The 54,696-nt window shown below is 70.0% G+C and carries 56 protein-coding genes (1 of these 56 only partly in view); 30 read left to right on the plus strand and 26 right to left on the minus strand.

The window, feature by feature from the left end; genetic code table 11:
• Positions 1-67: 67 nt before the first annotated feature.
• Entirely contained in the window at positions 68-376 is a 309-nt protein-coding gene (locus QWZ14_RS15155) for a con-10 family general stress protein (RefSeq protein ID WP_290317566.1), read from the plus strand.
• 88 nt (positions 377-464) lie between these two features.
• Here the strand turns inward: QWZ14_RS15155 and QWZ14_RS15160 are convergent, their stop codons facing one another.
• Complete coding sequence (locus QWZ14_RS15160) at positions 465-1,454, minus strand: catalase family peroxidase (RefSeq protein WP_290317567.1); 990 nt, start codon at positions 1,452-1,454, stop codon at positions 465-467.
• Between the two features lie 223 nt (positions 1,455-1,677).
• Complete coding sequence (locus QWZ14_RS15165; protein ID WP_290317568.1) at positions 1,678-3,075, minus strand: MATE family efflux transporter; 1,398 nt, start codon at positions 3,073-3,075, stop codon at positions 1,678-1,680.
• Positions 3,076-3,221: 146 nt separating this feature from the next.
• On the opposite strand from QWZ14_RS15165, the gene QWZ14_RS15170 reads away from it, so the two are divergent.
• The 6 genes from QWZ14_RS15170 to QWZ14_RS15195 all read left to right on the plus strand — a co-directional run bounded on the left by QWZ14_RS15170 (position 3,222) and on the right by QWZ14_RS15195 (position 9,033).
• Positions 3,222-4,277: an alpha/beta hydrolase gene (locus QWZ14_RS15170; RefSeq protein WP_290317569.1), complete on the plus strand. Its 1,056-nt coding sequence runs from the start codon at positions 3,222-3,224 to the stop codon at positions 4,275-4,277.
• Between the two features lie 245 nt (positions 4,278-4,522).
• Positions 4,523-6,313: an IlvD/Edd family dehydratase gene (locus tag QWZ14_RS15175; protein WP_290317570.1), complete on the plus strand. Its 1,791-nt coding sequence runs from the start codon at positions 4,523-4,525 to the stop codon at positions 6,311-6,313.
• A gap of 179 nt (positions 6,314-6,492) precedes the next feature.
• Entirely contained in the window at positions 6,493-6,933 is a 441-nt protein-coding gene (locus tag QWZ14_RS15180) for a hypothetical protein (RefSeq protein ID WP_290317571.1), read from the plus strand.
• 118 nt (positions 6,934-7,051) lie between these two features.
• Positions 7,052-7,273, plus strand: a complete 222-nt coding sequence (locus QWZ14_RS15185) for a hypothetical protein (protein ID WP_290317572.1) — start codon at positions 7,052-7,054, stop codon at positions 7,271-7,273.
• A gap of 112 nt (positions 7,274-7,385) precedes the next feature.
• The gene (locus QWZ14_RS15190; protein ID WP_290317573.1) at positions 7,386-8,135 is read left to right on the plus strand and encodes an SDR family oxidoreductase; all 750 of its coding nucleotides are present in this window, start codon (positions 7,386-7,388) and stop codon (positions 8,133-8,135) included.
• A 46-nt stretch (positions 8,136-8,181) separates the two neighbouring features.
• Positions 8,182-9,033 (plus strand): fumarylacetoacetate hydrolase family protein, encoded by an 852-nt coding sequence (locus QWZ14_RS15195; protein WP_290317574.1) that lies wholly within the window; start codon positions 8,182-8,184, stop codon positions 9,031-9,033.
• A gap of 36 nt (positions 9,034-9,069) precedes the next feature.
• On the opposite strand, the gene QWZ14_RS15200 is transcribed toward QWZ14_RS15195, so the two are convergent.
• The 4 genes from QWZ14_RS15200 to ggt all read right to left on the minus strand — a co-directional run bounded on the left by QWZ14_RS15200 (position 9,070) and on the right by ggt (position 13,771).
• On the minus strand, positions 9,070-10,038 hold the full coding sequence (locus QWZ14_RS15200; protein WP_290317575.1) for a 2-hydroxyacid dehydrogenase: 969 nt from the start codon (positions 10,036-10,038) through the stop codon (positions 9,070-9,072).
• A gap of 42 nt (positions 10,039-10,080) precedes the next feature.
• Positions 10,081-11,397 carry an NtaA/DmoA family FMN-dependent monooxygenase gene (locus QWZ14_RS15205; protein ID WP_290317577.1) on the minus strand — a complete coding sequence of 439 codons (1,317 nt, stop codon included), beginning with the start codon at positions 11,395-11,397 and terminating at the stop codon, positions 10,081-10,083.
• A gap of 183 nt (positions 11,398-11,580) precedes the next feature.
• Positions 11,581-11,784 carry a hypothetical protein gene (locus tag QWZ14_RS15210; protein WP_290317578.1) on the minus strand — a complete coding sequence of 68 codons (204 nt, stop codon included), beginning with the start codon at positions 11,782-11,784 and terminating at the stop codon, positions 11,581-11,583.
• Positions 11,785-12,076: 292 nt separating this feature from the next.
• Positions 12,077-13,771, minus strand: a complete 1,695-nt coding sequence (gene ggt / locus QWZ14_RS15215) for a gamma-glutamyltransferase (RefSeq protein ID WP_290317579.1) — start codon at positions 13,769-13,771, stop codon at positions 12,077-12,079.
• Between the two features lie 135 nt (positions 13,772-13,906).
• Here ggt and QWZ14_RS15220 point away from each other — a divergent pair, with 135 nt between their 5' ends.
• The 4 genes from QWZ14_RS15220 (at position 13,907) to QWZ14_RS15235 (ending at position 17,239) form a co-directional block, all read left to right on the plus strand.
• The gene (locus QWZ14_RS15220) at positions 13,907-14,551 is read left to right on the plus strand and encodes a hypothetical protein (RefSeq protein ID WP_290317580.1); all 645 of its coding nucleotides are present in this window, start codon (positions 13,907-13,909) and stop codon (positions 14,549-14,551) included.
• A gap of 153 nt (positions 14,552-14,704) precedes the next feature.
• Positions 14,705-15,016, plus strand: a complete 312-nt coding sequence (gene groES, locus QWZ14_RS15225; RefSeq protein WP_290317581.1) for a co-chaperone GroES — start codon at positions 14,705-14,707, stop codon at positions 15,014-15,016.
• Between the two features lie 108 nt (positions 15,017-15,124).
• Entirely contained in the window at positions 15,125-16,774 is a 1,650-nt protein-coding gene (groL, locus tag QWZ14_RS15230; RefSeq protein WP_290317582.1) for a chaperonin GroEL, read from the plus strand.
• Positions 16,775-17,035: 261 nt separating this feature from the next.
• Complete coding sequence (locus QWZ14_RS15235; RefSeq protein ID WP_290317583.1) at positions 17,036-17,239, plus strand: cold-shock protein; 204 nt, start codon at positions 17,036-17,038, stop codon at positions 17,237-17,239.
• 66 nt (positions 17,240-17,305) lie between these two features.
• On the opposite strand, the gene QWZ14_RS15240 is transcribed toward QWZ14_RS15235, so the two are convergent.
• Both QWZ14_RS15240 and QWZ14_RS15245 read right to left on the minus strand, forming a co-directional pair.
• Complete coding sequence (locus QWZ14_RS15240; protein ID WP_290317584.1) at positions 17,306-18,190, minus strand: Bug family tripartite tricarboxylate transporter substrate binding protein; 885 nt, start codon at positions 18,188-18,190, stop codon at positions 17,306-17,308.
• Positions 18,191-18,343: 153 nt separating this feature from the next.
• Positions 18,344-18,877 (minus strand): hypothetical protein, encoded by a 534-nt coding sequence (locus tag QWZ14_RS15245; RefSeq protein WP_290317585.1) that lies wholly within the window; start codon positions 18,875-18,877, stop codon positions 18,344-18,346.
• Between the two features lie 74 nt (positions 18,878-18,951).
• On the opposite strand from QWZ14_RS15245, the gene QWZ14_RS15250 reads away from it, so the two are divergent.
• From QWZ14_RS15250 to QWZ14_RS15285, 8 genes are all read left to right on the plus strand, one after another.
• A complete protein-coding gene (locus QWZ14_RS15250) occupies positions 18,952-19,908 on the plus strand; it encodes a threonine dehydratase (RefSeq protein WP_290317586.1) in 957 nt (318 codons plus the stop codon).
• A 118-nt stretch (positions 19,909-20,026) separates the two neighbouring features.
• Positions 20,027-21,025: a Bug family tripartite tricarboxylate transporter substrate binding protein gene (locus tag QWZ14_RS15255; RefSeq protein WP_290317587.1), complete on the plus strand. Its 999-nt coding sequence runs from the start codon at positions 20,027-20,029 to the stop codon at positions 21,023-21,025.
• A gap of 69 nt (positions 21,026-21,094) precedes the next feature.
• Positions 21,095-22,084, plus strand: a complete 990-nt coding sequence (locus tag QWZ14_RS15260) for a Bug family tripartite tricarboxylate transporter substrate binding protein (protein ID WP_290317588.1) — start codon at positions 21,095-21,097, stop codon at positions 22,082-22,084.
• A 62-nt stretch (positions 22,085-22,146) separates the two neighbouring features.
• Complete coding sequence (gene lysA / locus QWZ14_RS15265) at positions 22,147-23,490, plus strand: diaminopimelate decarboxylase (RefSeq protein ID WP_290317589.1); 1,344 nt, start codon at positions 22,147-22,149, stop codon at positions 23,488-23,490.
• Positions 23,487-26,117 (plus strand): DUF4175 domain-containing protein, encoded by a 2,631-nt coding sequence (locus QWZ14_RS15270; RefSeq protein ID WP_290317590.1) that lies wholly within the window; start codon positions 23,487-23,489, stop codon positions 26,115-26,117. Before lysA ends, QWZ14_RS15270 begins: the two co-directional genes overlap by 4 nt.
• A gap of 119 nt (positions 26,118-26,236) precedes the next feature.
• Positions 26,237-27,166: a cation diffusion facilitator family transporter gene (locus tag QWZ14_RS15275; protein ID WP_290317885.1), complete on the plus strand. Its 930-nt coding sequence runs from the start codon at positions 26,237-26,239 to the stop codon at positions 27,164-27,166.
• A 139-nt stretch (positions 27,167-27,305) separates the two neighbouring features.
• Complete coding sequence (locus QWZ14_RS15280) at positions 27,306-28,475, plus strand: zinc-dependent alcohol dehydrogenase (protein WP_290317591.1); 1,170 nt, start codon at positions 27,306-27,308, stop codon at positions 28,473-28,475.
• Complete coding sequence (locus tag QWZ14_RS15285) at positions 28,472-28,972, plus strand: cyclase dehydrase (protein WP_290317592.1); 501 nt, start codon at positions 28,472-28,474, stop codon at positions 28,970-28,972. The genes QWZ14_RS15280 and QWZ14_RS15285 overlap by 4 nt, the downstream gene beginning before the upstream one ends.
• Positions 28,973-29,087: 115 nt before the next feature.
• Here QWZ14_RS15285 and QWZ14_RS15290 read toward each other — a convergent pair whose 3' ends face one another.
• Positions 29,088-29,372, minus strand: a complete 285-nt coding sequence (locus tag QWZ14_RS15290) for a hypothetical protein (RefSeq protein ID WP_290317593.1) — start codon at positions 29,370-29,372, stop codon at positions 29,088-29,090.
• Between the two features lie 43 nt (positions 29,373-29,415).
• Positions 29,416-30,297 carry a polyphosphate kinase 2 family protein gene (locus QWZ14_RS15295; protein WP_377754529.1) on the minus strand — a complete coding sequence of 294 codons (882 nt, stop codon included), beginning with the start codon at positions 30,295-30,297 and terminating at the stop codon, positions 29,416-29,418.
• Positions 30,298-30,459: 162 nt separating this feature from the next.
• Here QWZ14_RS15295 and QWZ14_RS15300 point away from each other — a divergent pair, with 162 nt between their 5' ends.
• Positions 30,460-30,696 carry a hypothetical protein gene (locus QWZ14_RS15300; RefSeq protein ID WP_290317595.1) on the plus strand — a complete coding sequence of 79 codons (237 nt, stop codon included), beginning with the start codon at positions 30,460-30,462 and terminating at the stop codon, positions 30,694-30,696.
• Positions 30,697-30,736: 40 nt separating this feature from the next.
• Here the strand turns inward: QWZ14_RS15300 and QWZ14_RS15305 are convergent, their stop codons facing one another.
• Entirely contained in the window at positions 30,737-31,702 is a 966-nt protein-coding gene (locus QWZ14_RS15305; protein ID WP_290317596.1) for a Bug family tripartite tricarboxylate transporter substrate binding protein, read from the minus strand.
• 56 nt (positions 31,703-31,758) lie between these two features.
• Positions 31,759-32,697 (minus strand): endonuclease/exonuclease/phosphatase family protein, encoded by a 939-nt coding sequence (locus tag QWZ14_RS15310; protein WP_290317598.1) that lies wholly within the window; start codon positions 32,695-32,697, stop codon positions 31,759-31,761.
• Between the two features lie 57 nt (positions 32,698-32,754).
• Between QWZ14_RS15310 and QWZ14_RS15315 the strand changes: the two genes are divergently transcribed.
• Genes QWZ14_RS15315 through QWZ14_RS15325 form a run of 3 tightly spaced genes read left to right on the plus strand, consistent with a single transcriptional unit; the run spans position 32,755 to position 34,603 of the window.
• Positions 32,755-33,342, plus strand: a complete 588-nt coding sequence (locus QWZ14_RS15315) for a hypothetical protein (RefSeq protein WP_290317600.1) — start codon at positions 32,755-32,757, stop codon at positions 33,340-33,342.
• A 25-nt stretch (positions 33,343-33,367) separates the two neighbouring features.
• On the plus strand, positions 33,368-34,153 hold the full coding sequence (locus QWZ14_RS15320) for an SDR family oxidoreductase (protein WP_290317601.1): 786 nt from the start codon (positions 33,368-33,370) through the stop codon (positions 34,151-34,153).
• A gap of 6 nt (positions 34,154-34,159) precedes the next feature.
• Positions 34,160-34,603: a MaoC/PaaZ C-terminal domain-containing protein gene (locus tag QWZ14_RS15325; RefSeq protein ID WP_290317602.1), complete on the plus strand. Its 444-nt coding sequence runs from the start codon at positions 34,160-34,162 to the stop codon at positions 34,601-34,603.
• Positions 34,604-34,676: 73 nt separating this feature from the next.
• On the opposite strand, the gene hldE is transcribed toward QWZ14_RS15325, so the two are convergent.
• Positions 34,677-36,116, minus strand: a complete 1,440-nt coding sequence (gene hldE, locus QWZ14_RS15330) for a bifunctional D-glycero-beta-D-manno-heptose-7-phosphate kinase/D-glycero-beta-D-manno-heptose 1-phosphate adenylyltransferase HldE (RefSeq protein ID WP_290317886.1) — start codon at positions 36,114-36,116, stop codon at positions 34,677-34,679.
• A gap of 92 nt (positions 36,117-36,208) precedes the next feature.
• Entirely contained in the window at positions 36,209-38,290 is a 2,082-nt protein-coding gene (gene fusA, locus QWZ14_RS15335; protein WP_290317603.1) for an elongation factor G, read from the minus strand.
• Between the two features lie 95 nt (positions 38,291-38,385).
• Here fusA and QWZ14_RS15340 point away from each other — a divergent pair, with 95 nt between their 5' ends.
• Positions 38,386-40,236 (plus strand): methyl-accepting chemotaxis protein, encoded by a 1,851-nt coding sequence (locus QWZ14_RS15340; protein WP_290317605.1) that lies wholly within the window; start codon positions 38,386-38,388, stop codon positions 40,234-40,236.
• Between the two features lie 90 nt (positions 40,237-40,326).
• Positions 40,327-41,775 (plus strand): LVIVD repeat-containing protein, encoded by a 1,449-nt coding sequence (locus QWZ14_RS15345; protein ID WP_290317606.1) that lies wholly within the window; start codon positions 40,327-40,329, stop codon positions 41,773-41,775.
• A 72-nt stretch (positions 41,776-41,847) separates the two neighbouring features.
• On the opposite strand, the gene wrbA is transcribed toward QWZ14_RS15345, so the two are convergent.
• From wrbA to uraH, 3 genes are read right to left on the minus strand one after another with little or no spacing between them, the layout of a single operon-like run.
• On the minus strand, positions 41,848-42,447 hold the full coding sequence (wrbA, locus tag QWZ14_RS15350; RefSeq protein ID WP_290317607.1) for an NAD(P)H:quinone oxidoreductase: 600 nt from the start codon (positions 42,445-42,447) through the stop codon (positions 41,848-41,850).
• A gap of 51 nt (positions 42,448-42,498) precedes the next feature.
• Positions 42,499-42,903, minus strand: coding sequence for an ankyrin repeat domain-containing protein (locus QWZ14_RS15355; protein WP_290317608.1), 405 nt, complete (start codon positions 42,901-42,903; stop codon positions 42,499-42,501).
• Between the two features lie 35 nt (positions 42,904-42,938).
• Positions 42,939-43,298 carry a hydroxyisourate hydrolase gene (gene uraH / locus QWZ14_RS15360; RefSeq protein ID WP_290317609.1) on the minus strand — a complete coding sequence of 120 codons (360 nt, stop codon included), beginning with the start codon at positions 43,296-43,298 and terminating at the stop codon, positions 42,939-42,941.
• A 107-nt stretch (positions 43,299-43,405) separates the two neighbouring features.
• Between uraH and QWZ14_RS15365 the strand changes: the two genes are divergently transcribed.
• On the plus strand, positions 43,406-44,677 hold the full coding sequence (locus tag QWZ14_RS15365) for a M20 family metallo-hydrolase (RefSeq protein ID WP_290317610.1): 1,272 nt from the start codon (positions 43,406-43,408) through the stop codon (positions 44,675-44,677).
• Here the strand turns inward: QWZ14_RS15365 and QWZ14_RS15370 are convergent.
• The 8 genes from QWZ14_RS15370 to QWZ14_RS15405 all read right to left on the minus strand — a co-directional run bounded on the left by QWZ14_RS15370 (position 44,647) and on the right by QWZ14_RS15405 (position 48,739).
• Positions 44,647-45,309, minus strand: coding sequence for an alkaline phosphatase (locus QWZ14_RS15370; protein ID WP_290317611.1), 663 nt, complete (start codon positions 45,307-45,309; stop codon positions 44,647-44,649). The two genes, QWZ14_RS15365 and QWZ14_RS15370, sit on opposite strands and share 31 nt — an antisense overlap.
• 142 nt (positions 45,310-45,451) lie before the next feature.
• Positions 45,452-45,913 (minus strand): alkaline phosphatase, encoded by a 462-nt coding sequence (locus QWZ14_RS15375; protein WP_290317613.1) that lies wholly within the window; start codon positions 45,911-45,913, stop codon positions 45,452-45,454.
• A 30-nt stretch (positions 45,914-45,943) separates the two neighbouring features.
• The gene (locus tag QWZ14_RS15380) at positions 45,944-46,306 is read right to left on the minus strand and encodes a hypothetical protein (protein ID WP_290317614.1); all 363 of its coding nucleotides are present in this window, start codon (positions 46,304-46,306) and stop codon (positions 45,944-45,946) included.
• 20 nt (positions 46,307-46,326) lie between these two features.
• The gene (locus QWZ14_RS15385; protein ID WP_290317615.1) at positions 46,327-47,289 is read right to left on the minus strand and encodes an MBL fold metallo-hydrolase; all 963 of its coding nucleotides are present in this window, start codon (positions 47,287-47,289) and stop codon (positions 46,327-46,329) included.
• The gene (locus QWZ14_RS15390) at positions 47,286-47,645 is read right to left on the minus strand and encodes a DUF2155 domain-containing protein (RefSeq protein WP_290317616.1); all 360 of its coding nucleotides are present in this window, start codon (positions 47,643-47,645) and stop codon (positions 47,286-47,288) included. Before QWZ14_RS15390 ends, QWZ14_RS15385 begins: the two co-directional genes overlap by 4 nt.
• Positions 47,642-47,860: a hypothetical protein gene (locus QWZ14_RS15395; RefSeq protein ID WP_290317617.1), complete on the minus strand. Its 219-nt coding sequence runs from the start codon at positions 47,858-47,860 to the stop codon at positions 47,642-47,644. The genes QWZ14_RS15390 and QWZ14_RS15395 overlap by 4 nt, the downstream gene beginning before the upstream one ends.
• Positions 47,857-48,378, minus strand: coding sequence for an outer membrane lipid asymmetry maintenance protein MlaD (gene mlaD / locus QWZ14_RS15400; protein ID WP_290317618.1), 522 nt, complete (start codon positions 48,376-48,378; stop codon positions 47,857-47,859). Before mlaD ends, QWZ14_RS15395 begins: the two co-directional genes overlap by 4 nt.
• A gap of 4 nt (positions 48,379-48,382) precedes the next feature.
• Entirely contained in the window at positions 48,383-48,739 is a 357-nt protein-coding gene (locus tag QWZ14_RS15405) for an NADH-ubiquinone oxidoreductase subunit NDUFA12 family protein (protein WP_290317619.1), read from the minus strand.
• A 184-nt stretch (positions 48,740-48,923) separates the two neighbouring features.
• Here QWZ14_RS15405 and QWZ14_RS15410 point away from each other — a divergent pair, with 184 nt between their 5' ends.
• From QWZ14_RS15410 to QWZ14_RS15420, 3 genes are all read left to right on the plus strand, one after another.
• Positions 48,924-50,483 (plus strand): TSCPD domain-containing protein, encoded by a 1,560-nt coding sequence (locus QWZ14_RS15410; RefSeq protein WP_290317620.1) that lies wholly within the window; start codon positions 48,924-48,926, stop codon positions 50,481-50,483.
• Positions 50,484-50,545: 62 nt separating this feature from the next.
• Positions 50,546-51,010, plus strand: coding sequence for a RidA family protein (locus QWZ14_RS15415; protein WP_290317887.1), 465 nt, complete (start codon positions 50,546-50,548; stop codon positions 51,008-51,010).
• A 48-nt stretch (positions 51,011-51,058) separates the two neighbouring features.
• The gene (locus QWZ14_RS15420; protein WP_290317621.1) at positions 51,059-52,225 is read left to right on the plus strand and encodes a GNAT family N-acetyltransferase; all 1,167 of its coding nucleotides are present in this window, start codon (positions 51,059-51,061) and stop codon (positions 52,223-52,225) included.
• Between the two features lie 11 nt (positions 52,226-52,236).
• Here the strand turns inward: QWZ14_RS15420 and QWZ14_RS15425 are convergent, their stop codons facing one another.
• Positions 52,237-53,826, minus strand: a complete 1,590-nt coding sequence (locus tag QWZ14_RS15425; protein ID WP_290317622.1) for an ABC transporter substrate-binding protein — start codon at positions 53,824-53,826, stop codon at positions 52,237-52,239.
• Between the two features lie 122 nt (positions 53,827-53,948).
• Here QWZ14_RS15425 and QWZ14_RS15430 point away from each other — a divergent pair, with 122 nt between their 5' ends.
• Positions 53,949-54,696 carry the 5' portion of a DMT family transporter gene (locus tag QWZ14_RS15430; protein ID WP_290317623.1) on the plus strand. The gene runs 134 nt beyond the window's last position, so the window shows 748 of its 882 coding nt (coding positions 1-748); it begins with the start codon at positions 53,949-53,951; its stop codon lies off the right edge, out of view.

Genomic DNA, 54,696 nt, shown 5'->3' on the forward strand with positions numbered 1-54,696 from the left:
GGGAATCCCAAACGAGTCACGCTCTCGGAGACTTGGTATAAGGCGAGGCCGAAAGAAAGGAAACACCATGGCAAATAACACCAGCGGTAATCCCGGTAACTTCGCCAATGAACCTGAGAAGGCGCGTGAAGCCGGCCGTGTCGGTGGGACGCACCAGGGACAGGAGAACAACCCGGCCAATTTCGCCAACGACCGCGAGAAGGCGGCCGAGGCCGGAAGCAAGGGCGGCCAAGCCAGCCAGGGCGGCGGCAGCGGCGGCGGTCAGCAAGCCAGCCAGGGCAGCGGCAGCGGCGGAAATTTCGCCAATGACCGGGAGAAGGCCAGCGAAGCCGGCCGTAAGGGCGGCCAAGCCAGCCACGGTGGCGGCCGCAGCTAAGCCCCCGATCGACTAACGGGCGCGCGCCCCGGGCCAGCGATGGTCTGGGGCGTTGCCATGCCGACTGGTCCGTCGGGCCAGCCCGGCGTCACGGATTGCGCCGGGCGAAGGCCACCGCATAGACCGCGTCGCGGGCGGCGAAGAACGGATCGTCGCCGCGCGCCAGCCCCGGCAATTCCTTGCCAGGCAGGAAGCCGATCGGCTTCTCCGCCTCGGCCGAATTTGGCACCTCCCCGGTTACCAGGATGCGGCCGAGATTGACCACGCGGCGCTCCTCCGGCCAGGCGATGGTGGGGTCGTTGGTGGGGTCGCCGGGCTCGGCGATCTGGGCCTCCAGGCGGAAGGCGACGGGGCCGGCCTTGGTGCGGGCCTCCAACTCATCGAACAGCGCGTTCGGCGGGCTGGCGGCGGCTTCCTCGGCGCTGCGGGCGGCGTAGCCGGCCTCGGGCAGGATGCGCCAGCGGATGGCGCGGGTTTCGCCCGCCGCATTGGTCAGGCGATAGGCGTGGATCGCGAAGTAGCTGTCGGTGGCGAAGCTCTGCGGCATCGGCTTCAGCCCGGCGACGAAGCGCTGCGCCGCCGGATGGCTGCCGATGAAGCGTTGCAGCGCGGTCGGCTGCGGGCTGTTCGGCGGGCTGGCCTGGGCGGCCTTGTTGAAGGCGATAAACTCCTCCGGCGTCGGCGAGACGAAGACCGGCATGTTGATGCACATGAGGTCGGTCGAGCGGCCGTCGGGCAGCTGGAAGCTCATGGCCATGCCATGCACCGGTACCGCCTTGTCCGGCACGGCGATGACGCCGCCGCCGAGCGAGAAGCGGATCACCATCGGCACCGGCTGGCCCTGGAGGTGCGGGGCGGTGCTGAGCATCGCGGCATCCGGCGTGGCGGTGAAGGTGCCGGCATAGACCGCGCCCTTGGCGTGGTTGACCCGGCGGCCCGGCAGTACCTCGGGATTGTTGCGCGCCATCACGTCGAACAGGCGTTGGCCGAGCGCTGCATCGGCCTCCTGTGCCAGCGCCGGGTCCGCGAGGGACAGGGCGGCGACCAGGGCGGCGAACAGCAGGGATCGGGTCTGCATGGCAGGGCTCCGGAGAGTGAGGCCCCCCGCTAGGCCAGCAGGGCGCGCTTGGCCACTCACCCGTCTGTGCGCGCCCGCATGGGCGGCCACCGGCGTCGCCGCAGTGGGTCCGGGGCTGCGCCTGGCCCGAACAATGCCGGTGGCGAGGCCGGCCAGACGCAGCCACTGGGCAAGGCGGATGGCCCCTGGCGCGGCGCCGTCCGCCACCCATCCGCCAGGACCTTCAGGCGATGGCGGCGGCGCTTTCGCGGGAGAGCCGACGCCAGCGCGCCAGCATCAGCCCCGCGACGATGCCCAGGCCCGCGGCAAGCCCGACCCAAAGCCCGGCCGGTCCGAGGCCGGCCCAGAATGCGAGGCCGACGCCGATCGGCATGCCGAGGCCCCAGTAGCCGAGCGCGGCAAAGAGCATCGGCACGCTGGTATCCTTCAGCCCGCGCAGCGCGCCGGCCGCGACCGCCTGCACGCCATCGGCCAGCTGGAAGATGCCGGCGATGGTCAGCAGCACCGCGCCGAGTGTCGCGGCGGCGGCGGCCTGCGGCTCGGCCGGGTTGAGGAAGGCCCCGGTGATCGTCCGGCCGGCGAGGATCAGCAGCGTCGCCGTCGCCAGCATGAAGCCTGCCCCGAGCCCGATGGCGACCCAGCCGGCCCGCCGCGCCCCGGCGAGATCCCCAGCGCCGGCCAGCAGCCCGACCCGCGTCGTCGCGGCCTGGCCGATGCCCATGGGCACCATGAAGGTCAGCGCCGCGGTCTGCAGCGCGATGGCATGGGCCGCGACGGCGACCGCGCCGAAGCCGCCCATGGCCAGGGCGGCCGCGCTGAAGACGCCGATCTCGAGCAGCATCTGGCCGCTGATCGGCAGGCCGATGCGGAAGACCTCGCGCAGCCGGGCCGGGTCGTTGCGCCAGAACCGGCCGAGCAGGCGGAAGCGGCCGAGCCGGCGGTCGCGCGCCACCACCAGCAGCAGGCCGCCCAGCATCAGGAGGTTGGCCAGCGTGCTGGCCAGGCCGGCGCCGAGGATGCCGAAGCCGTGCCAGCCGCCGACGCCGAAGACCAGCAGCCAGCCGAAGACCGCGTTGGCCACCACCGCGACGCCGGTGACGAACAGCGCCGGTCCGGGCCGCTCCATCGCCGCGAGGAAGCCGCGCAGCACGATGAAGCCACAGAAGGGGATCAGCCCCCACATCATGGCCCGCACATAGGTGCCGGCGGCGGCGGCCAGTCCCGGGTCCTGGCCGAGCAGGCGGAGGAGGTCCCCGGCATGCCAGAGGATGAGCAGCGAGGGGACCAGCAGGATGAGCGAGGCGACCAGGGCACTGCGGGCGCCCCGCCGCATCTGCCGGACCCAGCCGCGGCCATGCCCGGCCCGCTGCCCATGGCCACGGGCCTGGGCCAGGATCGGCCCGGCCGCCAGGGCGGTGCCGAGGGAGGGCGCCATCAACGCCCAATAGAGGTTGGCGCCGAGCGTCGCCGCGGCCAGCGCCTCGGTCGAAAGCCAGCCGAGGATGATGGCATCGGTGACGGCCAGGGCGTGCTGGCTGAGGTTGGTGAGGGCGAGCGGCCAGGCGAGGCCGAGCGTGACCCGGGCTTCCGCCCGCCACCCGGTGCCGTGTTTGCGTTCCATCCGCGGGGTGTAGCCCAGGGGGTGATGACAGGCCTATGACGTCTGTCGCGGGGCAGGGTGGACCGTGGCGGCTGCCGCGGCAGGTTGCCCTCGGGCCACAGTTGCCCCCAAGGTTCCCTGTCCAAGGTTTGAACCGGAGTGCCCCCATGCAACGCCGCGCGCTGCTCGCCGCCCCCCCAGCCGCCGCCCTGGCGGCCGCCAGCCTGATCCCCGCCGCGGCCGAGGCCCAGGGCGCGCCCCCCATCGTCACCGAGGAGTTCATGGTGCCCTCGGGCACGCCGGGGATCGAGCTCTTCGTCCGCAACAAACGACCCGAGGGTGTGGCGGCCCGGCCCGACCGGACCCTGCTCTTCGTGCATGGCGCGACCTATCCGGCGCATACCGCCTTCGACCTGCCGCTCGGCGGGCTGTCCTGGATGGACTACATCGCCGGACGCGGCTTCGACGTCTGGTGCATGGACCTGCGCGGCTATGGCCGCAGCACCCGGCCACCGGAGATGGCGCAGCCGCCGGAGGCCAACCCGCCGCTGGTACGGGGCGAGCAGGCCGTCGCGGATATCGGCGCCGTCAATGCCTTCATCCGCCAGCGTCGGTCACTGGCCAAGATCATCCACATGGGATGGTCCTGGGGGACCGGGCTGCAGGGGCGCTTCACCGCCGACAACCCGGCAGTGGTCGAGCGTCTGGTTTTGTTCGCACCGCAATGGCTGCGGGAGGGGCCGAGCCTCGCCGCCGCCAGTGCCGGCGGCACGCTTGGAGCCTATCGCTACGTCACCCAGGCACAGGCGCGGGAGCGCTGGCTGACCGGGGTGCCGGAGGCCAAGCGCGCGACGCTGATCCCGCCCGGCTGGTTCGAGCATTGGGCGGGTGTCACCTGGGCGACCGACCCGGAAGGGCTGCGGCGCAACCCGCCGGCGCTGCGGGCGCCGAACGGCGTGGTGCAGGACAGCCGGGAGTTCTGGCAGGCCGGCAAGCCCTTCTACGACCCGGCCAAGATCACCGCCCCGACCCTGCTCGTGGTGGCGGAATGGGACCGGGACACCCCGCCGGCGCTCGCCAATGCGCTGTTCCCGCTGCTGACCAACAGCCCCGGCAAGCGGCTGGTGCAGCTGGCGGAGGGGACGCATACGATCCTGATGGAGCGCAATCGCGGGGCCCTGTTCCAGGCGGTGCAGGTCTTCCTGGAGGAGGCCATCGCCTAGCGCCACGGGGCGCCCCTTAACCCGGACGCCGCGCCCATCCGGACGCAGCCGGATTAGCCGGCAGCCCCGACGACTCGGCTGCCCCCCCCCTGGGCGGGCTTCGCCATGTGGGGGTGGGGCATCGGGGCGGGTGACGCGCCGGCGCAGGGGATCGCCGGCTCCTGCAAAGCGTCCGCCTGCCCATCACGAGAGCGTTGACACCCCGCCCGGGCCGACCCAGCCTTGTGCCAGCGGGAGTGAATGCCATGGCCGGATCAGACCAGACCAAGAAATCCTTCAAGCTGCGCAGCCAGCGCTGGTTCGACGACCCGGAGGACCCGGGGATGACGGCGCTCTATGTCGAACGCTTCCTTAACTTCGGAATGACCCGGGGCGAACTGCAATCGGGCAAGCCGATCATCGGCATCGCCCAGACCGGCAGCGACATCGCCCCCTGCAACCGGCACCACCTGGCGCTGGCGGACCGGATCAAGGCGGGCATCCGCGATGCCGGCGGCATCCCGCTGGAATTCCCGATCCACCCGGTGCAGGAGACGGGCAAGCGGCCTACCGCGGCGCTGGACCGCAACCTAGCGTATCTCTCGCTCGTCGAGGTGCTGCACGGCTATCCGCTGGATGGCGTGGTGCTGACGGCCGGCTGCGACAAGACGACGCCGGCGGTGCTGATGGGCGCGGCGACGGTCAACATCCCGGCCATCGTCTTCTCCGGCGGGCCGATGCTCGACGGGCATTGGAAGGGGCGGCTGACGGGCAGCGGCACCATCGTCTGGGAAGCCCGCAAGCTGCTGGCCGAGGGCAAGATCGACTACAACGGCTTCATGGAGCTGGTGGCCTCCAGCAGCACCAGCGTCGGCCATTGCAATACCATGGGCACGGCGCTGTCGATGAACTCGCTGGCCGAGGCGCTGGGCATGTCGCTGCCGGGCTGCGCCGCCATCCCCGGCCCCTACCGCGAACGGGGGCAGATGGCGCATGCGACGGGCCAGCGCATCGTGCAGATGGTGCATGAGAACCTGCGGCCCTCGGATGTGCTGACGCGGCAGGCCTTCGAGAATGCAATCGTCGCCGCCAGCGCGCTGGGGGCCAGCACGAACTGCCCGCCGCATATCATCGCCATCGCCCGGCACATGGGCGTCGAGCTGAAGATCGAGGATTGGGACCGGCTCGGTCACGACATCCCGTTGCTGGTCGATTGCCAGCCGGCGGGGCGGTTTCTCGGCGAGGCCTTCCACCGGGCGGGCGGCGTGCCGGCTGTCATGCGTGAATTGCTGGAGGCCGGGAAGATCCATGGGGGGGCGATGACGGTGACCGGCCGCAGCATGGCCTCGAACCTCGAGACCCTGCCGGAGACCGACCGCGAGGTGATCCGCGCCTATGCCACGCCGCTGAAGGAGAAGGCGGGCTTCGCCATCCTGTCGGGCAACATCTTCGACAGCGCGGTGATGAAGATCAGCGTCATCGACAAGGCCTTTAGGAACCGCTTCCTGTCCGACCCGCCGGATGTCTTCAACGGCAAGGTCGTGGTCTTCGAGGGGCCGGAGGACTACCACGACCGGATCGAGGATCCCTCGCTGGGGATCGACGACCACACCGTGCTGGTGATCCGCAACTGCGGCCCGGTCGGCTACCCCGGCAGCGCCGAGGTGGTGAACATGCAGCCGCCGGCGGCGCTGATCAAGGCGGGGATCGACAGCCTGCCGACCATGGGCGACGGGCGGCAGAGCGGCACCTCGGCCAGCCCCTCCATCCTCAACATCTCCCCGGAATCGGTGGTGGGCGGGGGCTTGGCGCTGCTGAAGTCGGGTGACCCGATCCGCATCGATCTCAACACCCGCAAGGTGGACCTGATGATCCCGGAGGCGGAGCTGGCGGCGCGGCGGGCGGCCTGGGTGCCGCCCAAGCTGCCGAACAAGACCCCCTGGGAGGAGATCCAGCGCAGCATGGTCGGGCAACTCGGCACCGGCGGCTGCCTGGAGCCGGCGACGCTCTACCTCGATGTGCTGACGACGCGGGGGGAGAGCCGGCACAACCACTAGGACAGCGCCGCCCCGCCTGTCGCCCCCGGCTGCCGAACCCTGCGGCATCCCGGGTGTTATCCCGGGGCAGGGCATGCCGATCCTTGCGGCCTGGCGCCGGGCGTCGCTCCGGCGGCGCCTCTCGTGTGTGCGGGCAAGATGCGGGGGCCGGCAGCGATTGCCTTTCCGGGAGCAACGACATGATCCGTACCGCCATCTTCGCCCTCGCCTTGACCCTGGCACTGCCGGGCGTCGCCCTGGCGCAGCTCTACGACAGCGGCTGGAGCCGGATCGCGGTCGGCGACCTCGAGCAGCTTGAACTGAACGGCGGCGGCATTCGGGTGAACAACTTCCTGGTGCACCCGGAACAGCGGTCCGGCCGTCAGGCGCCGCCGGAGGAAGCGTTGCGCAGCTTCCTGTTCACCGCCTCCACGATCCGCCAGCAGGAGAAGGCGCGCGAGGTCTTCATCCAGCTGATCGGCATGCGGGAGAACGGGAGCCCGACGCTGTCGACCGCCGGCCGGGCGACCTTCAATTCAACGGGCGGGCGTCAGGCGCAGCAGGTCCAGAGCCGCACGCCGGCCAGCGCGGCCGAGATGGCGGAGACGCGGAGCTACTTCGTCCGCATCATCGTCCAGTAGCCGGTGCGGCATCCGCGCGGCGGATGGGCGCCATAGATGTTCTGGATTGGTACCACGGCACCGGCCATCCATCTGCTGCGGTGATGCCGGCCGGGCCGGTACCAGAATCGGAACCGCCATGCTGAAAGCCGCATCCCTGACCACGGCCTTGCTGCTGGGCTTCGCCGCCATGCCCGCGCTTGCCGAGCCTGCTGCGAGGGAGCCGGCCGCTTCGGCAGCCATGCACCGGACCCTGGAGCAAAATCAAAGGGTCTTGGTCGGTCTGCCGCCCGCCGCCCCGCCGCCGCTGGTTGGAAGTCGGGTGACGCCGCCCGCCCGCCGGCTGGCCTCGGCCCGGTAGCACCACCAACCCGTGTCTCTGCCGCAGCCCGTGGCGGCTGCGCGCCGCCTGCCGGTTGACGGAACCCGCAGGGCCGTGATCATGGCACCCCATCAGGGGTGGGGATGCGGCCATGGTGGGCAGGCTGGCGGGTAAGCGGTGCTTCGTGACGGCGGCCGGGCAGGGCATCGGCCGGGCGACCGCGCTGGCCTATGCGGCGGAAGGTGCCAGCGTGGTGGCGACCGACCGCGAAGCGGCGAAGCTGGCGGGGCTCGAGGCCTCGGGCATCGAATGCCTGGCGCTCGACGTGCTGGATGATGCGGCGGTGGCCGCGGCGATCGCCAACGCAGGGCCGCTCGACGTGCTTTTCAACTGCGCCGGCTTCGTCCACCAGAACACCATCGAGACCTGCACCGACGCGGACTGGAACTTCGGCTTCGCGCTGAACGTCCGGTCCATGTGGCAGACCATCCGCGCGGCGCTGCCGGCGATGGTCGCCAAGGGCGGCGGCTCCATCGTCAACATGTCCTCGGCCTGTTCCTCGGTGAAGGGGGCGCCGAACCGCTTCTTGTATGGCACCACCAAGGCGGCGGTGATCGGGCTGACGAAATCGGTCGCAACCGAGTATGTGACCCGGGGCGTGCGCTGCAATTGCCTCTGCCCCGGCACGGTCGATACGCCGAGCCTGGGCGAGCGGGTCGCAGCCAATGCCGCGGCCGCCGGGTCGCTGGAGGCGGCGCGCGCGGCCTTCGTCGCGCGCCAGGCGATGGGGCGGCTGGCGACGGCCGAGGAGATGGCGGCGCTGGTGGTCTATCTCTCGGCGCCGGAAAGCACCTTCGTGACCGGGCAGGCCATCGTCATCGACGGTGGCTGGACCCTCTAGTTTTCCCGTCGGCGCAACGCCGGCGCATTCAGGTAGGAGACGATCCATGAAGCTTTTGCGCTACGGCCCCGATGGCCAGGAAAAGCCCGGCATGCTCGATGCCTCGGGCACCCTTCGTGACCTCTCGGGCGTGATCCCCGATCTCGCCGGGGAGGCGCTGTCGGCCGCCGGGCTGGCGAAGCTCGCCGCGCTCGATCCGGCTTCGCTGCCGGCCGTCTCCGGCAGCCCGCGCATCGGGCCGCCGACGACGGGGATGAAGAACCTCATCTGCATCGGGCTGAACTATGCCGACCATGCGGCCGAGACCGGCTCGCCGGTGCCGAAGGAGCCGATCGTCTTCCTGAAGTCGCTCGGCGCGCTGTGCGGCCCGAACGACGACGTCATCATCCCGAAGAACTCGGTGAAGTCCGACTGGGAAGTCGAGCTCTGCATCGTCATCGGCACCAAGGCGAAGTGCGTCAGCGAGGATGCGGCGCTGGACCATGTGGCGGGCTATGCGCTGGGCAACGACGTCTCCGAGCGCGAGTGGCAGATCGAGCGCGGCGGCGCCTGGGACAAGGGCAAGGGCTGCGACACCTTCGGCCCGGTCGGCCCCTGGCTGGTGACCAAGGATGAGGTGCCGGATCCGCAGAACCTGACGATGTTCTGCGACGTCGATGGCGTGCGGATGCAGGATGGCAGCACGCGGACGATGATCTTCGGGGTGAAGACCATCGTCTCCTATGTCTCGCACATGATCACGCTGCATCCGGGCGACGTGATCTTCACCGGCACGCCGCCGGGCGTAGGCCTCGGCAAAAAGCCGGCGCCGATCTTCCTGAAGGCGGGGCAGACCATGCACCTCGGCATCCAGGGGCTGGGCGAGCAGACCCAGCGGACCGTCGCCTACGAGGGCTGAGCAGACGGGCGCCGGCCGTGCGGCCGGCGCCTGCGTTCACGCCAGCTCGGGGATGATCCAGAGCGGCTTCTCGCCGCGCGCCACCCGCTGGCAGTTGTCGAAGGCGTTGCGGAAGCGGGCCTGCTGGTTGTCCCAGGTGGGGCCGGCGAAATGCGGGGTCAGGATGACGTTCGGCAGCCTGAACAGCGGGTTGTCGGCCGGAGGCGGCTCCTGGTCAAAGACATCGAGGCCGGCGCCGGCGATGCCGCCGGATTCGAGCGCCGCGGTCAGCGCCACCTCGTCGATCACCGGGCCGCGGCAGGTGTTGATGACATAGGCGCTGGGCTTCATCTGGGCGAGCTCGGCGGCGCCGATCATGTGCTTGCTGGCGGGCGTCAGCGGTACGTGCAGCGAGACAATGTCCGAGTTGCGCAGGATCTCGTTCAGCAGCTTGAAGCGGACGTCGAGCGCATCCTCCTCCGCCTCGGAGACGCGACGGATGTCGTAGTAGTGGACGGTCATGCCGAAGGCATTGGCCAGCCTCGCGACCTTCTTTCCGATGGCGCCGAGACCCACGATGCCCAGCACCTTGTCGCGCAGCTCGAAGAGCTTGGTGCTGCCGGGGTTGTTGCCGCGCCAGCGGCCGGCGACCACGCTCTCATGCTGCCAGACCAGGCGGCGGCAGGTTGCCAGCATGAGCATCAGCGCGTGTTCGGCAACCGCGGTGCTGTTCGCCCCGCCGTTGTTGCACACGGGGATGCCGGCGCCGCGGGCGGCCTCGATATCCACCGTGTCGTAGCCGGCCGACAGCAGCTGGAAGAGCTTCAGCTTCGGCGCAGTGGCGAAGAAGCCGGCATCGATCGCCTTGTTGCCGAAGCCGACGAGGAAATCGGCGCCCGGTGCGGCGGCCTTGAACTCGGGGCCGCCGAAGGGGGCGATCACCAGCTCCATGCCGGCGGGAGCCAGCTCGCGGGCAATCTCGGCCGCGCTCAGCGCGCTGTCCATCATGACGATACGCGGGGCCATTGGGGGTGCTCCTGGACGTTGTTGCGGCCAGGATAGCCCGCCTCAGAATTCCAGCAAATTGTCGCGGAATTGAGCATGCGCATAGGCGCGGCGGGTCAGGCCGCGGGCCTGCAGCGCGGGCACCAGACCGTCCGCCACCTCGGCGATGGTGCGGCGGCTGACGTCGGTCATGGAGAAGAGGAAGCCGTCGCCGCCGACCTCCTCCATCGCCTCCGCCATTTGCCCGGCGATGGCATCCGGCGTGCCGACCAATTCGATCGAGCCGGAGGTGCCGCGGTAGCTCAGCATGGCCTGGCGCAGCGACTTGCTGCCGGCGGTGCGCTTGAAGTCGTCCAGGCTCTGCTGATGGCCGTTGGTGCGCAGGTCGAGCGTGTTCACCGGCGTGTCCAGGTCGTACTGGGCGAAGTCGATGTTGGTGATCTTGCCGAAAAAGGCCAGCAGCTGTGGGATCTGCGCCTCGGCGCGGGCGCGGCGCTGGGCCAGGCGTTCCTCGGCCTCGGCCTGGGTATGGCCGATGACGGGGTTCACCAGGAAGAGCACCTTCACCCGGTCCGGGTCGCGGCCCTGCGCCGCGGCGCGGGCGCGGACGTCGTCGCGGTAGGCCTTCATGCCGGCGGTGCCCTTGACGCCGGCGACGATGGTATCGGCATTGGCGCTGGCGAATTGGCGGCCGCGGTTGCTGCCGCCCGCTTGGGCGATGACCGGGCGGCCCTGCGGGCAGGGCCCGGAATTCAGCGGGCCATGGGTCTTGTACCAGCGGCCCTCGAAATCGACGGCATGGACCTTGGTGTGGTCGATCATCACGCCGCTGGCGCGGTCGGCGATCAGCGCGCCGGGTTCCCAGCTGTCCCAGAGGCCGTTCACCGCCTGCATGTATTCATCGGCCATGTCGTATCGGACATCGTGCTCCGGCAGGGCGGGCAGGCCGTAGTTGCGGGCGGCAACGTCCGAGCTGCCGGTGACCATGTTCCAGCCGATGCGGCCGCTGCTGATCTGGTCGAGCGAGGCGATCATCCGCGCCAGCAGGTAGGGCGGATGGGTGAAGGTGGCGAAGGTGGGGACGATGCCGATGCGCTTCGTCGCCGCCGCCATCAGCGTCGCGGTGATGGCCGGGTCCTGGCGAGGGACGGCCAGCGCGTGCTTGAGGTACAGCTCGCGCGAATTGCCGTAGCTTTCGCCGACGTAGCTGCTGTCCTCGATCAGGATGTAGTCGAAGCAGGCGCGCTCGAGGTGGCGGGCCATGTCGCAGAACAGGTCGGGCGCCATCCAGTCGGTGCCGATGGTGCCGGTGAAGGGCTCGCCCCAGGCCTGGGCGGAGGAGCCCTGGAGGAACCAGCCGAGGTGGAAGGGTTTGGGCATGGGGAAGCTCCGCGGGATGCTGGGTCCCAGCATGCAGGGTTCATGCCGCGGACGGCAGCCCCGCGGGGCTCAGCCCGGCGAAGGCCCCCTGCGGCCTTCCCTGGGATCTGGGCAGCCGTGTCCGTTCCGTGACCCTGGCCAGTTCGGCGAGCAAGGAGTCCATGATCAGGGGCAGGACGGCAGCTAGGCCAGGACCCCGGCAAGGCGGATCGGCAGATGCGGCCGTCGCCTGCCGAAACGCTGCGCCCCGGCCCGGAAGCATCCGAAGGCCAGCGCCAGGGCCGAGTTTGCGCCGTCGATGGCAAGCCATTGGGGCAGTCGGCCGAGGGTGCTGCGGATGAGGGCGGCCACCGCGATGAGCAGGCAGCCGATGCCCCAATCCTTCAATCCAGTTGCAGCCGATCCTGCCGCCACAGTAGGCCGAGGAGCCAGCTGAAGACCACGGCGAGCATGAAGGCCATGGCCAGGCGGGAAGCCGGGGGAAGCCCATCCGTAGCGGCGCCGGGTGCGGGGATGCGACTCGCTGCGGCGCTGCGGCATGGTCGGCGTGGCGACTGCAGGCATAGCGTATGGCCCCTGGCGCTACGGCAAGCCGTGCTTGGCACCAATAAGGCAAATCGCGCTGAAGTTACAGCTGCCTAGAGTAGTTTCGATCCTTGCCGGCCGGCCGGCGGTGCCCTCAGGGGCGCGGACGGTCCGGCCAGAAACGCACCCCATCCCGCGCCAGGCCGCCACCGAGGCCGATGGCGGTGCCATCCGCCCGCCAGCAGGCGGCGCCCTCCAACCCGCCATCGGCATGGAAGCGGATGCCGCACATGCCGCCCGCCACGTGCGGCAGCACGACGACCTCATGACCCAGGGCCGAGAGCTCCATCCGCACCTCCGGCGCGATGCCGCCTTCCACCTCCAGCGCTTGTCCCTGGGTCCAGACCCGCGGCGCCTCGACCGCTTCCTGCAGCGACATGCCATGGTCGATCAGGGCGATGAGGCCCTGCATGGCCGAGCCGAAGATGCGGAGACCGCCGGGCAGGCCGAGGGCGGCGAAAGGCTTGCCATCCTTCAGCGCGATCAACGGGGCCTGGCTGGTGGTGATGCGCTTGCCCGGGGCGATCGACAGGGCATGGCCGGGACGGGGGTCGAACAGCGCCATGTAGTTGTTGGGGATCAGGCCGGCCTCGGGGATCAGGAAGCGGGCGCCAAAGAGGCTGTTGATGGTATGGGTCGCGCAGACGATGTGGCCCTCGTCGTCGGCGACCGTCAGGTGGGTCGTGTTCGGTGATTCGCCGGCCGCGACCCCGGCGTGCCAGTCCCGCGCCTGGTCGCGGTCGAGCAGCGCGCGGCGTTCGGCCGCATAGGCCTTGGCCAGCAGGCGGTCGACCGGGACGGTGACGAAGGCAGGGTCGGCGGTCGCCGCGGCCCGGTCGGCGAAGGCGATCTTCAGCGCCTCGGCGATCAGGTGAGTGGTCGCCGCCGTGCCGAAGCCCAGCGCGCGGAGGTCGAAGCCCTCCAGGATGTTCAACATCTGGATGACATGGACGCCGCCGGAGGAGGGCGGCGGCGGGCCGACGACCTCGTAGCCGCGATAGCTGCCGCGGACGGCGGCGCGTTCCTCCAGCCTGAAGTCGCGCAGGTCGGCGGCGGTGAGGATGCCGCCCAGGCGCTGGACATGGGCGGCGTCGGCGGCGCCGATGGCGCCGCCATGCAGGGCGCCGGGGCCCTCGGCGGCGATGGTGCGGAGCGTTTCGGCCGCGGCGCCCTGGACCAGGCGATCGCCGGGGCGGAGCGGGCTGCCGCCGGGCAGCAGCAGGGCGCTGATGGCGGAGTCGCGCGCCAGGTCCGGCGCCGCTTCCTGGATGCACTCGCCGAGGTAGGGGGTGATGGCATAGCCGCGCGCCGCCAGGCGGATGGCGGGCTGCATGACATCGGCCAGCGGCAGGCGGCCGTGACGGCGCAGCCCCTCCGCCCAGGCGAGCAGGTTGCCCGGGACGGCGACCGCCGTGGGCCCGAGGGAGTTGGCCCGCCCCTCGGTCTCCAGCGCGGCGGGCCAGTCCTGGGAGAGGGGGGTATACATGCCGGGGGTACCAGCGGCGGGGACGGTGGAGAGGCCGTCCAGCACGGTATGGCGGCCGTCGGGCAGGCGGAGATGCATCATGCCGCCGCCGAGCAGGCCGACCATCATCGGCTCGACCACGGTCAGGGCGAAGAGTGCGGCGACGGCCGCATCGACGGCGTTGCCGCCGGCGGCCAGCATCTCCGCCCCGGCGGCGGAGGCGAGCGGGTGGTTGGTGACGACCATGCCGCGGCGGCCGCGGGCGGGGTGCTTTTCGGGGGTGAAGGGGCTGCCGGCGCGGGCGCGCCAATCGTCGGATGGCATCGGATGGTCCTCGGGGTTGCCGGAGCCTCGCGCCGGGCGGCCCGGTGCGCAAGCCATGGCGGTTGCAGCCGCTTCGGCAACGTCGGACACTCGGCCGAGGCACGGCCACCAAAGGCTGGCCGGAGGGAGGAAACGATGAAGGCATCGCACTGGCTGCTGGCCCTGGTGCCGGCGGCGGGGCTGGCGCTGGGCGCCGTGGCGCAGCCGAATACCATGGGCTTCTTCGTCACCAGCAGCGGCCCTGGCCAGGGCGCCGACCTCGGCGGGCTGGCCGGGGCGGACGCACGCTGCCAGTCGCTGGCCCAGGCGGCGGGCGCCGGCGGGCGCACCTGGCGGGCCTACCTCAGCACCAGCGGCGCCGGCGGGGTGAATGCGCGGGACCGCATCGGCCGCGGCCCCTGGCGCAATGCCAAGGGCGAGGTCGTGGCCAACAGCGTGGCGGAACTGCACGGCACCAATGCTCTGACCCTGCAGACGGCGCTGACCGAGAAGGGGGAGCCGATCAACGGCCGGCGGTCCACGCCCAATACCCATGACATCCTCACCGGCTCCCAGCCGGACGGCACCGCCTTCGCCGGGGCGGAGGACCGGACCTGCCGCAACTGGACCTATTCCGGCGCCGAGGGCGCGGCGATGGTCGGGCACCACGACCGCGAGGGGCTGCGGGACGACGATGCCTCGAGGTCCTGGAACTCCTCCCACCCGAGCCGCGGCTGCGGCCAGGAGGCGCTGAAGACAACGGGCGGGGCCGGATTGTTCTACTGTTTCGCGGCGGATTGAATCTGTCACGTGGCCTGCGCTTGACGCCTGCGCGGGCCTGTCCTACATGGCTGGCACTCCTCCGGGGGGAGTGCTAGCGGGCCGCTGGGCGGTATCCGCGGGTCACCACGACCGGAGGAGGGAACCCTTGATAGAAAGACAGGAGAGGACCGCATGAGCTTCCGTCCCCTGCATGACCGCGTTCTCGTCCGTCGCGTGACGGCCGAAGAGAAGACCCGCGGCGGCATCATCATCCCCGACACCGCCAAGGAGAAGCCGCAGGAGGGTGAAGTCATCTCCGTCGGCTCCGGCACCCTGAACGACAAGGGCGAGCTCCGCGCGCTCGACGTGAAGGCCGGCGACCGCATCCTGTTCGGCAAGTGGTCGGGCACGGAAGTGAAGCTCGATGGCGAGGAGCTCCTGATCATGAAGGAGTCCGACATCATGGGCATTCTCGACACCCCCGCCGTCGCCAAGGCCGCCTGAGCTTCACAGCTCCCGCCTTCGACGATCATCAACACCGGCGGTCCGGACCGCGTCGTGGGCAGCAATGTCCCGGCAGCGACGGACGGCCACATCCAATGAGGTACGCACATGGCTGCGAAGGACGTTAAGTTCGGTGCCAGCGCCCGTGACCGCATGCTGCGCGGCGTGGACATTCTCGCCGACGCCGTGAAGGTGACGCTGGGCCCCAAGGGCCGCAATGTCGTCATCGACAAGAGCTTCGGCGCGCCGCGGATCACCAAGGACGGCGTGACCGTCGCCAAGGAGATCGAGCTCTCCGACAAGTTCGAGAACATGGGCGCGCAGATGGTGCGCGAAGTGGCCTCGAAGACCAACGACCTAGCTGGCGACGGCACCACCACCGCGACCGTCCTGGCCCAGGCGATCGTCCGTGAGGGCGTGAAGGCGGTTGCCGCCGGCATGAACCCGATGGACCTGAAGCGCGGCATCGACAAGGCCGTGGCCTCGGTCGTCGCCGAGCTGGAAGCCAAGACCCGCAAGATCTCGACCTCGGCCGAAGTGGCGCAGGTCGGCTCGATCTCCGCCAACGGCGAGACCGAGATCGGCGAGATGATCGCCCAGGCGATGGAGAAGGTCGGCAACGAGGGTGTCATCACTGTCGAGGAAGCCAAGGGCATCCAGACCGAACTCGACGTCGTCGAAGGCATGCAGTTCGATCGCGGCTACGTCTCCCCGTATTTCATCACGAATGCGGAGAAGATGATCGTCGAGATGGAGAACCCCTACATCCTCATCTTCGAGAAGAAGCTCTCGGGCCTCCAGCCCATGCTTCCCCTCCTCGAGGCCGTGGTGCAGTCGGGCCGTCCGCTGATCATCGTCGCCGAGGATGTCGAGGGCGAGGCCCTGGCCACCCTGGTGGTGAACAAGCTGCGCGGCGGCCTGAAGGTCGCGGCCGTGAAGGCGCCGGGCTTCGGCGATCGCCGCAAGGCGATGCTCGAGGACATCGCCATCCTGACCGGTGGTGAGGTCATCTCCGAAGACCTCGGCATCAAGCTCGAGAGCGTGACCCTCGCGCAGCTCGGCAAGGCGAAGATGGTCCGCATCGAGAAGGAAAACACCACCATCGTCGATGGTGCGGGTTCCAAGGATGCGATCAACGGCCGCGTGGAGCAGATCAAGGCGCAGATCGAGGAGACCACCTCGGACTACGACCGTGAGAAGCTGCAGGAGCGCCTGGCGAAGCTCGCCGGTGGCGTCGCCGTCATCCGCGTCGGTGGCAGCACCGAAGTGGAAGTGAAGGAGCGCAAGGATCGCGTCGACGACGCGCTGCATGCGACCCGCGCCGCGGTTCAGGAAGGCATTGTCCCCGGCGGCGGCGTCGCCCTGGTGCGCGCCTCGCAGAACCTGGCGAACGTCAAGGCCGACAACCACGACCAGCAGGTCGGCATCGACATCATCAAGCGCGCCATCCAGACGCCGCTGAAGCAGATCGCCGAGAATGCCGGCCAGGACGGCGCCGTGGTCGCGGGTGAGGTGCTCCGCACCGCTACCTACGAGTATGGCTACGACGCCCAGACCGATACCTACAAGGATCTGGTCGCCGCCGGCATCATCGACCCGACCAAGGTCGTGCGCACGGCGCTGCAGGATGCGGCCTCGGTGGCGTCGCTGCTGATCACCACCGAAGCCATGGTGGCCGAGCGTCCGGAGCGCAAGGCTCCGGCCGGCGGCCCCCCGGGCGGCGGCGGCATGGGCGGCATGGGCGACATGGACTTCTGAGCTCCGGGCAACCGGGCTTCGGAACCAGGGGGGCGGGCCGCAAGGCCCGCCCCTTTTTCGTTGAGACAACTCACGGAATCGCGTGCGCGCGATCGTTGACTTCCCTGTTCCGTTTCGTGTCCACTGATTGTCGCCAGCCGTTCTTGGCCCGCCTTGCCGTGCCCTCCCGGGGCGAAATCCCGGGCGCCTTCAAGCCGATCAAGCCCGGTTGTTCCGCGTAGGCGATCGGCGTCCGCGCTTCAGGAGAGGAGGGTGCATCGCATGGCGATCGGCACCGTGAAGTGGTTCAACGCGACGAAGGGTTTCGGCTTCATCGTCCCGCAGGATGGCGGCAAGGACGTCTTCGTCCACATCACCGCCGTCCAGAAGGCGGGGCTTCAGGGCCTCAACGAGAACCAGAAGGTCAGCTACGACGTCGTGATGGAGCGCGGCAAGGCCGCCGCCGCCAACCTCAAACCGCTCTAGGCTACGCCCACCCGTCACATGGGTGGGCTCTGAGGCCCAGGCCCCCCATGGTGCCACTTGCGGGAGTCAATCCAGCCGCGCACCACTGCGGCGGACGATTTCGGCATGGCGGCGCAGCTCGTCGGCAAGATGGGCTGCCAAGCGTTCGGGCTGGCCGCCGTAGATCTCCATCCCGGCGTCCTGCAACCGCTGGCGCGCGGCAGGGTTGCCCAGTACCTCATTCGCCACGGCGTTGATGCGGCTGACCACCGCCGGAGCGGTCCCGCGTGGAGCGAAAATTCCGAACCATGTGCCGAAGACCAGTCCGGGCAGGCCAAGCTCCGCGGTGGTGGGCACCTCCGGCAACTGCGGTACGCGACGGTCGGACAGCACCGCGATCGGCAGGACCTCGCCGCCGCGGATCTGCGGCATGGCGCCGGTCACCAAGTTGAACATCAGCTGGATGCGGCCGGAAAGCAGGTCGGTCGTCGCAGGGGCAGGACCGCTGTAGGGCACATGCACGAGGTCGGTGCCGGTGGTCTGGCGATAGAGCTCGCCGGCCAGATGCATCGAACTGCCGTTGCCGGTGGAGCCGAAGTGCAACCGGCCCGGCTCGGCCCGGGCCAATGCGGTGAAGCCCTCGAGCGTGGTCGGACCGAGACCCTTGTTCACGACCAGGATGTTCGGGACATTGCCGACCAGTACGACCGGCTCGAAATCCTGCACCGGATCGAAGGGCAGATCGCGGTATAGAGCCGGATTGGTCGCCAGGGTCCCGGCCCAGCCCCAGAGGAGAGTCGAGCCGTCGGGCGGACTCCGAGCAGCGGCGGTCGCGCCGATGTTGCCGTTAGCCCCCGCCCGATTTTCCACGACGACCCGTTGGCCAAGTCGCCTTTCCAACTCCTGCGCCAGGATGCGGGCGAGGGTATCGGCGGTCCCGGCGCCGCCGAGGGTCGGGACGATCAGCCGCATCGGCCGGTCGGTCCAGGCCGGCTGGGCCTGCGCCGTGGCCGGAAGCAACAGGGCGATGGCAGCGCGGCGGGACAGCATTCCAGTCTCCAGCTTCAGCCACCGGAGTGTGGGCGCTGCCGCGACCGGCCGGCAAGACCGGCCTGCTGCCGAAGCTCAGCCGGCGGGTTGCCGCCAGACCCGGGCCGCACCGGCCGCCTTCAGAACCTCTTCGGCCTTGGCCTGCTTCTCCGGAGTATCTGCATGCACCATCAGGATCGAGCCGGTGATCCCGGCCTGATCGGTGACACCATCCGGGGTGGCCGCGGCGCCAGCGGCTTCGCCCATGGCTGCCGTCGCGCCTCCGGCGGAGGCGGCGGCGACCACCGCGGGCAAGGCGGCGCCACCGGTGGCGATCACCACGCCGGCGGCCGCCATCGCGGTGGCGGCGGCTGCGGTGCCGACGCCGAGCTGGCGCAGGTTCCGTGCGTCGTCCTCCCGGACTGGGTTCTCCTGCGCGGACTGGCTGGCGGTATCCTCCTGGCCCGGCACACGGACCGAAAGATCCGCGCGCTGGAACAGGCTGCCCTCCAGCTTCGACAGCGCGGTATCCAACTGCGTCTGGTCGTGGAATTCGCCGCAAACCTGGGTGGGCTGCGCATCGGACCCGGCATTGCCGGTCCATTCTGCACTACTGACTTCGATGGCCATGGCGGGTCACTCCGCTATCCTTGGCCCCAACCAACGCCGGCCTCCCGCAGGCGTTCCGAAAGGCAACCGTGCCGATGTTCGACCTTGCCGGTCTCGAAGCCGCCGCGCGGCTGATCCATGGCGTCTTCCCGGGGACGCCGCAATTTGCCTGGCCGCTGCTGGCCGCCCGCACCGGGGCAGAGGTCTGGGTCAAGCACGAGAACCACACCCCGACCGGGGCCTTCAAGCTGCGCGGCGGGATCGTCTACCTGGAACGGCTGAAGCGGGAACGGCCTGAGGTCCGGGGCGTGGTATCCGCCACCCGGGGCAACCATGGCCAGAGCCTGGCCTATGCCGGGGCCCGCTTCGAGGTCCCCGTCACCATCGTCGTACCGGTCGGCAACAGCGTCGAGAAGAACGCCGCCATGCGGGCGCAGGGTGCGCGGCTGGTGGAGGCGGGGGCGGATTTCGACGCCGCTCGCGCGGTGGCCGCCGAGATGGCCGCCGCCGACGGCCTCGAATTCGCACCGAGCTTCGCCCCTGACTTGGTCCGCGGCGTGGCGACCTATGCGCTCGAGCTGTTCCGCGGGGCGCCGACACTGGATGCGCTGTATGTCCCGATCGGCCTCGGCAGCGGCATCTGCGGCTGCATCCTGGCGCGGGACCTGCTGGGGCTCGAGACCGAGATCATCGGGGTGCAAAGCACCGGTGCTGCGGCCTACGCGCTGTCCTTCGCCGCGGGGCGGGTGGTCACCACCGATGCTGCCGTAACCCGGGCGGATGGGATGGCGACCCGCATCCCCGACCCCGGCGCCTTCGAGATCATCCGGCATGGCGCGGCGCGGGTGGTGACGGTGACGGACGACGAGGTGGCCGCCGCGATCCGCGCCTATTGGCAGGACACTCACAACCTCGCGGAAGGGGCCGGGGCGGCCCCCTTGGCAGCGCTGCTGCAGGAGCGTGAGCGGATGGCGGGAAAGCGGGTGGCGACCATCCTCTGCGGCGGCAACATCGACCTCCCCCTGTTCCGAGACTGGGTGCTGGCCGCATAGGGTCCCCGCGGCCGGCCTGGCGCCGGCCTGGGATCGATCCGGGCTTGGCAGCCCCCCGGGGTTCCGTGCGAGGCTGCGCTCCACCGGCGACCAAGCCGGGCCACGGGGGGAAGCAGGCATGGCCGGCTCGGGTCGGGTGACGCGGCGCAGCGCACTGGTCGCTGCATGGGCGGGAGCGGCGGCCGGGGGCCTGTCTGTGCCTGTCCTGGCGCAGTCCGGGGCTTGGCCGCTGGGCCCGGTCCGATTCATCGGCATCTTTCCGCCCGGCGGCGGGACCGACATCCTCTCCCGCATCTGGTGCCAGAAGATGGCCGAGCTCACCGGCGAGCAATTCATCGTCGAGAACCGGAGCGGCTCGGCGGGCAACATCGGCACCGAGGCCATTGCCCGCAGCGCGCCGGATGGGCGGACGCTTGGCCTGGCCAGCGTCGCGCCCCTGAGCATCGGCCCGACCCTCTACCGGCGGCTGCCCTTCGACGTGACGAAGGACTTCACCTACGTCTCCGGCCTCTGGCAGCTGCCGAATTTCCTGGCGATCCACAATGATCTGCCGGCGCGGACGGTGCCGGAGCTCATCGCGCTGGTGAAGGCAAATCCGGGGAAATACGCCTATGCCTCCTCCGGCTCGGGCACCACGGTGCATCTCTCGGGCGCCATGTTCGCCGCCATGGCGGGGCTTGAGATGGTGCATGTGCCCTATCGCGGCGGGGCGCCGGCGCATATCGACCTGCTGGCCGGCCGCGTCCACATGATGTTCGACAACATTCCCCAGGCGCTCGGGCTGGTGCGCGAAGGCCGGCTGTGCGGGCTCGCGGTGACAGGGGCGAAGCGCAGCCCCTTCGCGCCGGAATTCCCGACCATGGCCGAATTCCTGCCGGGCTTCGAGATCGACAGCTGGGGCGGGGTGATGGGGCCGGCTGGATTGCCGCCCGCGGTGGTCCAACGCATCGGTGCCCTGACCAGGCAGGCGCTCGAAAGCCCGGAGGTGATCGCTCGCTTCCGCGAGAACGGGGCGACCACCTGGTTCACCACGCCGGAGGAGTTCAGCCGCTTCCGGGCCGAGAACGAGGCCGCCTTCGCCCCGGTGATCCGCGCCTCCGGCGCCCAGGTCGAGTGATCCGCCGAAGGCGCCTGCATAGTTCCAGACAAAGATCCGGCCCTGAAGCCGGTGACCGGAGGATGACGAATGACCGAGACACCGCGGCCCCTGTCGCGCCGCATGGCGCTTGGCCTGCTGGCCGTGCCTGCCCTGGGGAAGGGCGCCGGGGCGCAGTCCGGCGAATGGCCGAACCGGCCGGTCCGCTACATCAACCCCTACCCGCCGGGCGGGCCGACCGACACCCTCTCGCGCCTTTACTGCGCACGAATGTCGGAGGTTTCCGGCCAGCAATTCGTGGTGGAGAACCGCAGCGGCTCCGGCGGCAATGTCGGGGCGGATGCGATCGCGAAATCCACGCCGGATGGCTACACCATCGGGCTCGGCGGCGTCGCCTCGCATGCCATCGCGCCAACCCTGTACCGCAGCCTGCCCTTCGATCCGGAGAAGGATTTCACCCTGGTCTCCGGCCTGTGGCAGCTGCCGAACCTGCTGGCGGTGCACCTCGACCTGCCGGCGCGGACCGTGCCGGAACTGATCGCGCTGGTGAAGGCGAACCCGGGGAAATACACCTTCGGCTCCGCCGGGTCGGGCACGACACTGCATCTGGCCGGGGAATTGTTCAAGCAGCTGGCGAAGGTCGACATGGTGCATGTTCCCTACCGCGGCAGCGCCCCGGCACAGCTGGACCTGGTGGCCGGACGCATTTCGATGATGTTCGACAATATCCCCGGCACCTTGTCGCTCGCCCGCCAGGGGCAGGTGCGGCCCCTGGCGGTGACCTCGCTGGCCCGCAGCCCGGTGGCGCCGGAAATCCCGGCCATCAGTGAATTTTTGGCCGGTTTCGATGTGGTGTCCTGGACCTGCGTCTGCGGACCGGCGGGGATGCCGGCCCCGGCCATCGCCCGACTGTCGGCGCTGACGAAGCGGGTGCTGGCCATGCCGGAACTGATCAAGGCCTACGAGGATCTCGGCGCCAGCGCCTGGTGGACCAGCATGGAGGATATCGCCAGCTACCGGACCGCGCAGAAGGAGAGGTTGGCGCCCTTGATCCGCGCTTCCGGGGCGCAGGTGGACTGACCCCTGCGGCAGGGTGCAGGTCCCGCTTGTCCCCGCCCCCTGCCGCGCCGCACAATGGGAGGATGGCGTCCGCACTCCCCATCACCCCGACCGATCCCGACCCGAGCTTCGCCGAATTGCTGGCGGGCCGCCCACATCTATCTATGCATGCCCTGGATGGGCTGATGGTCGAGGGGGTCCCGCTGCACCGCGTCGCCGCCCTGGCCGGGACGCCGACCTGGGTGACCTCGGCAGGCGCGCTGCGGCGGCGGGCCCGGGCGCTCAAGGCGGCCTTGGCTGCGGCCGGGCTGCAGGCAGGCATCCATTATGCGGTGAAGGCCAATACCGGCCTCGCGGTGCTGCGGGTACTGGCGGCCGAAGGGCTGGGCGCCGACGTGGTCAGCGAGGGCGAGTTGCGGGCGGCGCGGGCGGCGGGCATCCCGGCCGCGGCCATCGTCTTCTCGGGCGTCGGCAAGACCGAGCGGGAGCTGCGCCTCGCGCTCGCCGAGGATATCGCCCAGATCAACGTGGAAAGCGCCGAGGAGGTCGAGATGCTCTCGGCCCTGGCGACCACGCTCGGGCGGGTGGCGCGGGTGGCGTTGCGGGTGAACCCCGACGTGGATGCCAAGACCCATGCCAAGATCACCACGGGCCGATCGGAGAACAAATTCGGCGTGGCGATCGACGACGCGCCCGCCCTCTATGCCCGCATGGCCGCCCTGCCGGGGCTGGAGCCGGTGGGCGTCGCCACCCACATCGGCAGCCAGATCACCAGCGGCATGGCCGCCTATCGCGCCGCTTATGTCCGGCTGGCGGAGCTGGTGCAGGCGTTGCGCCTGGCCGGACTGCCGGTGAAGCACGTCGACTGCGGCGGTGGCCTCGGCATTCCCTACCGGGATGAGCCGGCCCCGAGCCCCGAGGCGCTGGCCGGCGCGATCAAGGCCACCTTGGGTGGCCTCGGCCTGCCGGTGATGCTTGAGCCGGGGCGCTGGATCGCCGGGCCGCCGGGACTGCTGCTGGCCTCGGTGGTGCTGCAGAAGCAGGGTGCCGCCAGGCGCTTCCTGGTGCTCGACGCGGCGATGAACGATCTGGTCCGCCCGGCGATGTATGAGGCGTGGCACGGGATCCTGCCGGTTTCGCCGGTGGATTTCGTTGCGCCGGTCGGGCCCGCCGACGTGGTCGGCCCGGTCTGCGAAACCGGGGATACCTTTGCGCGGGGCCGGGCGATGCCATCTCTCTCCCCGGGCGCCCTGGTCGCCTTCCTCGATGCGGGAGCTTACGGCGCGGCGATGAGCAGCACCTACAACATGCGTCCCCTGGCGGCGGAGGTCCTGGTCGATGGCGACCGCTTCGCCGTGGTGCGGGAGCGCCAGAGCTACGCGGCCCTGCTCGGGGACCAACGGCTGCCGGACTGGCTCACCGAATGATGCCCGGCCTCCCGCCATCGGAGGGCGCGCCCGGACCTCGGCTGGCGGCCCTCGACCGCCGGCGCCGCTTGGCCCGGCTGGCGTTGTGGTGGGAGGATGTGTGGCCACGGCTCTGGCCGGCGCTTGCGGTGCTGGGGCTGTTCCTGATCGTCGCGATGGTGGACCTGCTGCCCCGGCTGCCCGGTCCGGCGCATGCGCTGGTGCTCGGCGGCTTCGCGGTGGCCCTGGGGTTGGTGGCCTGGCGGGCCTTCCGCGGCTTCGCACCACCGGGTGCGGCGGCCGCGGAGCGCCGGCTGGAGAAGGCCTCGGGACTGCGACACCGGCCGCTGGCGGCCCTGGCGGACACGCCGTCGGGCGACGATCCGGCGGCGCTGGCGCTGTGGCGGGTGCATCAGCAGCGGGCCGCGGCCCAGATCGAGCGGCTGAAGGTCGGCATGCCGCGGCCGGGGCTGCCGGCCCGGGACCCGCGGGCCCTGCGTGGGGCGCTGGTGCTCGGCGTGCTGGCAGCCCTGACCTTGGCCGGGGGCGAAGTGGCCGAGCGGCTTCGGCGCTCGGTGCTGCCCGACTTCGCCAGCGCGGCGCCGGGGCCGGGCCTGCGGCTCGAGGCCTGGGTGACGCCGCCGGCCTATACCGGGGCGGCGCCGGTCTTCCTCGACCCGGCCGGCGGTACCGCGACGGTCCCGGCAGGCAGCCGCTTGCAGGTCGCGTTGTCGGGTGGTGGCGGTGCTGTCCCCGAATTGGTGGTGGAGGGAGCGGCAAGCCCTTTCCGCGCCCTGGATGGCGCCAGCTTCACGGCCGACATCCTGCTGGAGCAGGGCAGCCGCTTGGCGGTCCGCCGCAACGGGATGGAACTGGCTCACTGGGCGCTCACCGTGCAGGCTGATGCGCCGCCGACCGTCGCCTTCGCCGAGCCGCCCGGCCGGGCGGCGCGCGGGCTTGCCACCCGCCTGCCCTGGCGCGCCGAGGATGACTGGGGGCTGGCCTCGCTGCGGGCCGAGGTGCGCCTCAAGGCACGGCCTGGGGCCGCGCCCCTGACGCTCGACCTGTCCCTGCCGGGCGGCGGGCCGAAATCGGCGCGGGGGACCGCGCAGCCCGACCTGTCGGCGCATCCCTGGGCCGGGCTGGAGGCGGATGTGCTGCTGCTGGCGCGCGACGGCGCGGGGCAGGAGGGCCGTTCCGAGGCAGCAAGTCTTACCCTGCCGGAACGCAGCTTCAACCACCCGGTCGCCAAGCTGCTGATCGGGGTGCGCCGGGAGCTTTCGGTCGAGCCCGAGCGCCGGACACCGGCGCGGCGGGCGCTGGAGGACATCGGCCGGGCGCCCGAGGCCTTCGAGCATGACCTGGCGACCTATCTGGCGATCCGGGTCGCGCGGTCCCGCCTGATGACCGACCGGCGGGCGGAAGCGGTGGGCGAGGTGCAGGACCTGCTCTGGGAGGTGGCGCTGGCGCTGGAGGAAGGGCGCGACGGGCGAACCCTGCGTGCCCTGCAGCAGGCCCGCGAGGCCCTGCGCAAGGCGTTGGAGCAGGCGGAGCGGCAGCAGCAGGAACACCCTCAGGCGGCACAGGATCAGGCGCAGCAGGAACAACGCGCCGAACTGCAGCGCCGCATCCAGGAGTTGCGCGACGCCATCCGCCAGCATCTCGAAGCCCTGGCCGAGCGGCTGCAGCGGGAGAATGCCGAGCAGATGCCTGAGGGCGCCCAAAACCGCCTGATGGACCAGCGCGACATGGACCGTCGTACCCGCCGCATGGAGGATGCGGCGCGCGAGGGCCGCACCGAAGACGCGAAGAAGGAACTCGCCGAACTCGAGGAGATGTTGAAGGCTCTGGAGGAAGGTCGCGCCCAGCGGGCCGAAAGCCCGGAGCGTCAGCAGCGGCGCGAGCGCGGCCAGCAGCAGATGGGCGTGGTGCAGGACATGGTGAAGCGGCAGAGTGACATGCTCGACCGCAGCCATCAGCGGGCCGAACAGGGCGAGCGGGACCGCACCCAGCGGAGCCGGCAGCAGCGCAGCCAGCCCCAGACCCGCTGGCCGCAGGAGCCACCAGCGGCAGCCGCGCCTGAGCAGGGCGCCCCCGATCCCCAGGCCCAGCAGGATGGCCGCAGCCAGCGCGCCCTGCGACGGGCGCTCGGGGAGCTGATGCAGCAATTCGGCGACCTGACCGGGGAAATCCCGGAGGGTCTGGGCCGGGCCGATCAAGCGATGCGCGAAGCGCAGGAGGCGCTCGGCAAAGGCGAGGGACGGGGCGACCCGCGCGACGCGCAGCAGAGAGCCTTGCGTGCCCTGCAGGAGGGAGGACGGCAAATGGCCCAGTCCATGCAGCGGCAGTTCGGCATGGGCATGGACGGCGAGGAGGATGGCGACCCGCAGGACATGGCCGGCGAGAACCAGCCGGGCGGGGAAGGCCAGGATCAGGCCCAGGGCCAGGGGGAGGGCCGTGATCCGCTCGGCCGCCGGTCCCGCGACGTCAACGGCAACGCCGACAACGGTGCCGACACGCGGGTGCCGGAGGAAGCGGAAATTCTGCGGACCCGCCGGCTGCAGGAGGAGCTTCGGCGCCGCGGTGCCGAGAAAGAGCGGCCGCCGGAGGAATTGGATTACATCGACCGGCTGCTGAAGCGTTTCTGACATAGACGCCGCCTCCGGCCAGGACCGCGACGGGGCGGGGCGGCGTGGCCCGAGACTGAACGACTGGGCAAAGCCGGCGAACTGCCGAAAGGACCTGCCCGATGCCGCATGATCACCACATGGGGCACCACCCCCAGCATGGGCATGCGTCCCATGGCCATCACCATGGGCCGGCGCAGGCGGAGCGGGGCTTCGCGCTCGGGGTGTCGCTCAACGCCGGCTTCGTGGTCCTGGAGGTGGCGGCGGGGCTGATCGGCGGGTCCATGGCGCTGCTGGCGGACGCCGGGCACAACCTCTCGGACGTACTCGGGCTGGTACTGGCCTGGGTCGCGGTGCGGCTGGCGCGGCGCTTGCCCAGCGGGCGGCGGACCTATGGCTGGCACCGCGGCACAATTCTGGCTGCCCTGGGCAATGCCATGCTGCTGCTGGTGGCCGTCGGTGCGATCGCGCTTGAATCGGTGCAGCGGCTGCTCGATCCGTCGCCGGTCGCGACCGGACTGATGCTATGGGTGGCGGCGGCTGGCATTGTGGTGAATGGCGGCACGGCCCTGCTCTTTGCCCGCGGCCGTGCGGCGGATATCAACCGGCGTGGCGCCTATCTGCACATGCTGGCGGATGCCGCGGTGTCAGCGGGCGTGGTGGCCGGAGCCCTGATGATCCAGGCGACCGGATGGGCCTGGATCGATCCGGTGCTGGGCCTGGGGATCGCCGGCGTCATCCTGGCCGGCACCTGGGGGCTGCTGCGGGAATCGATCGACTTGGCGATGGATGCCGTGCCGGCCAACATTGACCTGGAGGCGGTCTCCGCCTGGCTGCTGCAACAGCCGGGAGTGGCCGAAGTGCACGACCTGCATATCTGGGCCATCTCAACGACCGAAACCGCCCTGACCGCCCATCTGGTGCGGCCCGGGGCGGCGATGGATGACGGGTTCCTGACGGGCCTGAGCGGCGGCCTGCGAAGCCGCTTCGGCATCGGTCACGCGACCCTGCAGGTCGAGGCCGGCGATCCGGCGCATCCCTGCGCCCTGGCGCCAGCGGAAGTGGTCTAGCCTCTCCCCATCCTGGCGGCGCCTTGAAGGCGGCCGTGCCATCCTTCCCAGCCGTTTCGCATGATGGTTACAACCCTGCGCCACGGCTTGCGTTCGGCACCCGAGGCGCCGGATCCATGGCGCCTCCGAGGAGGCTTCCATGCGCGCACTGTGCTGGCACGGTAAACAGGATATCCGTTGCGATACTGTTCCTGACCCGAAGATCGAGCATCCGCGTGATGCCATCATCCGTGTGACTGCCTGCGCCATCTGCGGCTCGGACCTGCATCTCTACGACGGCTTCATGCCGACGATGGAGAGCGGCGACATCATGGGCCATGAGTTCATGGGCGTGGTCGAGGAGGTCGGTTCGGAGAACAAGGCCCTGAAGAAGGGCGACCGGATCGTGGTCCCCTTCACCATCACCTGCGGCCAGTGCGAACAGTGCCGGCGCGGCAATTTCTCGGTTTGCGAGCGGTCGAACCGCAACAAGGCGATGGCGGACAAGGTCTTCGGACACAGCACCGCGGGACTGTTCGGCTATTCCCACCTCACCGGCGGCTATGCCGGCGGCCAGGCGGAATACGTCCGCATCCCCTTCGCCGACACCACCCATGTGAAGGTTCCCGATGGCGTCACGGATGAGCAGGTGCTCTTCCTCGGCGATATCTTCCCGACGGGTTGGCAGGCCGCCGTCCAGTGCGACATCCAGCCGACCGATACCGTGGCGATCTGGGGCTGCGGCCCGGTCGGGCAATTCGCCATCCGCTCCGCCGTGCTGCTTGGCGCGAAGCAGGTGATCGCCATCGACCGCGTGCCGGAACGCCTGGCCATGGCCGAAGCCGGCGGCGCCACGGTGATCGACTTCTCGAAGGAGAGCGTGGTCGAGCGGCTGAACGACCTGACCCAGGGCAAGGGGCCAGAGAAGTGCATCGATGCCGTGGGCATGGAGGCGCATGCGACCGCCACGCTCGACAGCGTCTATGACCGGGTGAAGCAGGCGGTGATGCTGGAATCGGACCGGCCGCATGTGCTGCGGGAGATGATGTATGTCTGCCGCCCGGCCGGCACGCTGTCGATCCCCGGCGTCTACGGCGGTCTCATCGACAAGGTCCCCTTCGGGATGGCCATGAACAAGGGCCTGACCTTCCGTATGGGGCAGACCCATGTGGCCCGCTGGACCGACGACCTGTTGAAGCGGATCGTCGAGGGGCAGATCGACCCCAGCTTCGTCATCACCCACACGGTCGGGATGGAGCAGGGCCCCGAGATGTACAAGACGTTCCGCGACAAGCAGGACGGCTGCATCAAGGTGGTGATCAAGCCATGAGCCGGACCCGGGGTTCGGATCAGGCGCTGGCCCTGGCGCAGGGGCTCGGCTGGTTCAGCATCGCGCTTGGCGTGGCCCAGGTGCTGGCGCCGCACCGGGTCACCCGTGCCACCGGCCTGCAAGGGCAGGAGAGGCTCATCTCCAGCTACGGGATGCGGGAGATCGCCACCGGCATCGGTCTGCTGACCGCCAAGGACCCGACGCCCTGGGTCTGGGGGCGGGTCGGCGGCGACGCTTTGGACATCGGCACGCTGGCGGCCGGGATCGCCGGGCCGGAGCGGGAGCGCTCAGGCATGGCGATGCTGGTGACCCTCGGCATCGCGGCCCTGGACGTGGGCTGTGCCCTGGCGCTGCGACGGCCGTTGCCGGCCGCCATGGCCGGCTTCCGCAAGCGGAGCGGCCTGCCGAAACCGGCGGGCACCATGCGCGGGGCCGCGCAGGACTTCGTGGTGCCGGCGGACATGCGTACGCCGGAAGCGCTGCGGCCGTGGCAGTAGCGGTACGCAAGCAGGCTACAATGACCGCCTGTGCCCGGCTTCCGCTCGCCGGGGCACAGTGCGGTTCGTCAGGCGACCCATGCCCAGGATCGGCCGCCGGGGGTGTCCTTGCGCGCTAAATGAACTGGCCTCGCAGGAATCCCAAGGCCGGCAAGGGCGTCCATTTCCGCGGCAAGTCGGCACGGGTGATGGGTGCCACGCTGTAGTGCGGCACCGGTTGGCGGGAGCGGCGGAGGAAGTCCTCGTATGCCTTCACCTGCTGCGCCCGCCATTCCCGGTCCGCCAGGGCGGCCGCGCGGCTGCGGTAGACGTCGGCCACGCGATTGACGCGCCCGACCGTGGCATAAACGGCCCAAAGCTGATCGTCGTCGCCGCGGGCGACGGGGATGAGGTCCCTCACTCCGTCATGCTTCCCGGTGCCGCGTGCGGCGTCAAGCGTCGCGTCAGCCCAGCTCCCGCCGGGCGCCCTCGAGAGCGACCCGTTCCTCCGCGGTGATCTCCGGGTAGTGCAGGCCCAGGTCCTCGAGCGCCTCCGCCAGGGCCTCGGCCACCACCAGCCGGGTGAACCACTTGTTGTCGGCCGGCACGACGAACCAAGGCGCCGCAGGAGTAGCGGTGGCGCGGATCGCCTTCTCGTAGGCGGATTGATAGGCATCCCAGTGATGCCGCTCGGCGACGTCGCCAAGGCTGAATTTCCAGTTCTTCTCCGGCTCCTCGATCCGCTTGAGGAAGCGGCGGCGCTGCTCCTCCTTGCTGACGTGCAGGAAGAACTTCAGCGCCACCAGCCCCTGACGGCCAAGATAGGATTCGAAGGCGGCGATGTCCTTCAACCGGTCGTCCCAGATGTGCCTGCCGCGGCGGGCGGCGGGCAGCTTCTGGCGGTCCAGGATTTCGGTATGGACCCGGGCGACCAGCACCTCCTCGTACCAGGACCGGTTGTGGATCCCGATCATGCCCCGGGTGGGCAGGGCGACGACGTGGCGCCAGAGGAAGTCATGGTCCAACTCGACCGGGCCGGGCGCCTTGAAGCTGGTGACGTGGCAGCCCTGGGGATTCACCCCGCTGAAGACATGCTTGATGGCGCCGTCCTTCCCGGCGGCATCCATCGCCTGGAAGATGCAGAGCACGCCCCAGCGGTCTTGGGCATAGAGCTTGTCCTGCAGGGTCGAGAGGCGGTCGACACCTTCGGCCAGCAGGGCGGCGGCGGCGCCCTTGTCGGCATCGATCCCTGCGGTATCGCCGGGGTCATGGTCCTTCAGGTGGAAGCCCTTGCCCGATTCAATCCGGTAATGCGCCATCAGCTTGCGACGCCGCTTCAGTTCCATGGGCAGGTCTCCTGTCAGGTTGCGGGACGCATTGCGGGCGAAGGCATGGCGCCAGCCGAAACCATCCACCGTCACCATCTGGCCGGCCAGGGTCAAGTCCGGCGCTCCGGAACAGCCCCCTGGTCCTGGCCACCGGCCAGGTTGCGTGGCCAGAGGTCCGGGATGACGCCGATCTGGGAAGGCGAGTACCTGCTTGCTGCCATCCAGCTCGACGGTAAAGCAGCTCGTCAGCGCCGGCGGCAATCGCTGCGCCAGTACCGCACAGAGGACCGGACTGGCGGGGCTGACGCTGGCGAAACCGAACCACCGCAACGACAGCAGGTTGGCGTGTCAGTCCGGCCGAGTCCCAATGCCATCACCGGCCGGACCATCGCCATCGCGGTGCAGAGGCCCATTTGATGACGCGGACGGCGGTCAGCGGCAGGCTGGCGCGCACCTGCTATTCCGGCTGGAAGTTGGCGAATCGGAGCAGGGCGGCGTTCTTCTCCACGTCGGCGGCGATATAGCGGTTTGTCTCGGCGATAGATTCGGTGATTGCTTCCAGGGCGAGGCCGGCCAGGCGCTGGCTGGTCGCCGGCTCCCGCAGCCCGGCCTGGATGATGGCGTTCATCCGCTCGACCTGGTCCTGGGCCATGCCGCGGGCGGCCCAGACGCCATACCAGCTGGCGAATTCGAATCCGGGCAGGCCCTGCTCGATGGCCGTCGGCACCTCCGGCGCCAGGGCGGAACGGACCCGGGCGGTGATGGCCAGGGCGCGGACATTGCCGCTGCGGACGGTGGGCAGCAGCGCGGCGGCGCTGTCGAACAGTAGCTGGATATTGCCGGCCTGGACATCGACCAACGCCGGGGCGGTGCCGCGGTAGGGGATGATCTCGATCCCGGCGCCGGTCGCCTGGTTGAAGGCGACGGCGGCGAGGTGGCCGGACGCGCCGAGCGAGGAGGTGGCGAAGCTCCAGGCGCGCGGGTCGGCCTTGGCAGCGGCGACGACCTCGGCGAGGCTCCGCTGCGGTCGCTTCGGGTCCATCACCAGCAGGGCAGGCGCCCGGCCGGTGCGGGCGATGGGCTGGAAATCCGCGATCGGGTCGTAGCCCGGGGCCTTCAGCACGAGGTGCTGCAGCACATGGGTCGAGGCGGAGCCGAGGATGGTATAGCCATCTGCTGGGGCTTGCAGCACTGCCTGAGTGCCGATGACGCCGTTGCCGCCCGGACGGTTCTCGACCACCACGGTCTGGCCGAGGCCTTCGCCGAGCTTCTGCGCGGCGAGCCGGGCCATGGCATCGGTGGCGCCGCCCGGGGTGTAGGGGATGATCACCCGCAGCGGGCGGCTGGGCCAGGCGCCCTGGGCGTGAACGGTGGGTGCAGCCAGGGCCGCCAGACCCGTGGTCATGATGATGCGCCGCCGCATGGGTGCCTCCCGATCGGGCGGTGATGGTCGCACCGGCGCCTGCACGGTGGAAGCCATCATGGCAGGCGCAGGCGCAGGCTGATCGGGCAATGGTCGGACAGGCGAACGCGGTATCCCGGATCACGTTCGGCATAGACCAGCACGCGAAAACTATCGGGCACCAGCCAGTCGCGTGCCGGTCCGCCCAACAGGATATGATCGATGAAGGACCGGCCGCCGCGCGCGCCTGACCAACAGGGGTTGGATACCCCTTCGGTCGCCCGCAGCAGGGGAGCGTTGGCGGTCAGGCTGCGCCAAAGCTCGTCGTTCGAATTGGTCATGGTGCGGTTGAAGTCGCCGAGCAGGGCAAAGGGAATGCCCTCGGCCCGGCGGGAGGCGATCCAGCGGGCCAAAATCTCGCCCTGGCGGGCAAGCTGCTCGCAGTCGTTCTCGTCACGGCCGGATGAGCCGGAGGCGCAGCCGCTTTTCAGGTGCAAAGAGAGCAGGCGGATGCGGGCATTGCCGGAGTCGACCGTGATGTCGGTGCCGCGGCGGAGCGAGAAGCGGGCCTGGGGATTAAGGTCCAGGGCTTCGAGGTCGCGGTTCTGGGTCACCCGGAGACCGTGGCGAACGGCGAAGCCCGAGCGTTGCAAATCCTCCTCGGCGGGAAAGTAGAAAGCATAGCGGCGGGGGTCGACGACCCGGGCGGCCGCCTCCGGCCCGTCGACCTCCTGCAGGGCGAGGATATCGGCATCCAGCCGGCGGGCGTAGCCGGCGAGCAGGTCGAGGTCGGACGGGCGGCGCTGGGTCCGGTCGCGTGGCAGCAGATGGTCGCGGCTGGTGAGCCAGGCGATATTCCAGGTGGCGAGCTTGAGTTCGCCGGCTGGGGTCCGTGTCTCGGCCGGGGCTTGGCCGCGGCCGGCAGCTTGATGCGGTGGGGCGGGCTGGCTGGGCGGCAGCTTCCAGTACAGGCCGAGGGCGAGAAGCAGGGAGACAAGAAGGGCGATCAGGCGCATGCGGCCGACCTTGCCGGTTGGGGGCGAGGGTGCCTAGCCTGGAGCATGAAGCGTTGCATGCTCGTCCTGTCGCTGCTGACGGCGCCGGCCCTGGCGGGCCCTGTTGCGGCCCAGTCGTTGGCACCGGGGTTCAAGCAGCCCGAAACACCCCTGCAGATGGTTGCAGCGCTGCCCGAGGTGGCGGCCGGCTGGCGGCGTGGGGCGGTGACGGACTTCGAGGCACGCCCGAATGGCGCCGGGCTGGGGGCAGGGGCGGAGTATCGCCCGGCGGCGGGTGGGCCAGGGGTCGCCACCGTCTATCGCTACGACCGCGGGCTGGCGCCGGCGGTCGCGCTGGCCAGCCTGGACGCCGAGATGGACCAGGCGATGCGGGAGGTGGAACTGCTGGGACCGCAGCGACGATACCGGGTGGAGGGGCGGCAGCCCGCCGAGCCGGTGACCGGGCCGGATGGCCGCCCGGTATTGCGCTGCGAGGCGCTGGTGCTGACCTTCGAGGGTGGCCCCCGGGCGGAAGGCTCCTTCTGCCTCGGCCTGGTGCGCGGGCGATTCCTCAAGCTGCGGATGACCCTGCCGCCGGGCGCGCCGGGTGCCGCGGCGGCGGCGGTGCAGGCCTTCGGGCGCGAGATCGTGGCGGTGGCGCAGTAGAGCGGCGAAGCAGGGAGAAGCGAGGATGATTCAAGCGAATACGGCACCGCTGCCCGTGCGGCTGGACGGGCTGCGCGTGGCCATCACCGCCGGGGCGGGTGGGATCGGCCGGGTGCTGGCGGATGGCTTCGCCGCTTGCGGCGCGCGGGTCTTCGTCTGCGACGTGGATCCGGACGCCTTGGCGGCTTGCCCCTATCCATCGATGCGCGCCGACATGGAGACGGTGGAAGGCTGCGAGGGCTTCGTCGATGCGGCCATCGCGCAGCTGGGCGGGCTGGATGCGCTGGTGAACAATGCAGGCATAGCCGGGCCGACTGCGCGGGTCGAGGATGTGACGCCGGAAGCGCTGAGCCGGACCATGAAGATCGACCTGGAAGCCATGTTCCACTGCGCTCGGCGGGCGGTGCCGGCGCTGCGGGCGGCAGGCGGCGGGTCCATCATCAATTTGTCCTCGGCCGCCGGACGCTTCGGCTTCCCCCTGCGCAGCCCCTATGCGGCGGCCAAATGGGGCGTCATCGGCTTCACCAAGTCGCTGGCGATCGAGCTTGGGACGGATGGCATCCGGGTGAACGCGATCCTGCCCGGGCTCGTCGCCGGCGACCGCATCCGCCGGGTGCTGGAAGCCAAGGCCCAGGCGAATGGGCGAAGTTTCGCCGAGCAGGAGGCGGATGCGCTGAAGAACGTCTCCCTGCGCTGCTACGTGACGCCACACGACATCACCAACATGGCGCTCTACCTCTGCAGCCCCTTCGGCGCGACCATCAGCGGCCAGTCCATGGCAGTCGATGGCGACATGCAATCCCTGATGTGAGCTTCCATGGATATCATCGAATCGTTTGACGCGCTCACGGTCGGCCAGGAATTCGATTTCGGTTCGCTGGTTATGACGCGTGAGGAGATTCTTGACTTCGGCCATCGCTTCGACCCACAGCCGATGCACGTGGATGAGGCCGCGGCCGCTGCGGGGCCCTTCGGCGGGTTGATCGCCAGCGGACTGCATACGCTCTCGGCCTGTTTCTCGCTGATGATCCGTACGGGGGTGATCGCCAAGACCTCGCTGGGCGGGGCAGGCATGGAGGTGGCTTGGCCGGCGCCGGTGCGGCCGGGGGATGTGTTGCAGGTCACCGGCCGGGTGGAACAGCTGACCCCGAGCCGCAGCAAGCCGGACCGCGGGATTGCGAAGCTGCGCTTCACCGGCACGCGGCGGGGCGATGCGGTGGTGGTGCTGGATGTGCTGACGACCGTGATACTGCGGCGCTAGGGATCCTGTCGTCGCTTTGGCGGCAGTGCCAGACGGATGGCCACATCGCCTTACCGGAGATGCCTGGCCAGAGCTATTTCCGGGAGGCTTCGACCTTGTCGATGACCCGCGTGGTGGAGCGGCCAGGCAGCAGGTCGATCAGCGCCACCACGCCGCCTGCCGCCTGAACCTCCGTGGCGCCAACCACTTGGCTTAGCGTGTAGTCGGCACCCTTGATGAGCACATCGGGCAGCAGGCTTCGAATCAGCTCGAGCGGGGTCGGCTCGTCGAATGCGACGACCGCATCGACCGAAGCGAGCGCGGCGATCACGGCGGCGCGGTCGGCAAGGGGATTGACCGGGCGGCTCGGACCTTTGAGGCGTGCCACCGAGGCATCCGTATTGAGCGCGACCACCAACCGGTCGCAGCGACGGCGGGCGGCCCGCAGCAGGGCGACGTGGCCGGCGTGGAGGATATCGAAGCAGCCATTGGTGAAGCCGACGCGAAGGCCATGCGCCTTCCAGTCCGCCACCAGCCGCGCGGCGCCCGCGTGGTCGAGCAGCATGCCTTCCTCCGGGCTCTCGCCGCTCTCGGCACGCAGCGCATGCGCCAACTCGTCGGCGCCGACGGTGGCGGTGCCAAGCTTGCCGACGACAATCCCTGCGGCGGCATTGGCGATCCGCATGGCTTCCGCCAGGGGCCGGCATGCGGCATGGGCCAGGGCGAGGGTCGCAATGACGGTGTCGCCGGCGCCGGAGACGTCAAAGACCTCGCGCGCAACCGCGGGCACGCTTTCGGCAGAATTCGCCTCGATGAGGGTCATGCCCTTCTCCGCCCGGGTGCACAGCAGCGCGGGCACTCCGGCATCGGCCATGACGGCGCGGGCAGCGGCGACCACCTCCTCCTCGGTGCCGGTCGGCAGGCGGGCGGCGCGGGCCAGCTCCCGGGCATTCGGCGTCAGGCAATCCGCCCCGCGGTAGCGGCTGAAATCGTCGGACTTCGGGTCGGCGAAGACCGGGATGCCCTGGGTTCGGGCGGCGGTGATGGCGGCTTCGATCACCTTCGGAGCCAGCACACCCTTGGCATAATCGGACAGGATCAGGGCGTTGCAGCCCGGCAGCGCGGCTGCCACGGCAGCGACGAGGGCGGCAGCTTCGGCCGGCTCCGCCAGGTGGCTCGTTTCCTCGTCCAGCCGGGCGAGCTGCTGGGTGCCGGCGATCAGCCGGGTCTTGCAGATGGTCGGGCGGGCGCCGCTCAGGACGCAGGCATCGGTGATGCGGAGGTCCTCGGCCAGCAGGGCACGGAACTCGCTGGCGGCAGAGTCCTGGCCCAACAGGCCGATGAGCACGGCCTGCCCCCCGAGGGCCGAGATGTTGCGGGCGACATTGCCGGCACCGCCGGGCATGGCGATGGTTCGGCGCAGCCGTACCACCGGCACCGGCGCTTCCGGCGAGATTCGGTCGACATCGCCGTAGAGGAAGCGATCGAGCATGACGTCGCCGAGGACAAGGATGCGGCAGCCGGTGAAGTTCAGCATGGAATCGCAATAAACCTGTTCGGGCCGGAATTGCAAACGGCGCGGGGGTAGTCCCCGCGCCGTCGCCGCTCAACCGATGTCCGTACGGATCAGGCGGACTTCGCCATGATCTCGTCCGCGATGTTCCGCGGCACCGGGTCATAGTGGTGGAACTGCATCGAGAAGGAGGCGCGCCCCTTGGTCATGCCGCGCAGGTTGGAGATGTAGCCGAACATCTCCTTCAGCGGGACATGTGCCCGGACGATGACCGAGGTGCCGGCCATGTCCTGCGACTGGATGACGCCACGGCGGCGGTTCAAGTCGCCCACCACGTCGCCGACATGGTCCTGCGGGGTGGTGACCTCCACGTCCATGATCGGTTCCAGGATGACCGGGCCGGCCTTCTTCATGCCTTCGCGGAAGCACGCCTTGGCGGCGATCTCGAAGGCGAGCGCCGACGAGTCGACGTCGTGGTACTTGCCGTCGACCAGGGTGTAGCGGAAGTCGACTGTCGGGAAGCCGGCGAGCACGCCGGTATCGGCCTGCACCTTGATGCCCTTCTCCACCGCCGGGATATATTCGCGCGGCACCGAACCGCCGGTGGTGCCGTTGACGAACTCGATGCCCTCGTTCCGCTCGCGCGGCTCGAAGACGATCTTCACCTCGGCGTACTGGCCCGAGCCGCCCGACTGCTTCTTGTGGGTATAGGTCTCGGTGTGGGACTTCGAGATCGTCTCACGGTAGGCGACCTGCGGGGCGCCGATATGCGCGTCCACGCCGTATTCGCGCTTCAGCCGGTCGATGATAATCTCGAGGTGCAACTCGCCCATGCCGGACAGGATGGTCTGGCCGGTCTCCTGGTCGGTCTTGAGGCGCAGCGACGGGTCCTCGCCGGCCAGCTTCTGCAGGCCGAGCGTCATCTTCTCGACGCCGTCCTTGGTCTTCGGCTCGACCGAGATGTCGATGACCGGGATCGGGAAGGCCATGCGCTCGAGCACCACCGGGTCCGACTGGTCGGCGAGGGTATCGCCGGTGCCGGTGTCCTTCAGCCCGACGAAGGCGGCGATGTCGCCGGCGGAGACTTCCTTGATTTCCTCACGCTTGTCGGCGTGCATCTGGAACATCCGGCCGATGCGTTCCTTGTGGCCCTTGGTCGTGTTCATGACCATGTCGCCCTGCTTGAGGACGCCGGCATAGACGCGGACGAAGGTCAGGTTGCCGTACTTGTCGTTGATGATCTTGAAGGCCAGGCCGGCGAAGGGCAGGGACTCGTCGGCCGGGATGATGCGGCGGTCGACGCTCTCGTCCTCGCCTTCCTCGGCGGCGACCTTGATGCCGGCGATGTCGATCGGGCTCGGCAGGTAGTCGATCACGCCGTCCAGCAGCGGTTGCACGCCCTTGTTCTTGAAGGCGGTGCCGCACATCACCGGGCGGAAGGTGCCGTCGATCGTGCCGCGCTTGATGGCACGCTTCAGGGTCTCGACCGAGACGTCGCCCTTCTCGAAGTATTCCTCCATGCCGGCGTCGTCGACGCTCAGCGCGGTGTCGAGCAGGAGCTGGCGGTACTCGGCCGCCTTCTCCTTCAGGTCCTCGGGGATGTCCTCGTAGTGGTAGGCGGCGCCGAGCTCGTCGCCTTCCCAGATGATCGCCTTCATCTCGATCAGGTCGACGACGCCCTTGAAAGTGTCCTCGATACCGATCGGCAGCTGCAGCGCGATCCAGGTGATGCCGAGCTTCTCGGTCAGCGTGGCCGCGGCGCGGTAGAAATCGGCGCCGGTGCGGTCGAGCTTGTTGATGAAGATCAGGCGGGGGACGTTGTAGCGGTCCGCCAAGCGCCAGTTGGTCTCGGACTGCGGCTGCACGCCGGCCACGCCCTCGATGATGAAGACGGCGCCGTCAAGCACGCGCAGCGAGCGGTTCACTTCGATGTTGAAATCGATGTGGCCGGGGGTGTCGATGACGTTGATCCGGTAGTCCTTCCACACGGCGGTCACGGCCGCGGAGGTGATGGTGATCCCCCGCTCGCGCTCCTGGTCCATGTAGTCGGTGGTGGTGTTGCCGTCATGGACCTCACCGATGCGATGGGACTTGCCGGTGTAGTAGAGAATCCGCTCGGTCGTCGTGGTCTTGCCCGCGTCGATATGCGCGGTGATGCCGATATTGCGGATTCGGTCGAGCGGGGTGCGCGCCACGGGTGGGCCTCCAAAGGCAAAAGCGGGCCCGGCCGCGGATCTGCTCCGCACCGCCCGCCGAGGTCTGACTGGTTCAGTCTGGTATCGCGGGGGAATTGCCCCCTCCAGCCGGGATTTGCAAGCGGGTTTCGCGGCGGCGGGTCCAGCGCCCGGGGATTCGGCCGGCATGTTCACGGAATCGAAATCGGAACGGTGCTTCGTTCAACCCCTGCCGCCCGTGGACAGGCCGGCCGAGGAAACCAACAGCTATGCTGACCGCATTCCGGGACCTTCGCATATCGTTCAAGCTCCTCCTGCCCCTCATTGCCCTGGCCCTGGTCGGCGGCGGCATCGGCGCCTACATCAGCCAAGCCCTCATGCGGGCGGATAGCGAGTATTCGAGGCTGCTGGAGGGAGAGGTGGCAGCGGCCAGCGCGTCCGACCGCCTCAACCTCATATTGGTCGACATGGCGCGCGCGGTCTGGCGTGGCATGGCCTTGTCCGAGGCTGCAGAGCTCGATGGCGCGATCCGGGACCTGGAGCAGATGGCGGCTGCGGTCAGCACCTATGGCGCGTCCGGCCGCGGGGCCCTGCGGGCTGCGGGCGACATCACCGCCCTGAATGACATCGAACGGGAACTCATCGTCCGGCAGGAGGTGGCGCTGCGGGGCCTGCGGCAGATGCGCGCCGGCGATCCGACTGGCGGGCGGCAGTTGATCATGGCGGAGTTCGCCGGGCAGGTTCCCGTCCTGCGGGCCAAGACCCGGCAATTCACCGAAAAGCTTAAGAAGATGGCGACGGAACGGTCGGAAGCGCTGACCCGGGAGGCGGAGGCGTCGGTCAGGCTGGCCATCCTGGTGCTCGGCCTGGGTCTCACCCTGGGCCTCGGCGCCGGCATCTGGCTGATGCTGGCGACCGTCGTCCGCCCCTTCGGCCGGCTGCATCGCAGCATGCAGGGCCTGGCCGGTGGCGACCTGGGCATACAGGTCGTCGATACCGACCGTGGGGACGAAATCGGCGCCATGGCGCAGGCCTTGCAGGCCTTCGGCAAAGGCCTGCGGGAAAGTGAGGTGCTGCGGCAGGACCAGGAGGTGCTCAAGGTCCGGGCTGAGGCGGATCGCAAGGCCGCGCTGGCCAGCATGGCCACGGCGCTGGAGGAACGGGTGGGCGGCGTAGTCGAGGGCATCGCCGCCGCCGCCTCGGAGCTGAATGCCGCCGCCACCTCCATGGTCGGCATCGCCGACGCCACCAGCGGCCGTGCCGTGACCGTCAGCAACGCGACCGCGGAGGCCAGCGCCAATGTCAATACGGTGGCCGCCGCGACCGAGCAGCTTGCCGCTTCCGTCGCCGAAATCAGCCGGCAGGTCGCCGACAGCGCCCGCATGGCCAATGGCGCGGTGGATCAGGCCAACCGGACGAATGCGACCGTGGCCAACCTGACCGAGGCGGCCTCCCGCATCGGCGAGGTGACGCGGCTGATCGGCGACATCGCCGGGCAAACCAACCTGCTGGCGCTGAACGCCACGATCGAGGCGGCCCGTGCCGGGGAGGCCGGCAAGGGCTTTGCCGTCGTGGCGAGCGAGGTCAAGGCGCTGGCCAACCAGACGGCGCAGGCGACCGGCAACATCGCCAGCCAGATCCAGGCAATGCAGGCCGCCACGCGCGAGGCCGCCGCCGATATCGGCGCCATTCGCGGCAGCATCGATCAGATCAACGACGTGACAGCGGCAATCGCGGCGGCGGTGGAGGAGCAAGGTGCCGCCACGCGGGATATCGCCCAGAACGTCCAGCGGGCCGCCGCAGGCACCAACGAGATCTCTGGCGCGATCGAGGGGGTGACGGCGGCAGCGGCGGAGACGGGCGGGGCGGCGAACCAGGTACAATCCACTTCCGGCACCCTCGCCGAACAGGCGGAAACGCTCAAGCGGGAGGTCTCGAGCTTCCTGAGCCGGGTGCGGGCGGCCTGATCAGATGCGAAGCCGGTGCAGGGGTTGCACCGGCAGGCCGGCAAATGGCTAGCTTCCATCAACCGCCAGCACGGCGGAGGGAGGGAAGCGATGCGCCTTGCCATTCTCGGCTTGCTGCTGCTCACGCCTTGGGCGGTCGCCCGGGGAGCGGAGCCGGAGGCGGCCAATATGCGTCTGCTCGGCCATGACGGCCTGCAGGGCCGCAGCGCCTACCAGCCGACGATCCACCGCCAGGGCGACCGCTGGATCCTGTACGTCGGGCACCACGGCGGCAGCCAGGCCGAGCCGAAGCCGCTGAACCCGCTGACCGGACAGGCCGAGTTCAACGGCACCTCCATCCTCGACGTCACCGATCCGGCCAGCCCGCGCTACCTCGCGCATATCCCGGGGGAGCCGGGCTTCGACGAGGATGGCGGGGCGCAGATGGTGCGGGTCTGCGACAACCGAGGATTGCGAAACGCGGCCAATCCGGCCGGCTTCACCATGCTGCGGACCCAGGGCAATGCCGGGCACCAGCTCTTCGACGTGACCGACCCGGCGAAGCCGAAGCTGCTCGCCAGCATCCCGGCCGGGCATACCCACAAGAACTGGTGGGAATGCGATACCGGCATCGCCTTCCTCGTCTCTGGCCTCAGGCCGCCCTGGCGCGTCCGGCGGATGACCCAGGTGTTCGACCTGAACGACCCGGCGAAGCCGGTGCATATCCGCGACTTCGGCCTGCCGGGGCAGCAGATCCGGGACGGCGCGGCGATGCAGGATGCCCATGCCGAACACGGCACCCTGCCGACCGAGCTGCATGGCGGCATCTCGACCGGGCCGCAGGGCAACCGGATCTACTTCGGCTATGGCACCAATGCCGGCGGGATCGTGCAGATCATCGACCGGGCGAAGCTGCTGGAGGGGCCGCGGGAGCCGACCGATGCCAACCTGCGGGCGCCGGAAGTCGGGCGGCTGGTGATGATGCCCTGGGTCGGGGCGCATACCGCCTATCCGCTGCTGGGCATGCCGATCGCCGAATTCGGCCGGGATGCGCGCGGGGCGACGCGGGACTTCGTCATGATCGTCAACGAGTCGCTGCGCAACGAGTGCCGGGAGGAGGCGCGGCAGATGGTCTGGTTCGCCGATATCTCGGTGGAGAGCCAGCCGATGGTGGTTTCCTCCTGGACGGTGCCGGAGGCCTCGGGGAATTTCTGCGCCCGCGGCGGGCGGTTCGGCTCGCATTCCTCGAACGAGAGCATGGCGCCGGTCTTCCACAAGAAGCTGGCCTTCATCGCCTTCTTCAATGCCGGGGTGCGGGCGCTGGACATCCGCGACCCCTACCATCCGCGAGAAGTCGGGCATTTCATCCCGCCGATCACGGAGCGCACGGCGGAACGCTGCGTGCCGGTCGACGGCACGCCGCGCTGCAAGCGCGCCATCCAGACCAAAAACGTCGAAACCGACGAGCGTGGCCTGGTCTATATCGTCGACCGCGCCAACACCGGGGTCCACATCCTAGAAGTCACCGGCGAACCCCGCAGCATCGCAGGCCTCCCCTGACCCCCGGGTTCCAAGGGTCCTTCGACCCTTGGCGGGAGAGTTCGAGAGGGCAGTGCCCTCTCGGGCCCAGCCTCAGCCGAACAGCTTCGCCGTTATCTCCGCCACGTGCTTGCCCTGGAATCGGGCCAGCTCCAGCTCATTCTCGCTGGGCTGCCGCTCACCTTTGCCACCGGCGATGGTCGTGGCGCCATAGGGGGTGCCGCCGCTGACCTCGTCCAGCCGCACCAAGCCGGCGGCGCTGTAGGGCAGGCCGACCTGCACCATGCCGTGGTGGAACATCATGGTATGCATCGCCATCAGGGTCGTCTCCTGCCCGCCGTGCTGGCTGGCGGTGGAGGAGAAGGCGCTGCCGACCTTGCCGATCAGCGCGCCGCGCGCCCAGAGCCCGCCGGTCTGGTCCCAGAACTGCGCCATCTGCGAGGGCATCCGGCCATACCGGGTTGGGCAGCCAAGAATGATGCCGTCGTACTGGTCCAGCTCCTGCGGGCTGGCCTCGGGCGCTGCCTGGTCCAGCTTGGCATGGGCCTGCTCCAGCACCTCGCGCGGGGCGATCTCCGCGACGCGCTTCACCGTGACCGTGGCGCCCGCCGAGCGGGCACCCTCGGCGACGGCACCGGCCATCGTCTCGACATGGCCATACATGGAATAATAGAGCACCAGAATCCGCGCCATCGAAGCCTCCCTCAGGTGCGGGGCATACGCGCGGGACCGTGCTATGTTGCCTCAGCGCACAATCCGTTCCGCTTCGGCATCCGTGGCGAGGCGCCGGGCCAGGTCGGCATGGCCGGCTTCCGTCGCATGATCAGCGGCGGTGCGCCCGACGGGGTCGCGCAAAGCCGGATCGGCGCCATGCTCCAGCAGCAGCGCCACGGCCTCCTGCTGGCCGGCGCCGGCCGCAGCCATCAAGGCGGTGGGGGCCTCGCGCGGGTCGCCCTCGGCAGCCCCCATCGCCCCACGGTCCAGCAGGAGGCGCAGCACGGCAAGGTGGCCGTGGCAGGCGGCGAGGGCGACCGGGTCGGCCGCTTCGCCGGGCCGGGGCGCGGCCAGATGCGGATCCGCGGCCAGCATCTCGGCCACCGCCGACGCATCGCCCTGGCCCACTGCCGCCAGGAATTCCTGATGGTTCATGTCCCGATTCCTCCGTTGCTTTGGAAAAGTAACGCTCAGGACCCGCGATAGGTTGTGTAGCTGAAGGGTGAGCAGAGCAGCGGCACATGGTAGTGTCCCTGGCCGGTGGCCAAGCGGATGCGGACCGGCACCACTTCCAGGAAGCCCTCGGCCGGGGTCAGGCCGCGGCGGTGGAAATAGGCGCCGACGGCGAAGCGCAGCTCGTGCAGGCCGGGAACCAGATCGGCCTCCGCCATCAGGATCGCCTCGTTGCGCCCATCCGCCGTCGTGACCGTGCTGGCCAGCAGCACCGGCTCCGGCTCCAGCCGCCAGAGTTCGATGCCGACGCCTTCGGCCGGGCGGCCCTCGGCGGTATTGAGCATATGGGTGCTGAGGTAGCTGTCATGCTGCGCCATCGGCCACGCCTTCCTGAACTGGAACGAACGGCCAGGGTGGGGCCGCTTGACGCCGGTCGGCAAGGCGCGGTTTAGCGCTGCAGCTGCGAAGGTAAGGGCCCCCTGTCATGACCGAGACATCGATCACCCCGAATGCCGTCGCCGCCGTGAGCGAGGCCCGACAGTGGGACCGGCTGATGCAGATGGCCAGGCTTGGGGCCTTCCGCGGGGGGGATGGATCGGAAGGCGTGAACCGCGCCTGCCTGACACCACTCGACCGCGAGGCGCGGCGCTTGCTGATCGGCTGGGGCCAGGCCATCGGCCTCACGCCCTCCATCGATGCCCTGGGCAACCTGTTCCTGCGGTCCGAGGGGACGGTGCCCGGCCTCGCCCCGGTACTGGCCGGCAGCCACATGGACAGCCAGCCGGCGGGCGGGCGCTTCGACGGCATCTGGGGCGTGCTCGCCGCGCTCGAGGCGGTGCAGGCGCTGCATGAGGCAGGCGTGTCGCTGGCCCGGCCTATCGAGGTGGTGGCCTGGACCAACGAGGAAGGCGGCCGCTTCGCCCCGGGCTGCATGGGCAGCATGGCCTATGCCGGGCATAGCGCCGCGGACAGCTGGGATGCGGTGACCGACAGCCACGGCGTCAGCTTCGGTGAGGCGCTGCGGGAGCACTTGGCAAAGGAGGCCGACCTGCCGCGCCGGCCCCTGGGCGGCGCGCCGCATGCCTATGTGGAGGCGCATATCGAGCAGGGGCCGCAGCTGGAGGCGGCAGGGCTCGACATCGGCATCGTCACCGGAATCCAGGGCAGCCGATGGTTCCTGGTGGAGCTGCTGGGCGCCAGCGCCCATGCGGGCACGGCGCCGGTATCGATGCGGCGGGATGCGGTGCAGGACATGGTGCGGGCCATCACCGCGCTGAATGCGCTGATGGCGGACCCGACCGATGTGCTGCGCTTCACCGTGGCGAAGATCGAGGTGGAGCCGAATTCATCGAACAGCGTGGCGGAGCGGGTGCGCTTCACCATCGACTTCCGCCACCCGGATGCGGCGGTGCTGACCGCCCGCGGCGACGCGATCGAGGCGACCATCCGCGGCGCGGTGCGACATTGCGACGTCACCGTGACCGAGCGCTTCCACGCCCTGCCTGTCGAATTCCATCCGGCCGTGACCGGCGCGGTGGAGCGGGCGGCGGCGGCACAGGGGCTGAAGGCGGTGCGGATGCCGTCCGGTGCCTTCCACGATGCGCAATTCATGGTGCCGCTCTGTCCCAGCGGCATGATCTTCATCCCCAGCTATCGGGGCATCAGCCATAATCCGGCGGAATATTCCTCCCCGGAGCAACTGGTCAGGGGCGCCCGGGTCCTGGCTCAGGTGCTGGCGGAGCTGGCGCGGGACTGACCTCGGGGCGGCCCGGGGCATGATGCCCTGGTCACCTGGGCCGCGATGGCGTTCCAGTCGACCGGCGCCTCCGGCGCGGCCGCGTCCGGCTGCTCCACCTGGCCGAGCAGGAACTTCCTGAGCTCGGCCTGATCGGTGTAGCTGCGGCCGCTACCGGCGATGCTGTGGCCCGCCGCATCGAACACGCTGTCCACCCGGGTTGCCAGGTTCAGCACCTGGTCCGCACCGGCGCCGGTTGCGAAGGGCGGCACGAGCTGGTTCGAGTGGCCTTTGCCGAACCACTGGTACTCCGGCACGCCGTCGCCGTTGCGATCCTCCTGCACGCGCTGGAAGGGGATGGTCTCGCATTCCGGGCCGAACGGCAGGTGGTCGTGGTCGGCGGTGACGATCAGCAGGGTGTCCTCGAAGGTCGCCTTGCTCCCGGGCGAGTTCACGTAGTCGATGACGCTCTGCACGGCGGCGTTGAACTCGATGTAGTCCTCGATGGTGCGGCCGAGGTTGTTGGCATGCTCGGCGCGGTCCACCGCACGGCCCTCGATCATGAGGTATAGCCCGTCCGGATCGGCGTTCAGCTTGTTGAGCGCCGCCAGCGACATCTCGGTCAAGGTCGGCGAGGTCTGCAGCCGCGGCACGGTGAAGGGGCTCGCTGGCCGGGTCGGCCCCGCTGCGGTAGAAGCTGGTGCCGGTGAAGGCCTCGGCGATCATCGCCAGGCGGGCGTCGGTGGGCGTGCCGCTGGCCGCGGCCTGGATATCCGCACGGCTCTGCAGCAGGTCTCAGCCCAAGCCGTCCGGCGACTTGTACGTACCCGCCTTGAGGCTGTTCCAGAGATCCTGGCCGATCCAGTCGTAGTTCGCGGCCGTCGCCGGCTGGCCGTTGTCGTTGACATCGGGGTTGCCGGTGCCGGCGATGACATCGAGCACGCCGCTGTGGAACACTTCCGTGGCGATCTCGCCGTGGCTGGCGCGCGAGACGTTATGCGCCCCGCCGCCGGCCGCCGGGGTCGCATCGCTGATCTGCACGGTCGAGACCACGCCGGTCGCCTTGCCGCCCTGATGCACGACTTCGGCGAGGCTGAGCAGCGCGGTGCCGTTGCCGTCGACGTTGATGGCGTTGTTGTAGCTCTTCTCGCCGGTCATCTTCGCCGACATGGTATTGGCGGAATCCGGCGCGGTGGCGCGGTTCCATTCATAACCGGCGAAGCCACGCTCGAAGCCGGCGGAGGTCGTGCCGGGCACCGGGGGGAAGTCATAGTTGCGGGCCGGGTCTTAGACGTCGATCGCCACCTGGGCGAGGCCGGCCGGCCCGGCGACGGACGCGTTGCGGGGGTCGAGCGCATAGACCGGTTGCGCAGCATGGATGAAGTCCGGCCCATCCACCGTGAGCTCGCCGGGCAGGCCGCCACGGACATCCCCGAGATATTGGCGCGTCGCTTCGAGGGCATTGAACCGGCCCCGTCGGCGATCATGACGATGACGTTCTTGGGTGCCGCCGACATGGCGGCCTCCGTCGCTACGGTTGAGGATTCTATGCTGTATACTTCCGGGCTGGTGGCCGGTGCAGGGAAGCCTGAAGCGGCACCGGCCGCCAACGGCGGCTCGTGTCAGTTTGGCGATGTTTGGCGTCGGCATCCTTCCGCCAACGGTTGGCCTCAGTCGGCCGGCAGGTCCAGCGTGGCGCCGAAGGCCAGGGTGGTGAATGCCTCCGGCGGCAGGCCGGCGGCGGTGCGGGCCTTGGCCAGCCAAGCTTCCGGGCCGTCGATCGCCTCGTCGGTCAGGCCGGCGAAGGTGCCGAAATGCATGCCGATGCTCTGCCGGGCGCCGAGCGCCTGGTGGGCGCGGACCGCCTCGCCCGGGTCCATGTGCTGGGTGTGCATGAACCAGCGCGGCTCATAGGCGCCGATCGGCAGCAGGGCGAGGTCGATGCGGGGGAAGGCGCGGGCGATCTCGGCGAAATGCGGGCACCAGCCGCTGTCGGCGGCGAAATAGACTGTGGCCTCGCCCGCCTGGATGACGAAGCCGCCCCAGAGGCTGCGGTTGCGGTCGAAGGGGGTGCGGGCGGAGAAGTGCTGTGCCGGGACATAGGTGATGCGAAGCCCGGCGACCTCGGTCGATTGCCACCAGTCGAGTTCCGGCACGCCCTGGAAGCCCGCCTTGGCGAGGTGGCGAGCATTGCCGAGGCCGGTGACGGCGGGCGGCGACCAGCGCCGGCGCACCGCGCGCAGGGTCGCCAGGTCCAGGTGGTCGTAGTGGTTGTGGCTGACCAGCAGCAGGTCGACGCCGGGCAGGGCCGCCAGCGGCTGGCCCGGGGCGCGGACCCGCCTCGGGCCGGCGAAGCTCAGCGGGCTGGCGCGGGGCGACCAAACCGGGTCGACCAGGATGCAGCGCCCGCCGATCTGCAGCAGAAAACTGGCATGGCCGATGAAGGTGGCGGCGATGCGATCCGCAGCCAGGCGGAGGGGCAGCGGCTGCGGTGGATCCTCGATCCAGGCCGGCCAGGGCATCCGCTGCGACTTCCGCCGCCATGCCCAGACATCGGCCAGGGTCTTTTCGGTGCGATCATGGACATTGTGGAAGGCCCGGCCATCCCAGTGGTCCGAGCGGTCCGGCGTCACTTGCAGTCGATCACCCGCAGGTCATAGACCGGATGCTCCAGCATGCTGACGCCGGGGGCATTGGCGAACATCCAGCCGCGAAAGACCTCTTGGAAGCCACTGGCGCGGCGGCTGTCGCTGACTTCCAGGAAGGCGCTGGCATCCGGCACCTCATCGGGCGGCCGGGCGTTGCAGGCGGTGACGCGGATGGTGAGGGTGCCGACCTGCGTCCCCTGGCCCACCGGGGCCCGCAGGGTGGAGATGCGGGCGGTCACCTTGTCGAGCAACTGCAGCTCGGCCACCGATTTCGGCACCCAATCGGCACTCTGCGCCAGGGCGGCACAGGGCAGCAGCGCCAGCGCCAGCGCCCGCCTCATCGGTCCGGACGCTTCGGGCTGGGTAGGGCGGCCACTAGGTCACTCAGGATCCGGCGCATGGCAGTCTCGTCGACGCCCATGAGGATGGCGTCCTCGAAGGCATCGCGCATGACCTGGGTGAGCTCGGCGTGGTTTTCCGCCAGTACCTTCAGCTTTTCCCGGCAGGATACCGGGCTGCCATCGGCGCCCGGCCATGCCTCGGGCTGGGCGCTCATCGCGGTGCGGCGGGGGCCGGCGTGGGGGTGGCGGTCTCGCCGCCGGCACTGGGCTGGGAACTGTTCATCTGCGTGACCGAAAAGATGAAACGGCCGAGCAGCGATTCAAGGCTGACGGAGCCCTGCGTCTCGACGATGCGGCCGTTGTCGGCGAGGAACTGCTCGCTGCCGCCAGGCACTAGGGAGACATATTTGCCGCCGAGCAGGCCTTCCGAGGTGATTTCGGCCGACGTGTCGCTGGGCAGCTTGAGGCCGCGATCCACCCGCAGGGTGAGGACCGCCGAAAAGCTGGTCGGGTCGATGCGGCTGTCGGTCACGCTGCCGACCTTGACGCCGGCGATGCGGACATCCGCCCCGTTGGAAAGGCCGTCGATCTTGTCGAACTGGGCCGTGAGCAGCAGGCCGTCGGTATTCGAGGCACCGCGGCCGCTGTGGAGCACGGCATAGGCCAGGAAGCTGGCGGCGACGAGGAGCACGATGCCGCCGGTGGCGACCTCGGCGAGGCTGCGTCCTTTCACGGCGTCAGGAGCCAGGGGTCCAGGCTTCGTAGTCGCCCCCGGTGACCCGCCGCGTACCCCCGACGTAGTCGTGCCCGGCCGGGCGGTAGGCGTGCGCCGTGCCGGTCAGGTTGGGCTGGTGGTCGAGCTGCCAGGGATACCGCTTGGTCTCCGACAGGGGCTCGGACACAGTATGGTGCAGCCAGGCATGCCACTCCGGCGGAACCACGGTTGGGTCGGTCCCCTTGGCGAAGATCGCCCAGCGGCGGGTGCGGTTGTAGATCGCCTGTTTCGCGCGGCTCTCGTAATAGACGGTGCCGAAGCGGTCGGTCCCGACCTGGCGGCCAGACAGCGGGGAGGTGAGACGAAGCAGGAAGGACATGAGGCCGGGACTACTCCAGGGGGCGCCGCAAGGCCAGAGGTTTGCGGACGGACCATCGCACAGCGGATGCTGCGGCGCAAAGCTGGCGCCTGGGGCGGCTTGTCCACAGGATGTAGTGATGAATCTGGTCTCCTGCCACCAAATACGGCTTCCCGGGCCCGCCCGGGCGCCGTAGCATCAGGGCATGGCACATATCGATCGCACGCTGTGGGACGGGGTGGCCTTGCGCCGCATGCGCGCGGGGGCCGACCCCGATGCCGCTCCACGTTCGGTGGCCTTGCCGCGCGGCTGGGATGCGGAGGCCGGTGTGGCCCTGGCCGCATTGGTCCCGGGCTCCGGGCCGGTGGCGCTGCCACGCGCGGCCGAGGCCTGGATCGGTCGGGCAGTCCGCGGCGGCCTGAAGGCCGGCATCCTGGATGAGGCCGCGGCTGCCAGCCTGGCCGAGGGGTTGCGGACCCTGCTGCTGACCCGGCGCGGCGCCCCCGGTGCCGAAGTCTGGCGGAACGACGGCAAGGCCGTGCAAGCCGAGCCGCGCTTCGTCCTGAACCTGCCCGCCTTCCTGGAGGCGGAGGGCGGCTTCGATACCCAAGGCTATGCAGAGGCCTGTGCCCTGGCCGTGACGGCACTGGATTCGTTGAGCGGCGCCAAGGCCACCCGGCTGCGGCTTGGCTTCGCCGACCTGGCCGGGCTGCTGGCCACGCTGGGCCTGGCCTATGACAGCGCCGAAGGCCGCGCCACTGCAGGCGCCATTGCCGCGCTGACCCGTGGCGCCGCGGAGGCCGAATCGGGCCGCATCGCCGGCCGCCTGGGCGCGCGCGAACCGGTGGCGCTGGTATGGCCAGCGCCACCGATGGCGACCCCGGTCTCCGGCCTGGCCGCCGCCGCGAGAGCTGCCCTGGACGCCGCGGCGCAGTCCCCGGGGGTGCGCCATCAGGCCTTGCTGGCCCTGGCCAGGCCGGATGCGGTCGAGGCGATGCTGGGTGTCGAGACCGGCGGCATCGCTCCCATGGCCGGCGCCACCCGGGCCCGGCTGACCGCCGCGGGCGAGGTCGCCGAGGTTCCGACCCGGGCGGCGCAGCGGGTGATGCAGGACTTCCCCAGCCAGGCCGGAACCTTGCTGGCCCCGGTGTCCGAACTGGCGCGGGCGGCGATGCGGGAAGCGGTCACCCACTTCCTGCATGCGGCGCCGCCGGCGCCGCTGGCCCTGCCGGCTCCGGCCCAGGCGGTGCCGAAGGTGGCGCCGACGATGCGCCGTCATGCCGGCACGACGCTGCACGTGACGGTAGGTGGCCACCGGGTGGCGCTGCGGACCGCGGAAGACGCCGAGGGCAGGCTGCTGGAGATCGCCTTCACGCTGTCCAAGGAAGGCGCGGCCTACCGCAGCCTGATGGATGGCTTCGCCCAATCCGTATCGCTGGGCCTGCAGCGGGGCGTGCCGCTGGCGGAGTATGTCGAGGCCTTCGCCTATACCCGCTTCGGCCCTGCTGGGCTGGTCGAGGGCGATCCGGCCATCCCACGGGCGACCAGCGCGCTGGACTGGGCCTTCCGTCGCCTGGCGCTGGACTACCTCGGGCGCCAGGACCTGCCGCAGCCGAGCGAGGAAGACTGCCTCCCGGACAGCGTCGGTAGCGCCGCCCAGCAGACTCCTCTGCTACCGCTGGACCTGCCGCCGCAAAGCGCCCCGGGTCGGGATACGGCAGCGAGCCCCCGTGGCCGCCGCCGTGGATTGCGCCTGGTCGGCTGATGCCCGGACATGGGTGAATGGCCCGGGGCGGCGTTCCCCGGGCCTTGGCATTTCTGGAGATGATGATGGGTAAGATCGAGGCCCGCCTGGCGGAATTGGGTATCGCGCTGCCGACCCCGGCGGCGCCGATCGCCAACTATATTCCCTTCAACGTGGTCGGAAAGCTGGTGGTCATCTCCGGCCAGATCCCGCTGAAGGACGGCAAGATCGCCTTTACCGGGAAGCTCGGTGCCGGGGTGCCCTTGTCCGAGGGCGTGGCAGCCGCGCGGCTCTGCTTCATCAACCTGGTGGCGCAGCTGAAGGCCGCGGCAGGGGACCTGGACAAGGTGGTGCGGATCGTGCGCCTCGGTGGATTCATTGCCGCGCCGGCCGAGTTCACCCAGCATGCCGTGGTCATGAACGGCGCGTCCGATTTGGCGGTGGAGATCTTCGGCGATGCCGGGCGGCATGCGCGGACCACCATCGGCGTGCCATCCCTGCCCGGGGATGCGGCGGTCGAGGTGGAGGGGATGTTCGAGCTGGCCTGATCAGGCGGGTCTTGCCCTGCCGCGTCGCAGCAGCACATGCTGCCGGTGATGCCAGACACTGCCCCGGCCCTGACCCTCAGCCTGCACCGGACGATCGCGGACCTGCCGGCAACCGACTGGGACGCCTGCGCGGGCGGCGACAACCCCTTCGTCAGCCATGCCTTCCTCGCCGCCCTCGAGGCCAGCGGCAGCGCCACCGACCGCACTGGCTGGCTGCCGCAGCATGCGGCGCTGCGGGATGCGGCCGGCGAGCTGGTGGCCTGTGCGCCCTGCTATGCCAAGACCCATAGCCAGGGCGAATACGTCTTCGACTATGGCTGGGCCGATGCCTTCGAGCGGGCGGGGGGGCAGTATTATCCCAAGCTGCAGGTCTGCGCGCCCTTCAGCCCGGTGCCCGGTCCGCGGCTGCTGGTGCGGCCGGGGTCCGGCGTCGGGCCCGGGGCATTGGGCCAGGGCCTGGTGCAGGTCTGCGAGCAGCTCGAGCTGTCCTCCGTGCATGTCACCTTCTGCGAGGCGGCGGAGTGGGAGGCCCTGGGCGAGGCGGGCTGGCTGCAGCGGATCGGCACGCAATTCCACTGGCACAACCAGGGCTACGCCAGCTTCGACGATTTCCTCGGCGCCCTGGCCTCGCGCAAGCGCAAGGCGATCCGGCGGGAACGGCGCGATGCGGCGGCCTCAGGCTTCGTGCTGAAGACCCTGCGCGGGCATGAGATCACCCCGAAGCACTGGAAGGCCTTCCACCGCTTCTACCAATCCACCACGGACAAGAAATGGGGCCGCAGCGCCTATCTCACCTCCCGCTTCTGGCCGCTGATGGGCGAGGCGCTGGGCGACCGCGTGGTGCTGATGGTGGCGGAGCAGGATGGCGAGCCGGTGGCCGGCGCCCTGAACCTGCTGGGCACCGAGGCGCTGTACGGCCGCAACTGGGGCAGCATCGTCGATGCGCCCTTCCTGCATTTCGAGCTCTGCTACTACCGCGCCATCGATTTCGCCATCGAGCACAAGCTGCCGCGGGTCGAGGCGGGCGCCCAGGGCGAGCACAAGATCCAGCGCGGCTACCTGCCCAGCCCGACCTATAGCGCGCATTGGATCGCCCATCCGGGACTGCGCCGGGCGGTCGGCGATTTCCTCGACCGCGAACGCCCGGCGATGCTGCGCGAGATGGAGGCGCTGGCGACGCTCTCGCCGTTCCGGAAGGACGGCGAGGACGCCTAGCCAATGGCTATTTAGGCCCGCTTCACGCCCCAGAAGGCCACCACCTCGGAGATCGGCTCGGTGATCGACTTCCGCCAGGCGGTGGAGGCGAAATACTGCCCGGTCGGCAGGTAGGGCGCCTCGTCGAAAACCACCTGTTGGATCTCGCCGGCGATCTTCTGCTGGGCGGCAAGGTCCGGGGCGTCGAACCAGGACAGCCGCAGCGCATCCAGCCTGGGGACCGAGGGCCAGCCGAACCAGGCCTGGGCGCCGTTGGCGCGGATGAACTGCATGACGCCGGGGTTGATGCCGTCTAGCCCGTTCCAGGTGGTGTGGAACATCGACCAGCCGCCCTTGTCCGGCGGCTCCTTGCTGGCGCGGCGCTGGACCACGGTGCCCCAGTCGGCGACGCGGAAGTCGACGGTCATGCCGAGCCGCCGCAGCAGGTCGTGGCCGACCTCCCCCAGGGCGGCCAGCGCCGGCTGGTCGCTGGCGCTCATCAGCACCACCGTCTCGCCGGCATAGCCGGCGTCGCGGATCTCCTTGGCGGAGCGCTCGATGTCGCGCGGGCCGGTGATGGCCTCCATGCCGACGGTATTGGCCAGCGGCGTGCCGGGGGTGAAGACGCCGGCCTTGTCGTTCCACAGCGAAGGGTCGGCGCCCGCCGTCGCGGTCATGAAATCGGCCTGGGACATGGCGCGCAGCACGGCGCGGCGGACTGCCGGCTTGTCGAAGGGCGGATGCAGCGTGTTGAAGATGCCGGTGCCGATGGTGCCGAGCGGGCTGCCGCGCTTGAGCTGGATGTCGCGCGAACGGCGCAGCACTGGGGCGAGGTCGTTCGGAGGGTTCTCCCACCAGTCCACCTCGTTGTTGCGGAGTGCCGCGGCGGCGGTGCCGGGGTCCGGCATGACGGTCCATTCGACCCGGTCGAAATGCGCCTGCTTCGGCCCTGCGGCCCAGTCCGCCGTGCCGCCTTCCCGCGGCCGGTAGGCGGCGTTCCGCTCATAGACCACGCGGGCGCCGACCACCCGCTCACCCCCGACGAAGCGGAAGGGGCCGGAGCCGATGGTCTCGCGGATCTGGGTATTGGCGTCGCCGGCGGCAATCCGTTCCGGCATGATGAACAGCGCGGGCGGGCCGATCTTCGCCAGCGTCTCCAGCATTGGGCCGAAGGGCTTCTGCAGCCAAATGGTGAAGCTGCGGTCGTCCGGAGCGGCCATCTCGGCGGTGCGGGCGAGCAGCACCTGGCCGAGCGCGTCGCGCTGCGCCCAGCGCCTGATTGAGGCGATGCAGTCGCGGCCGCGCACCGGCTCGCCATCGTGGAAGGCGAGGCCCTCCCGCAGCCGGAAGCGCCAGAGCAAGCCATCGGCGTCCAGCGTATGGCCCTCGACCATCTGCGGCTGCGGCTGCAGCTTGCTGTCGAGGCCATAGAGCTGGTCGTAGATCATCAGCGCGTGGTGGCGGGTGATGTAGGCGGTGGTGAAGACCGGATCGAGCACGGTCAAATCCGCCTGCGGCACGAAGCGCAGGCTGCGGGCATGGGCGGGCTGGGCGAGGGCAGGGCGCGCCAAAGGGGCGGCCATCGCCGCGGCGGCGCCGGTGAATAGGGTTCGTCGCAGCATTCGATCGGTCTCCCGGCTAGGGTATTCGACCGGCGTTCTCCGCCGGGTAAGGAAGCAGCGCGGGCTGCGGGGCGCAAGCGGCATGGTAGGGTCGGGGTTCCCCGGGAAGGACCCCTGCTGCCGTGTTGCTGGCCTATGCCCAATTATCCGCGGCGATGGCGCTGGTCGGCGCCAATGTCGCGGTCGGCAAGCTGCTGGCCGAGGCGCTGCCGGTGCCGCTCATCCTGGCACTGCGCTGCCTGCTGGCCTGCCTGGTGCTGTGGCCGCTGGCGCGGCTGATCGAGGGCCGGGTCAGGGTGGCGCCCGGGGTGCTGCGGAACCTGGCCTTGCAGGCGCTGGTGGGAACCGTGCTGTACAACGCCGGTCTGCTGGCCGGGCTGCGGCTGACCACCGCGCTCGAGGCAGGGCTGGTGCTGGCGACCCTGCCGGCGGTGGTGGCGCTGGGCAGCGCCGCCTGGCTGCGGGAGCGGCTGAGCGCCCGGCAATGGCTGGCGGCCTGCCTCGCCGCGGGGGGCATGGCGGCGCTGACCCTGGCTCGCCTCGGCGGTGGCGGCGGGGTGGGGAACCTGCTCGGCAATGCCCTGGTCTTCGGCGGGGTGCTGGGGGAGGCGGCCTATGTGCTGCTGGCCAAGCGCATCGTCGGGCGGGTGCCGGTGGTGACTGCCAGCCTGTGGATGCAGGCCTTCAGTGCGGCGATGCTGCTGCCGCTGGCGCTACTCGGACTTGGTGCATTGCCGGTGCTGGCGGATCCGGCGCTGGCGGGGCTGCTAGTCTTTCATTCCTTGACCGCAAGCGTGTTGTGCCTGCTGCTGTGGTACGCCGGGCTGCGGCGGGTGCCGGCGGGGGTGGCCGGGGTCTTCACCGCGCTGC

This window comes from Paeniroseomonas aquatica, assembly GCF_030409335.1.
In the GTDB taxonomy this organism is placed as follows: Bacteria; Pseudomonadota; Alphaproteobacteria; order Acetobacterales; family Acetobacteraceae; genus Belnapia; species Belnapia aquatica.

What these genes read in the sequence shown, in the direction of transcription:
- QWZ14_RS15155 (WP_290317566.1), top strand. Translation starts at nt 68, where the DNA reads ATGGCAAATAACACCAGCGGTAATCCCGGTAACTTCGCCAATGAACCT.
- QWZ14_RS15160 (WP_290317567.1), bottom strand. Translation starts at nt 1,454, where the DNA reads ATGCAGACCCGATCCCTGCTGTTCGCCGCCCTGGTCGCCGCCCTGTCC.
- QWZ14_RS15165 (WP_290317568.1), bottom strand. Translation starts at nt 3,075, where the DNA reads ATGGAACGCAAACACGGCACCGGGTGGCGGGCGGAAGCCCGGGTCACG.
- QWZ14_RS15170 (WP_290317569.1), top strand. Translation starts at nt 3,222, where the DNA reads ATGCAACGCCGCGCGCTGCTCGCCGCCCCCCCAGCCGCCGCCCTGGCG.
- QWZ14_RS15175 (WP_290317570.1), top strand. Translation starts at nt 4,523, where the DNA reads ATGGCCGGATCAGACCAGACCAAGAAATCCTTCAAGCTGCGCAGCCAG.
- QWZ14_RS15180 (WP_290317571.1), top strand. Translation starts at nt 6,493, where the DNA reads ATGATCCGTACCGCCATCTTCGCCCTCGCCTTGACCCTGGCACTGCCG.
- QWZ14_RS15185 (WP_290317572.1), top strand. Translation starts at nt 7,052, where the DNA reads ATGCTGAAAGCCGCATCCCTGACCACGGCCTTGCTGCTGGGCTTCGCC.
- QWZ14_RS15190 (WP_290317573.1), top strand. Translation starts at nt 7,386, where the DNA reads ATGGTGGGCAGGCTGGCGGGTAAGCGGTGCTTCGTGACGGCGGCCGGG.
- QWZ14_RS15195 (WP_290317574.1), top strand. Translation starts at nt 8,182, where the DNA reads ATGAAGCTTTTGCGCTACGGCCCCGATGGCCAGGAAAAGCCCGGCATG.
- QWZ14_RS15200 (WP_290317575.1), bottom strand. Translation starts at nt 10,038, where the DNA reads ATGGCCCCGCGTATCGTCATGATGGACAGCGCGCTGAGCGCGGCCGAG.
- QWZ14_RS15205 (WP_290317577.1), bottom strand. Translation starts at nt 11,397, where the DNA reads ATGCCCAAACCCTTCCACCTCGGCTGGTTCCTCCAGGGCTCCTCCGCC.
- ggt (WP_290317579.1), bottom strand. Translation starts at nt 13,771, where the DNA reads ATGCCATCCGACGATTGGCGCGCCCGCGCCGGCAGCCCCTTCACCCCC.
- QWZ14_RS15220 (WP_290317580.1), top strand. Translation starts at nt 13,907, where the DNA reads ATGAAGGCATCGCACTGGCTGCTGGCCCTGGTGCCGGCGGCGGGGCTG.
- groES (WP_290317581.1), top strand. Translation starts at nt 14,705, where the DNA reads ATGAGCTTCCGTCCCCTGCATGACCGCGTTCTCGTCCGTCGCGTGACG.
- groL (WP_290317582.1), top strand. Translation starts at nt 15,125, where the DNA reads ATGGCTGCGAAGGACGTTAAGTTCGGTGCCAGCGCCCGTGACCGCATG.
- QWZ14_RS15235 (WP_290317583.1), top strand. Translation starts at nt 17,036, where the DNA reads ATGGCGATCGGCACCGTGAAGTGGTTCAACGCGACGAAGGGTTTCGGC.
- QWZ14_RS15240 (WP_290317584.1), bottom strand. Translation starts at nt 18,190, where the DNA reads ATGCGGCTGATCGTCCCGACCCTCGGCGGCGCCGGGACCGCCGATACC.
- QWZ14_RS15245 (WP_290317585.1), bottom strand. Translation starts at nt 18,877, where the DNA reads ATGGCCATCGAAGTCAGTAGTGCAGAATGGACCGGCAATGCCGGGTCC.
- QWZ14_RS15250 (WP_290317586.1), top strand. Translation starts at nt 18,952, where the DNA reads ATGTTCGACCTTGCCGGTCTCGAAGCCGCCGCGCGGCTGATCCATGGC.
- QWZ14_RS15255 (WP_290317587.1), top strand. Translation starts at nt 20,027, where the DNA reads ATGGCCGGCTCGGGTCGGGTGACGCGGCGCAGCGCACTGGTCGCTGCA.
- QWZ14_RS15260 (WP_290317588.1), top strand. Translation starts at nt 21,095, where the DNA reads ATGACCGAGACACCGCGGCCCCTGTCGCGCCGCATGGCGCTTGGCCTG.
- lysA (WP_290317589.1), top strand. Translation starts at nt 22,147, where the DNA reads ATGGCGTCCGCACTCCCCATCACCCCGACCGATCCCGACCCGAGCTTC.
- QWZ14_RS15270 (WP_290317590.1), top strand. Translation starts at nt 23,487, where the DNA reads ATGATGCCCGGCCTCCCGCCATCGGAGGGCGCGCCCGGACCTCGGCTG.
- QWZ14_RS15275 (WP_290317885.1), top strand. Translation starts at nt 26,237, where the DNA reads ATGGGGCACCACCCCCAGCATGGGCATGCGTCCCATGGCCATCACCAT.
- QWZ14_RS15280 (WP_290317591.1), top strand. Translation starts at nt 27,306, where the DNA reads ATGCGCGCACTGTGCTGGCACGGTAAACAGGATATCCGTTGCGATACT.
- QWZ14_RS15285 (WP_290317592.1), top strand. Translation starts at nt 28,472, where the DNA reads ATGAGCCGGACCCGGGGTTCGGATCAGGCGCTGGCCCTGGCGCAGGGG.
- QWZ14_RS15295 (WP_377754529.1), bottom strand. Translation starts at nt 30,297, where the DNA reads ATGGAACTGAAGCGGCGTCGCAAGCTGATGGCGCATTACCGGATTGAA.
- QWZ14_RS15300 (WP_290317595.1), top strand. Translation starts at nt 30,460, where the DNA reads ATGACGCCGATCTGGGAAGGCGAGTACCTGCTTGCTGCCATCCAGCTC.
- QWZ14_RS15305 (WP_290317596.1), bottom strand. Translation starts at nt 31,702, where the DNA reads ATGCGGCGGCGCATCATCATGACCACGGGTCTGGCGGCCCTGGCTGCA.
- QWZ14_RS15310 (WP_290317598.1), bottom strand. Translation starts at nt 32,697, where the DNA reads ATGCGCCTGATCGCCCTTCTTGTCTCCCTGCTTCTCGCCCTCGGCCTG.
- QWZ14_RS15315 (WP_290317600.1), top strand. Translation starts at nt 32,755, where the DNA reads ATGCTCGTCCTGTCGCTGCTGACGGCGCCGGCCCTGGCGGGCCCTGTT.
- QWZ14_RS15320 (WP_290317601.1), top strand. Translation starts at nt 33,368, where the DNA reads ATGATTCAAGCGAATACGGCACCGCTGCCCGTGCGGCTGGACGGGCTG.
- QWZ14_RS15325 (WP_290317602.1), top strand. Translation starts at nt 34,160, where the DNA reads ATGGATATCATCGAATCGTTTGACGCGCTCACGGTCGGCCAGGAATTC.
- QWZ14_RS15345 (WP_290317606.1), top strand. Translation starts at nt 40,327, where the DNA reads ATGCGCCTTGCCATTCTCGGCTTGCTGCTGCTCACGCCTTGGGCGGTC.
- wrbA (WP_290317607.1), bottom strand. Translation starts at nt 42,447, where the DNA reads ATGGCGCGGATTCTGGTGCTCTATTATTCCATGTATGGCCATGTCGAG.
- QWZ14_RS15355 (WP_290317608.1), bottom strand. Translation starts at nt 42,903, where the DNA reads ATGAACCATCAGGAATTCCTGGCGGCAGTGGGCCAGGGCGATGCGTCG.
- uraH (WP_290317609.1), bottom strand. Translation starts at nt 43,298, where the DNA reads ATGGCGCAGCATGACAGCTACCTCAGCACCCATATGCTCAATACCGCC.
- QWZ14_RS15365 (WP_290317610.1), top strand. Translation starts at nt 43,406, where the DNA reads ATGACCGAGACATCGATCACCCCGAATGCCGTCGCCGCCGTGAGCGAG.
- QWZ14_RS15380 (WP_290317614.1), bottom strand. Translation starts at nt 46,306, where the DNA reads ATGCCGACGCCAAACATCGCCAAACTGACACGAGCCGCCGTTGGCGGC.
- QWZ14_RS15390 (WP_290317616.1), bottom strand. Translation starts at nt 47,645, where the DNA reads ATGAGGCGGGCGCTGGCGCTGGCGCTGCTGCCCTGTGCCGCCCTGGCG.
- QWZ14_RS15395 (WP_290317617.1), bottom strand. Translation starts at nt 47,860, where the DNA reads ATGAGCGCCCAGCCCGAGGCATGGCCGGGCGCCGATGGCAGCCCGGTA.
- QWZ14_RS15405 (WP_290317619.1), bottom strand. Translation starts at nt 48,739, where the DNA reads ATGTCCTTCCTGCTTCGTCTCACCTCCCCGCTGTCTGGCCGCCAGGTC.
- QWZ14_RS15410 (WP_290317620.1), top strand. Translation starts at nt 48,924, where the DNA reads ATGGCACATATCGATCGCACGCTGTGGGACGGGGTGGCCTTGCGCCGC.
- QWZ14_RS15415 (WP_290317887.1), top strand. Translation starts at nt 50,546, where the DNA reads ATGATGGGTAAGATCGAGGCCCGCCTGGCGGAATTGGGTATCGCGCTG.
- QWZ14_RS15420 (WP_290317621.1), top strand. Translation starts at nt 51,059, where the DNA reads ATGCCAGACACTGCCCCGGCCCTGACCCTCAGCCTGCACCGGACGATC.
- QWZ14_RS15425 (WP_290317622.1), bottom strand. Translation starts at nt 53,826, where the DNA reads ATGCTGCGACGAACCCTATTCACCGGCGCCGCCGCGGCGATGGCCGCC.